This is a genomic window from Psychroflexus lacisalsi, from assembly GCF_020164495.1.
Taxonomy (GTDB): Bacteria; Bacteroidota; Bacteroidia; order Flavobacteriales; family Flavobacteriaceae; genus Psychroflexus; species Psychroflexus lacisalsi.
In genome coordinates, this window is the sequence record NZ_JAIQYZ010000002.1 from 115,344 (window position 1) to 173,014 (window position 57,671).

51 protein-coding genes and 2 tRNA genes (2 of these 53 cut by a window edge) are annotated in these 57,671 nt (G+C 33.7%); 16 read left to right on the plus strand and 37 right to left on the minus strand.

The annotated features are described in order from the left end of the window. Together LB449_RS07800 and LB449_RS07805 are read left to right on the plus strand one after the other, a co-directional pair. Positions 1 to 167: the end of a SusD/RagB family nutrient-binding outer membrane lipoprotein gene (locus LB449_RS07800; RefSeq protein ID WP_224454536.1), read on the plus strand. The gene continues 1,276 nt to the left of window position 1, outside the view; only the last 167 of its 1,443 coding nucleotides appear in the window; the start codon falls outside the window, past its left edge; its stop codon occupies positions 165 to 167. An 81-nt stretch (positions 168 to 248) separates the two neighbouring features. Further along, positions 249 to 2,327: a M1 family metallopeptidase gene (locus LB449_RS07805; protein ID WP_224454537.1), complete on the plus strand. Its 2,079-nt coding sequence runs from the start codon at positions 249 to 251 to the stop codon at positions 2,325 to 2,327. Here the strand turns inward: LB449_RS07805 and LB449_RS07810 are convergent. Then, complete coding sequence (locus LB449_RS07810) at positions 2,324 to 2,848, minus strand: DUF7935 family protein (RefSeq protein ID WP_224454538.1); 525 nt, start codon at positions 2,846 to 2,848, stop codon at positions 2,324 to 2,326. The genes LB449_RS07805 and LB449_RS07810 overlap by 4 nt on opposite strands. Before the next feature lie 138 nt (positions 2,849 to 2,986). Here LB449_RS07810 and LB449_RS07815 point away from each other — a divergent pair, with 138 nt between their 5' ends. Genes LB449_RS07815 through LB449_RS07825 form a run of 3 tightly spaced genes read left to right on the plus strand, consistent with a single transcriptional unit; the run spans position 2,987 to position 6,593 of the window. Then, entirely contained in the window at positions 2,987 to 5,305 is a 2,319-nt protein-coding gene (locus tag LB449_RS07815; protein ID WP_224454539.1) for an ATP-dependent helicase, read from the plus strand. Then, the gene (locus LB449_RS07820; RefSeq protein WP_224454540.1) at positions 5,305 to 5,940 is read left to right on the plus strand and encodes a potassium channel family protein; all 636 of its coding nucleotides are present in this window, start codon (positions 5,305 to 5,307) and stop codon (positions 5,938 to 5,940) included. Before LB449_RS07815 ends, LB449_RS07820 begins: the two co-directional genes overlap by 1 nt. Positions 5,941 to 5,975: 35 nt before the next feature. Continuing rightward, on the plus strand, positions 5,976 to 6,593 hold the full coding sequence (locus LB449_RS07825) for an L-threonylcarbamoyladenylate synthase (RefSeq protein ID WP_224454541.1): 618 nt from the start codon (positions 5,976 to 5,978) through the stop codon (positions 6,591 to 6,593). Positions 6,594 to 6,643: 50 nt separating this feature from the next. Here LB449_RS07825 and LB449_RS07830 read toward each other — a convergent pair whose 3' ends face one another. Then, complete coding sequence (locus tag LB449_RS07830) at positions 6,644 to 7,654, minus strand: M28 family metallopeptidase (RefSeq protein WP_224454542.1); 1,011 nt, start codon at positions 7,652 to 7,654, stop codon at positions 6,644 to 6,646. A gap of 338 nt (positions 7,655 to 7,992) precedes the next feature. Here LB449_RS07830 and LB449_RS07835 point away from each other — a divergent pair. Next, positions 7,993 to 8,077 (plus strand) — tRNA-Ser (locus LB449_RS07835). A gap of 318 nt (positions 8,078 to 8,395) precedes the next feature. Here LB449_RS07835 and LB449_RS07840 read toward each other — a convergent pair. The 12 genes from LB449_RS07840 to LB449_RS07895 all read right to left on the minus strand — a co-directional run bounded on the left by LB449_RS07840 (position 8,396) and on the right by LB449_RS07895 (position 22,526). After that, complete coding sequence (locus LB449_RS07840) at positions 8,396 to 8,968, minus strand: hypothetical protein (protein ID WP_224454543.1); 573 nt, start codon at positions 8,966 to 8,968, stop codon at positions 8,396 to 8,398. A gap of 516 nt (positions 8,969 to 9,484) precedes the next feature. Continuing rightward, on the minus strand, positions 9,485 to 10,069 hold the full coding sequence (locus tag LB449_RS07845) for a hypothetical protein (protein WP_224454544.1): 585 nt from the start codon (positions 10,067 to 10,069) through the stop codon (positions 9,485 to 9,487). A 125-nt stretch (positions 10,070 to 10,194) separates the two neighbouring features. Further along, positions 10,195 to 10,920 (minus strand): hypothetical protein, encoded by a 726-nt coding sequence (locus LB449_RS07850; RefSeq protein ID WP_224454545.1) that lies wholly within the window; start codon positions 10,918 to 10,920, stop codon positions 10,195 to 10,197. 66 nt (positions 10,921 to 10,986) lie between these two features. Continuing rightward, on the minus strand, positions 10,987 to 11,301 hold the full coding sequence (locus tag LB449_RS07855) for a helix-turn-helix domain-containing protein (RefSeq protein ID WP_224454546.1): 315 nt from the start codon (positions 11,299 to 11,301) through the stop codon (positions 10,987 to 10,989). Positions 11,302 to 11,452: 151 nt separating this feature from the next. Then, positions 11,453 to 12,682, minus strand: a complete 1,230-nt coding sequence (locus LB449_RS07860; RefSeq protein WP_224454547.1) for a retropepsin-like aspartic protease family protein — start codon at positions 12,680 to 12,682, stop codon at positions 11,453 to 11,455. Between the two features lie 80 nt (positions 12,683 to 12,762). Beyond that, positions 12,763 to 15,267 (minus strand): DUF4268 domain-containing protein, encoded by a 2,505-nt coding sequence (locus LB449_RS07865; protein ID WP_224454548.1) that lies wholly within the window; start codon positions 15,265 to 15,267, stop codon positions 12,763 to 12,765. Between the two features lie 81 nt (positions 15,268 to 15,348). Continuing rightward, a complete protein-coding gene (locus LB449_RS07870) occupies positions 15,349 to 16,419 on the minus strand; it encodes a hypothetical protein (protein WP_224454549.1) in 1,071 nt (356 codons plus the stop codon). A gap of 4 nt (positions 16,420 to 16,423) precedes the next feature. Beyond that, a complete protein-coding gene (locus LB449_RS07875; RefSeq protein WP_224454550.1) occupies positions 16,424 to 16,570 on the minus strand; it encodes a hypothetical protein in 147 nt (48 codons plus the stop codon). Between the two features lie 141 nt (positions 16,571 to 16,711). Further along, positions 16,712 to 17,296 carry a hypothetical protein gene (locus LB449_RS07880; protein WP_224454551.1) on the minus strand — a complete coding sequence of 195 codons (585 nt, stop codon included), beginning with the start codon at positions 17,294 to 17,296 and terminating at the stop codon, positions 16,712 to 16,714. A gap of 2 nt (positions 17,297 to 17,298) precedes the next feature. Next, positions 17,299 to 20,475: an Eco57I restriction-modification methylase domain-containing protein gene (locus LB449_RS07885; RefSeq protein ID WP_224454552.1), complete on the minus strand. Its 3,177-nt coding sequence runs from the start codon at positions 20,473 to 20,475 to the stop codon at positions 17,299 to 17,301. Positions 20,476 to 20,563: 88 nt separating this feature from the next. Beyond that, positions 20,564 to 21,556: a DUF6371 domain-containing protein gene (locus tag LB449_RS07890; RefSeq protein WP_224454553.1), complete on the minus strand. Its 993-nt coding sequence runs from the start codon at positions 21,554 to 21,556 to the stop codon at positions 20,564 to 20,566. 112 nt (positions 21,557 to 21,668) lie between these two features. Next, the gene (locus LB449_RS07895; RefSeq protein WP_224454883.1) at positions 21,669 to 22,526 is read right to left on the minus strand and encodes a DUF3987 domain-containing protein; all 858 of its coding nucleotides are present in this window, start codon (positions 22,524 to 22,526) and stop codon (positions 21,669 to 21,671) included. A gap of 41 nt (positions 22,527 to 22,567) precedes the next feature. Between LB449_RS07895 and LB449_RS07900 the strand changes: the two genes are divergently transcribed. Beyond that, positions 22,568 to 22,858, plus strand: coding sequence for a hypothetical protein (locus LB449_RS07900; protein ID WP_224454554.1), 291 nt, complete (start codon positions 22,568 to 22,570; stop codon positions 22,856 to 22,858). Between the two features lie 263 nt (positions 22,859 to 23,121). Here LB449_RS07900 and LB449_RS07905 read toward each other — a convergent pair whose 3' ends face one another. The 8 genes from LB449_RS07905 to LB449_RS07940 form a co-directional block, all read right to left on the minus strand. Next, positions 23,122 to 23,946, minus strand: a complete 825-nt coding sequence (locus tag LB449_RS07905) for a pPIWI-associating nuclease domain-containing protein (protein ID WP_224454555.1) — start codon at positions 23,944 to 23,946, stop codon at positions 23,122 to 23,124. Positions 23,947 to 23,996: 50 nt separating this feature from the next. Beyond that, on the minus strand, positions 23,997 to 24,968 hold the full coding sequence (locus LB449_RS07910) for a hypothetical protein (RefSeq protein ID WP_224454556.1): 972 nt from the start codon (positions 24,966 to 24,968) through the stop codon (positions 23,997 to 23,999). Between the two features lie 186 nt (positions 24,969 to 25,154). After that, positions 25,155 to 25,811: a hypothetical protein gene (locus LB449_RS07915; protein ID WP_224454557.1), complete on the minus strand. Its 657-nt coding sequence runs from the start codon at positions 25,809 to 25,811 to the stop codon at positions 25,155 to 25,157. 48 nt (positions 25,812 to 25,859) lie between these two features. After that, positions 25,860 to 26,759 (minus strand): helix-turn-helix transcriptional regulator, encoded by a 900-nt coding sequence (locus tag LB449_RS07920; protein WP_224454558.1) that lies wholly within the window; start codon positions 26,757 to 26,759, stop codon positions 25,860 to 25,862. Positions 26,760 to 26,764: 5 nt separating this feature from the next. Continuing rightward, positions 26,765 to 28,432, minus strand: a complete 1,668-nt coding sequence (locus tag LB449_RS07925) for an ATP-binding protein (RefSeq protein WP_224454559.1) — start codon at positions 28,430 to 28,432, stop codon at positions 26,765 to 26,767. Positions 28,433 to 28,684: 252 nt separating this feature from the next. Then, complete coding sequence (locus LB449_RS07930) at positions 28,685 to 29,539, minus strand: hypothetical protein (protein WP_224454560.1); 855 nt, start codon at positions 29,537 to 29,539, stop codon at positions 28,685 to 28,687. 78 nt (positions 29,540 to 29,617) lie between these two features. Continuing rightward, the gene (locus LB449_RS07935) at positions 29,618 to 29,917 is read right to left on the minus strand and encodes a hypothetical protein (RefSeq protein ID WP_224454561.1); all 300 of its coding nucleotides are present in this window, start codon (positions 29,915 to 29,917) and stop codon (positions 29,618 to 29,620) included. Positions 29,918 to 29,977: 60 nt separating this feature from the next. Next, on the minus strand, positions 29,978 to 33,670 hold the full coding sequence (locus LB449_RS07940; RefSeq protein WP_224454562.1) for a PAS domain-containing protein: 3,693 nt from the start codon (positions 33,668 to 33,670) through the stop codon (positions 29,978 to 29,980). 448 nt (positions 33,671 to 34,118) lie between these two features. Here LB449_RS07940 and LB449_RS07945 point away from each other — a divergent pair, with 448 nt between their 5' ends. Both LB449_RS07945 and LB449_RS07950 read left to right on the plus strand, forming a co-directional pair. Beyond that, complete coding sequence (locus tag LB449_RS07945) at positions 34,119 to 35,282, plus strand: ATP-grasp domain-containing protein (protein WP_224454563.1); 1,164 nt, start codon at positions 34,119 to 34,121, stop codon at positions 35,280 to 35,282. A 460-nt stretch (positions 35,283 to 35,742) separates the two neighbouring features. Then, positions 35,743 to 37,077, plus strand: a complete 1,335-nt coding sequence (locus tag LB449_RS07950) for an MFS transporter (protein WP_224454564.1) — start codon at positions 35,743 to 35,745, stop codon at positions 37,075 to 37,077. A 643-nt stretch (positions 37,078 to 37,720) separates the two neighbouring features. Here LB449_RS07950 and LB449_RS07955 read toward each other — a convergent pair. Next, a complete protein-coding gene (locus LB449_RS07955; RefSeq protein ID WP_224454565.1) occupies positions 37,721 to 39,691 on the minus strand; it encodes a hypothetical protein in 1,971 nt (656 codons plus the stop codon). Positions 39,692 to 39,909: 218 nt separating this feature from the next. On the opposite strand from LB449_RS07955, the gene LB449_RS07960 reads away from it, so the two are divergent. After that, positions 39,910 to 40,188, plus strand: a complete 279-nt coding sequence (locus LB449_RS07960) for a YciI-like protein (protein ID WP_224454566.1) — start codon at positions 39,910 to 39,912, stop codon at positions 40,186 to 40,188. A gap of 319 nt (positions 40,189 to 40,507) precedes the next feature. Here LB449_RS07960 and LB449_RS07965 read toward each other — a convergent pair whose 3' ends face one another. Further along, positions 40,508 to 41,644, minus strand: a complete 1,137-nt coding sequence (locus LB449_RS07965; RefSeq protein WP_224454567.1) for a serine hydrolase domain-containing protein — start codon at positions 41,642 to 41,644, stop codon at positions 40,508 to 40,510. A 156-nt stretch (positions 41,645 to 41,800) separates the two neighbouring features. Between LB449_RS07965 and LB449_RS07970 the strand changes: the two genes are divergently transcribed. Together LB449_RS07970 and LB449_RS07975 are read left to right on the plus strand one after the other, a co-directional pair. Then, positions 41,801 to 42,949: an aminotransferase class V-fold PLP-dependent enzyme gene (locus LB449_RS07970; RefSeq protein WP_224454568.1), complete on the plus strand. Its 1,149-nt coding sequence runs from the start codon at positions 41,801 to 41,803 to the stop codon at positions 42,947 to 42,949. 294 nt (positions 42,950 to 43,243) lie between these two features. After that, complete coding sequence (locus LB449_RS07975) at positions 43,244 to 43,696, plus strand: ribonuclease H-like YkuK family protein (protein ID WP_224454569.1); 453 nt, start codon at positions 43,244 to 43,246, stop codon at positions 43,694 to 43,696. Positions 43,697 to 43,811: 115 nt separating this feature from the next. Here the strand turns inward: LB449_RS07975 and LB449_RS07980 are convergent. The 7 genes from LB449_RS07980 to nusB all read right to left on the minus strand — a co-directional run bounded on the left by LB449_RS07980 (position 43,812) and on the right by nusB (position 47,792). Continuing rightward, a tRNA-Asp gene (locus LB449_RS07980) sits at positions 43,812 to 43,885 on the minus strand. Between the two features lie 84 nt (positions 43,886 to 43,969). Beyond that, positions 43,970 to 44,899 (minus strand): DUF58 domain-containing protein, encoded by a 930-nt coding sequence (locus LB449_RS07985; RefSeq protein ID WP_224454570.1) that lies wholly within the window; start codon positions 44,897 to 44,899, stop codon positions 43,970 to 43,972. Positions 44,900 to 44,966: 67 nt separating this feature from the next. Beyond that, positions 44,967 to 45,284, minus strand: coding sequence for a thioredoxin (trxA, locus tag LB449_RS07990; protein ID WP_224454571.1), 318 nt, complete (start codon positions 45,282 to 45,284; stop codon positions 44,967 to 44,969). Between the two features lie 95 nt (positions 45,285 to 45,379). Continuing rightward, complete coding sequence (locus LB449_RS07995) at positions 45,380 to 45,940, minus strand: thioredoxin family protein (RefSeq protein ID WP_224454572.1); 561 nt, start codon at positions 45,938 to 45,940, stop codon at positions 45,380 to 45,382. 80 nt (positions 45,941 to 46,020) lie between these two features. After that, a complete protein-coding gene (yajC, locus tag LB449_RS08000; protein WP_224454573.1) occupies positions 46,021 to 46,326 on the minus strand; it encodes a preprotein translocase subunit YajC in 306 nt (101 codons plus the stop codon). Positions 46,327 to 46,331: 5 nt separating this feature from the next. Further along, entirely contained in the window at positions 46,332 to 46,805 is a 474-nt protein-coding gene (locus tag LB449_RS08005) for a DUF1573 domain-containing protein (RefSeq protein ID WP_224454574.1), read from the minus strand. A gap of 45 nt (positions 46,806 to 46,850) precedes the next feature. Next, positions 46,851 to 47,792, minus strand: a complete 942-nt coding sequence (gene nusB / locus LB449_RS08010; RefSeq protein WP_224454575.1) for a transcription antitermination factor NusB — start codon at positions 47,790 to 47,792, stop codon at positions 46,851 to 46,853. 185 nt (positions 47,793 to 47,977) lie between these two features. Here nusB and LB449_RS08015 point away from each other — a divergent pair, with 185 nt between their 5' ends. Together LB449_RS08015 and LB449_RS08020 are read left to right on the plus strand one after the other, a co-directional pair. Next, the gene (locus LB449_RS08015) at positions 47,978 to 49,738 is read left to right on the plus strand and encodes an ABC transporter ATP-binding protein (RefSeq protein ID WP_224454576.1); all 1,761 of its coding nucleotides are present in this window, start codon (positions 47,978 to 47,980) and stop codon (positions 49,736 to 49,738) included. Between the two features lie 75 nt (positions 49,739 to 49,813). After that, positions 49,814 to 50,212 carry a PUR family DNA/RNA-binding protein gene (locus LB449_RS08020; protein WP_224454577.1) on the plus strand — a complete coding sequence of 133 codons (399 nt, stop codon included), beginning with the start codon at positions 49,814 to 49,816 and terminating at the stop codon, positions 50,210 to 50,212. 65 nt (positions 50,213 to 50,277) lie between these two features. Here LB449_RS08020 and LB449_RS08025 read toward each other — a convergent pair whose 3' ends face one another. Both LB449_RS08025 and LB449_RS08030 read right to left on the minus strand, forming a co-directional pair. Continuing rightward, a complete protein-coding gene (locus LB449_RS08025; protein ID WP_224454578.1) occupies positions 50,278 to 51,003 on the minus strand; it encodes an energy transducer TonB in 726 nt (241 codons plus the stop codon). 179 nt (positions 51,004 to 51,182) lie between these two features. After that, positions 51,183 to 51,767, minus strand: coding sequence for a T9SS type A sorting domain-containing protein (locus LB449_RS08030; protein WP_224454579.1), 585 nt, complete (start codon positions 51,765 to 51,767; stop codon positions 51,183 to 51,185). A gap of 215 nt (positions 51,768 to 51,982) precedes the next feature. Here LB449_RS08030 and LB449_RS08035 point away from each other — a divergent pair, with 215 nt between their 5' ends. Both LB449_RS08035 and LB449_RS13980 read left to right on the plus strand, forming a co-directional pair. After that, on the plus strand, positions 51,983 to 52,867 hold the full coding sequence (locus tag LB449_RS08035) for an AraC family transcriptional regulator (RefSeq protein WP_224454580.1): 885 nt from the start codon (positions 51,983 to 51,985) through the stop codon (positions 52,865 to 52,867). A 179-nt stretch (positions 52,868 to 53,046) separates the two neighbouring features. Beyond that, the gene (locus LB449_RS13980) at positions 53,047 to 53,178 is read left to right on the plus strand and encodes a hypothetical protein (RefSeq protein ID WP_262901851.1); all 132 of its coding nucleotides are present in this window, start codon (positions 53,047 to 53,049) and stop codon (positions 53,176 to 53,178) included. Between the two features lie 47 nt (positions 53,179 to 53,225). Here the strand turns inward: LB449_RS13980 and cydB are convergent, their stop codons facing one another. The 4 genes from cydB to LB449_RS08055 all read right to left on the minus strand — a co-directional run. Beyond that, entirely contained in the window at positions 53,226 to 54,263 is a 1,038-nt protein-coding gene (gene cydB, locus LB449_RS08040) for a cytochrome d ubiquinol oxidase subunit II (protein ID WP_224454581.1), read from the minus strand. A 13-nt stretch (positions 54,264 to 54,276) separates the two neighbouring features. Continuing rightward, positions 54,277 to 55,653 (minus strand): cytochrome ubiquinol oxidase subunit I, encoded by a 1,377-nt coding sequence (locus tag LB449_RS08045; protein ID WP_224454582.1) that lies wholly within the window; start codon positions 55,651 to 55,653, stop codon positions 54,277 to 54,279. Between the two features lie 103 nt (positions 55,654 to 55,756). Then, positions 55,757 to 56,878 (minus strand): ABC transporter permease, encoded by a 1,122-nt coding sequence (locus LB449_RS08050; protein WP_224454583.1) that lies wholly within the window; start codon positions 56,876 to 56,878, stop codon positions 55,757 to 55,759. 22 nt (positions 56,879 to 56,900) lie between these two features. Beyond that, positions 56,901 to 57,671: the 3' portion of an ABC transporter permease gene (locus LB449_RS08055; protein WP_224454584.1), read on the minus strand. 336 nt of this gene lie beyond the right edge of the window; 771 of the gene's 1,107 nt are visible here — the last part of the coding sequence; its start codon lies off the right edge, out of view; the stop codon is at positions 56,901 to 56,903.

The following is a 57,671-nucleotide window of genomic DNA, read 5'->3' on the forward strand; positions in this document are numbered from 1 at the left end:
ATGATGAGCCAACTCTCAACCTTCCAGGGTCAACTGGAAATCCAGTACCATTAAGATATACTTATCCTATTAATGAACAAAACTTGAATGAAGCAAATTATAATGCAGCTTCTCAAGCAATAGGTGGTGATTCTCAACAAACTAGATTATTCTGGGATGTGAATTAAACATTCATTTATTATACTATTTACGAAAGCTGCTAGAGAAATCTAGCAGCTTTTTTTATTGCAAAACCCTAACTTTGTAGAATGATAAAAATTATAGTATTCTTGCTTCTGTCCTCTTCTCTACTCTACGGGCAACAAACTGAAAAGGTTGACTTTTTAGAACTAAATGCTACAGTTACTATCGATACCATTAATTTTGAAATAAAAGGACAAGTAGAAGTCAGTTTCAGGACCCTAAAAGATGTAGATTCTGTTTATCTAGACGCAGTCGATATGCGCATTAAACCTTCGGAATCAAATACTCTCAAAATTGTTAATACAGACGATAAAATTTGGATGACAAGTAATTTTAAAAAAGATAAAAGCTATTCGGCTACTTTTTCTTATCAGTGCGAGCCTAAACAAGCGCTTTACTTTGTGAGTTTCAACTCAACTTTGAAAGCCTATCCGTCTCAAGTCTGGACCCAAGGACAAGGCAAATACACTTCCCACTGGTTGCCAAGTCTTGATGATATGAATGATAAGGTGATCTTTACTATTACTTACGAGGCTCCTAAGAATTATGAAGTGATTGCTAATGGCAGCCTAAACAAGACAAGGTCTAGATTGAACCATAAATCTTGGCACTATGAAATGCAAAAACCGATGAGTAGCTACTTAGTAGGTTTTGTAATGGGAGACTTCAGGCGAACGTCTGCAAAAAGCAAAAAAGGTGTTCCACTGCAAGTCTATCTTGAAACCAGACATCTGGATAAGATGAGTTACACTTATCAAGACCATGTCAAAATCTTTAATAGTCTAGAAAACAAAATCAATATAAATTATCCTTGGCAAAATTTCAAGCAAGTCCCAGTCCGAGATTTTTTGTATGCTGGTATGGAGAATACAACACTCAATACCTTTTCTGAAGAATTTGTCGTGGATAGTATTGGAGCAAATGACAGGAGTTTTGTAAACGTCCAAGCGCACGAATTGGCTCACCAGTGGTTTGGTAATTCGGTGACCGAGGCTTCATCTAGACACCATTGGCTTCACGAAGGCTTTGCCACCTATTATGCCTTGGAGGTAGAAAAGGAAGTGTTTGGGGAGGAGTATTATTATTTTAAACTTTTTAAAACCGCAGAAGAACTTAAAGCTAAAAGTGATTCTGGACAAGGACAAGTACTCGTAAGCCCTGGAGGAAGCTCTTTAACTTACTACGAAAAAGGAGCTTGGGCGCTTATTATTCTAAAAAACACTGTTGGTGAGGCTGTGTTTCAAAAAGCTATTGAAAGTTATTTAAATAAATATGCTTATAAGAACGTCACCACAGAAGATTTTATGACTGAGGTTGAGTTTCATTACGGTCAACCTCTCACTAATTTTAAAGAGCTATGGCTTAACCAAAAAGCATTTCAGTCTAAAGAAACCTTATTGTTTTTAAAGAAGCAGGAGTTTATTCAAAACTACTTAAAATTGGCTGCTTTTAGAGAAACCCGACTGAGTCTTAAAACAGATAGAATTAGTAACGCTCTTGATTTCCCTGTGAATGATTACTTAGGACAGGAAGCTGTACATCAGCTTAATGGTGGAGACTTTGACCTCTCGATTCCACTCTATAAAAAGGCGTTTGAAACCAATAATCTATATGTTAGGCAGGCCATTGCGAATTCTTTGACTTCTATTCCCAAGGAACTCAAGGCAGACTACGAAAGCCTGCTTAAGGACGATTCATATACCACTGTCGAAAAAGCATTATTTAACCTTTGGAGAGCCTTCCCTGAAGATAGGCATACCTATTTGGAGGCCACGGAAGCTTCTGTTGGTTTTCAAAATAAAAATATAAAACTCCTTTGGCTCACTCTCAACTTAGCTACACCAGATTATCAGCCTGATAAAAAGCCTTCGGTTTATGGTGAGTTAAGCAAGCATACCCAACCAGGCTACCCGTACCAAGTGAGAGAGAATGCTTTTGGATATTTATACCAAATTGATACCTTCTCAAAAGAAAATTATAAGGATTTAATGGAAGGTGTTTTTCATCCTGTGTGGCAATTCAAAAAATTTTGCAGAGAACTTCTGGATACCTTGATGAATTCTGAAAAGCATTCTAAAGCCCTAAATAAACTAGCTCAAGATTTTAGTATTCGAGAAAAGACTTTTTTCAACACTAGGTATTAAAATAATTGCCTGATTTCATTTTTTAAAAAGGCAATACCCGTATCACTTGGTGAAGATCTTTCGAATAATTCTGTTAACACTACTTCTCTTAATTTTTGAGCGGAGGTAATTTTATCACTCATAGCCGTTTTTCGGATTAAAGAAATAGTCGAATTTTTGGAAGCCTTAATAGCCTCCCAACATTTTTGACTTACATAAACTTGCTGGACCAAATTATGCTCAAACTCTTGTTCTATTGATGCTATAAGTAAGTTTTCATAATCGTATTTATTTTCTCCAACAGGTTTTATCCGAGAAAGCAATTGACCAGGTGAAATGCGTTCAAGAAACAAAACCAATCGTTCAAAAGCTTGTAATCTAAGGGGTAAGACTTCACTCCTATTCTCTTTTCTAAGCTCCATATATTGCATTTCCTTTTGATGATCTACAAATGTTTTAAAGAAATAAAAGGCTATCACCCCTACTATTATCGATGGTATTAAATAAGATAAATACCCTAAAAGTTCTGAAGCTGACTGCATTGCTTAGTTTTAATTCAAATATAGATATTATGATCAACTTCACCTTTTTAGACTATAAATTAAAAACTGGAAGACTTAAAGATTGGGTGTAAATTGATTAATTTTGAACGAATAACCATATGACTTAAAATTAGAATCTTGCAAGATTATATTAAACAACTTAATGAAGCTCAACGCGAAGCTGTTTTACAGAAGGATGGACCAATGATTGTGATCGCGGGAGCAGGTTCTGGCAAAACAAGAGTGTTAACCTATAGAATTGCTTATTTGATGAGTGAGGGTGTAGACTCTTTTAATATCCTTGCCTTAACATTTACCAACAAGGCAGCTCGGGAGATGAAGAATAGGATATCTAAAATTGTTGGACCAGAAGCCAAAAATTTATGGATGGGAACTTTTCACTCAGTATTTGCGAAAATATTGAGGTTTGAAGGGGATAAACTCGGTTTTCCTTCCAACTTTACGATATACGATTCCAACGATTCCCAACAATTGATGAGGTCTATCATTAAAGAAAAGAATCTCGACAAGGATATTTATAAATACAAGCAAATTCAATCGAGAATTTCTTCATTTAAAAACAGCCTGATTACCGTAAAAGCTTATCATCAAAACCCAGAATTGAAAGAAGCAGATGCTATGGCTAAGCGACCTAGACTAGGAGAAATCTATCAGGAATATGTTGATCGTTGTTTTAAGTCTGGGGCTATGGATTTTGATGATTTGTTGTTAAGAACCAATGAGCTTCTAACACGTTTCCCTGAGGTACTCGCTAAGTACCAACAAAAATTTAAATACATCTTAGTAGACGAGTATCAAGATACCAATCACTCTCAATATTTGATTGTAAGAGCTTTAAGCGATAGGTTTCAAAATATATGCGTAGTTGGAGACGATGCACAAAGTATTTATGCCTTCCGTGGAGCCAACATCAATAATATTTTAAATTTCCAAAAGGATTACAGCGATGTAAAATCTTACAGACTAGAGCAAAACTATAGGTCTACTAAAAACATCGTTGATGCTGCAAATTCCATTATTGAAAAAAACAAAACCAAGCTCGACAAAGTGGTGTGGACGGAAAACCTTGAGGGTTCTAAAATTCATGTAAATCGACTGGTGAATGATGCTGAAGAAGGCCGATTTGTTGCCAACTCTGTTACAGAGAAGCGCATGCAAGAAGGTGCCAAAAACGGAGAATTTGCTGTATTGTACCGTACAAATGCCCAGAGTAGATCTATTGAGGATGCCCTGAGACGTAAGGATATTCCATACCGTATTTATGGCGGTCTATCCTTTTATCAGAGAAAAGAAGTCAAAGATATTCTTGCTTATTTAAGGTTGATTGTAAATCCTAAAGATGAAGAATCTCTAAAAAGAGTCATTAATTATCCCTCAAGAGGTATAGGACAGACCACGATTGACAAATTAACACTGGCGGCCAATCATTATAAAAGGACGATTTTTGAAATCATCGAAAATATAAATAAACTCGACTTAACTATTAATAAAGGCACTCAGACAAAATTGGTCAACTTTGTTAATATGATTAAAAGTTTTAAAGTTCAGAATGACTCCTTGAATGCCTTTCAAATCACAGAAATTGTATCCAAAAAAACAGGACTTCTCCAAGAGTTTAAAAAAGATGGCACCCCAGAAGGAATTGCTAGAATAGAGAATATTGAAGAGTTACTTAATGGTATTAGCGATTTTGTAGAAGGCCAAAAAGAACTGGTGAATGCCGAGGGATCGCTTACAGAATTTTTGGAAGATATCGCTTTAGCAACGTCATTAGACAAAGAAACAGCCGATGAAGATCGCGTTGCTCTTATGACGATTCACTTGGCCAAAGGACTTGAGTTTCCTTACGTATACATCGTAGGCCTTGAGGAAGATCTATTCCCTTCTGCTATGAGCATGAGTACTAGATCTGAACTTGAAGAAGAGCGACGATTGTTTTATGTAGCCTTGACTAGAGCAGAAAAAGAAGCTTACCTCACCTATGTGCTTTCAAGATACCGCTGGGGGAAATTGATCGATGCTGAACCAAGTCGGTTTATTGAAGAAATCGATGAGAAGTATCTAGACTATATGATTCCAAAAGACGATTATAGATACAAACCTCTTATCGATAAAGATATATTTGACGAAGTAGATAAGTCCAAGTTAAGGCAAACTAAACCAGAAAACGGGACCCCTCCTCCAAGTCATAAACCAACTGAACAGCAACTAAAACGACTTAGAAAGATTAAACCAGAAGGAGACTCTACTCCTACCCAAAAAGCAAAACCTATGCAGTTGGATGTAGGGCAAATGGTAGAGCATACTCGATTTGGTAAAGGAGAGGTCCTAAATATGGAAGGAGTGGGGATGGATAAGAAAGCAGCGATTAAGTTTGAAAATGGAGGGGTTAAGAACCTCATCCTGAAGTTTGCTAAACTTAAAGTTATCTCTTAATGTTAACAGTCACCAAACTCATTGTTGCGCTATTATCAATATTCAGTATCATACTGTTGAGTTTTACTTTCTTTATTGATCAGGATTCCGAGCTATATCGCCTAATTCATTATTACGATTTCGGCCTTTGCATGATCTTTTTGTATGATTTTTTTGTACAGTTATATAAAAGAAAAAAACGCTGGCAGTATTTCTACACCTACGGCTGGTTGGACTTATTGTCATCCCTTCCTGTTATAGATCAATTTAGATACGTAAGAGTCCTTAGGATTTTTAGAATTTTGCGAATAGTTAAATCTATAAATAGGCTTTATAAGTTTATTATTACCAACAAAAAAGCAAGTCTCTATGGATTGATAGTTTTTGTATCTACCATAACTTTAATTTTAAGTTCAACATTTGTTTTATACATAGAAAAAGACGTAGGTAATATCCAAACGGCTGAAGATGCTTTGTGGTGGAGCTATATCACAATCACAACCGTAGGTTATGGGGACTATTATCCAGTTACTAATCCAGGCAAACTTGTTGCAAGTATTTTAATACTTAATGGAATAGCTATTTTTGGTACTATCGTATCCTATATTACAGATAAAGTGAATACCATCAAAAAAAGATCATCTATAGGTGAATAATTTCGTAAATTAGAGTTCATTTTAATCATAAGAACATGGCAGAACTCATCAAACTTTACGAAGAAAATCCTTCAGAAAAAGAAATAAAGCGCATTGCAAAAGTTCTTAAAGATGGTGGTTTGGTAATTTATCCCACAGACACCGTTTATGGACTTGGGTGTGATATCAATAATACCAAAGCCCTAGAAAAAATTGCACGTCTCAAAGGAGTAAAACTTGAAAAAGCCAATTTCTCTTTTGTTTGTAAAGATTTAAGCAACCTGTCTGAGTATGTCGCTCAACTTGATTCTGCGACATTCAAAATTTTAAAACGCAATTTGCCTGGACCTTATACTTTTATATTACCAGGTAATAATAATCTCCCTTCAGTCTTTAAGAAGAAAAAAACAGTTGGTATAAGAGTACCAGATAATAAAATCGCGCAAATGCTTGTTCAACATCTTGGTAATCCAATTATTTCGACATCAATCAAAGATGATGACGATGTTGTAGAATACACAACAGATCCAGAATTGATTGCAGAAAAATGGGATAAACTTGTAGACGTAGTCATAGACGCTGGTTATGGTGATAACATTGCATCTACGGTTATTGATTTAACGCAACCGGAACCAGAGCTTATAAGGCAAGGTAAAGGTTCAGCTAATATATAAAGTAAAAAAAACGGCAACGTTACAGTTGCCGTTTTTTTGTATTCTATTAATTATAATGTTGGTTTATCTACAAAAGGTCTTTCATCACGATTGGCAATTTCCCAAGCTGTAAAGAACACGAGTTTTGCTCTTTTTTCAAGCACTTCGTAATCAATCTTATCCGCTGTATCCGTTGGTTTATGATAATCCTCATGTACACCGTTGAAATAAAATATAATTGGAATATCAAATTTTGCAAAATTGTAATGGTCACTTCTATAGTAGAATCTATTTGGATCATTTTCATCATTGTACGTGTAATCTAAATCTATATTTGCGTACTTAGAATTGGCTTCTTCAGAAATTTCATGAAGTTCTGTGCTCAATTTATCACTACCTATAAGGTAGATATAATCTGGATTGTTTTTATGAGCTTCGTCTACCCTACCTATCATGTCCATATTGAGATTAGCCACTGTATTTTCGAGAGGGAAAATAGGATTTTGAGTATAATATTTAGACCCTAACAAACCCTTTTCTTCACCTGTAAGGTGAAGAAAAACGATAGATCTTTTGGGTCTATAACCTTCTTCTATAGCTTTTTTGAAAGCTTCTGCAATTTCCATCATGGCCATAGATCCGGACCCTCCATCATCTGCTCCATTATATATTTCACCGTTACGCATCCCAACATGATCATAGTGAGAAGTAATAATGAGATACTCCTCAGGAAGCTCACTCCCTTTAATCATGGCGACAACATTCTCACTTGAAGGTAATTTACCATTAAAAAAAGAAGAATCAATGGTTTGCAGGTATGGATCATCTTCATCCGAACCACCTTGAATATTCAAGCTTTTATAATAATTCTTTAAGTATTGAGCTGCTTCTTTTTGACCCTTACTTCCGGTGTCGCGCCCCTCAAATTCATCTGAACTGAACGTATACAGATAATCACTTAATTCTGAAGACGTTATGGAATTAGAGAACCGAACAGGATCAACATCTTTAACATCTTTCATTTGTGTTTTGCAGCCAACAAGACCCAAAACCACAACTAATGGTAATATTATTTTTTTCATAAATCATTTATTTGTCGCTAAAATACTAGTAATAGCTATGACTTTGAAATATTAAAGCTGAAATTTCATTTAGATTTTGTTCGCTGCTAATTTTCGTGCTCACAGATACATTTCTTAATGCTCTAGTTAATTTAGCCATCCAGTCTTGAACGATGATAAACTAATGATTTCGATGCATTAGAAAAACATGATTTAAAAACTTAAACTAACTGATAAAGTGAAAATCTTCTAAAGACCAATGTGAAAACAATTTTATGAAAAACAGAAGGGAATAATTTTGTCAAACTAAAAATCTTATTATATTTGCAACCGCTAAAGAAAACCACATTTGGTTATCTGGAGAAATGGCAGAGTGGTCGAATGCGGCAGTCTTGAAAACTGTTGAGGGTCACACCTCCGGGGGTTCGAATCCCTCTTTCTCCGCTTTAAAAAACCGTAATAAGCTAAAATACAGCTAATTACGGTTTTTTTATTTTTCATTTGTCCGTGGCTTGTACCGAGAATGTTTTAAAAAGGTTTAGATATAGTTAGTACAAGCTCTCTTTACTTTATTTGAGATTATATATAGTCACTCCCCGATTCTAAAATAAAACCATATATCTAATTTATAAATGGTTTTGTATTTCAGGCAACAATTTATTTTGTGAACATACCAATCTGACAGCTTAATAATTTTAATAAATTGAACTTCTAAAAGTTTAAACTTTACACCCAGCAAGCCATTGCTGTTCATAAAGAAATTCACCCTATTCTATCAGAAACATCTAGCTTGTAAGATTCCAAGATATTAAGATCAATTTCCCAATCCACCTTAGATCTTTCTTTCCATTCTTCTTTATAAAATTTAAATTGTTTTACACCTTCATGTTTAGAGAGGTTATTAAGCTCCAAAAACCTAGAAAATGCTCTGTCATGATTTCCACGGATTCTTGCTAGCCCTAAGTGCTTTACTTCATGGCATAAGGGGCACAGCGAAATAAAACCTTTTAATGTTTGGATTTTAGTAGAATTATTAAAGTCCCATACTTCATGACACTCTACTGGATGTCTATTTCCACGGTCGTCACAAATCTCGCATTTATACTCTGCAAGACCGTATGTTACATATCTAATCCGGTTCCATTCTGACTTCTTGACATTTGAACGAACATTATTAAACCAACTGCTTTTTGGAACTAATTCAATACTAAGTTGGATTTTTTCGTTTTTTCTTTTTTCTTTAATTCGCTCCCTGTTGTCTCTGATCGAATCAAAATCCACCATTTTAGAATAGACATTGAATTTTCTTATATATTGTTCTTCTGATATAAACATGATTTGGAATTAATATGCGAAATACATTATCCTGATTTTGTGTAGTTGTTTACACCTAACTTTATACAATTAAGCCCGGATATTAGCAAACATTATTGTGAGTAGTTGGGATAAAGAAATTATTTAAAAGTTGGTTTTATGTTTTTACCTTAATTCTATTTGAAATTAATTATAATTTATGATATTTTTTTTGGATCTTCTATTACATAATGGTTTATTCTAATTTCATTTCGTAAATCTTTTTAATTGTCTAAAACAAATAGTTTTTCAAGTAGTAAGATATTCTTAAAAGTGTGTTCTAAGTTACTCTCATCAACATTCTTATTTAGCTTCTGTTTTTCCATACGGTTGAGTTCAACTTACGAACAACGGTTCTCTAGTATGGCCAGTAGCGTGCAAATACTAGCTTAATTTTTGGTTTATCTTACAAGTTTCTAAATATACCAAAACTTACGGATTAGCACATAAAAGTTATTAGTATACTAGATGTTATGTGCTAGCTTTTCATTCAGTTTCTTATTCGATAATTATTTTAAATTCGTCAATCATTGCATTTCCATCGTAGCTAAACTTTCCGCCATTTTTGTCAGTTATGATAGCGTATCTATTTATGATGATATGAATATTGTTATTTCCTTTTTGATAAACTTTACCATTTGATTCCATATTCACTTTTTCTCCAATTTTATAATCACCCATGTAATGTGATTCATAAGGACAATTTTTATCTGTCAGTTCGAAGTTCGAGGCCAAAATATCTTGCAGTACATTTTTATAAACTAAACTATTCTCACTCTTTATTTCTATTTTGTTAGAGTCTTTATCAGCATAATTGATTACAGAAAACAAAGTTTGGTCACCAGCGTATCCGATATATTCATAAGTTCTCGAAGTATAGGTTTCAGCTTCGAATTCCCAAATGCTTTTCGGATTAGTGTTAGCCTTTCTATTTTCAGAACTCACAAATTTCCAGTCAGCCAAAATTAAAGTCTCCTCGATTTGATTTAAGTTCATCGTTTTAAATCTTACAACATCATCAAGACTTTGACTGCAAACAAATGAATTATATAAAACTGCAAATAGTAAAATAATTTTTTTCATTTCATTTAGATTTTTATAACAACGCACAGGCCTTTTTCAGCTTGCACATAATTCATTTTGTATTCATAAAAATACACGTTTATATCAAATATCTAGAGAGTTAATGAACCAATATATAGTTTTCCCTAAATAAGCCTATTAATAATATATCTCAACCTTTTATCCTCAATCATCACATGCTTATTTCTTAAACCCTCTAAAAGCTTATTCTTTATATCCTCAAATTCAGTTTTTTTGAATTTTGTGATATAATTGATGATCTCCCTTTGGTAAGGACTACTAGATCTTGTTTTCAGAATTTGCCGTTCTGTTGTTTTATAAAAGCCTATATGTTTTCCTGTTTTTATGATGGTTAGGCTAGTCATTAACTCTATGTTTTTAATCATCACAAGAATCAAGCTTGGGTCAGCTAACTTTAATGCGTAAGAGGCAAGCATGATGTATTGGAGTTGTCTTGAATCTTTGTAGGCATTAAACTGCTTCATAAATTCAAAATCTTGTTCTTTCACTTTATAACCCTTGAAGAAAAGGCGCATAATTCCATCCTGGAAAACTATATACCTTCGACTTAGTTCTTCTAATCGTATACTTAAATAATGCTGGACGAAGCAAATAAACAATCTTAGATCCTGCTTTTCTTCATTGGGATCAACCATGATACTACTGTCATACAGGAAATGATTTACCAAGTCCCTTTGACCTTTTTGCATTAGATCTATCAACGGTGTCTCTGAATCCATAAATCGACTGAGATTGAACTTAGAGTCCAGATAAGATTGCTCCTCTTTATTAAAGCTATAGTCTTTTATAAACCTGTGATTATAAGATTTGTCTAATAGCTTTAATTCCAAGTTTTGAAGATATTGATCAACTAAATATTTCCTCCATTTAATCAAAATACTATTTTTAAGATCCCTTTAGTTAGATACATCAACTCTATTTTTCTTACTATTTATATCTTCTAAGTCATAACGCACAACCTTACCTATTTTATGAGCTTTAAGTTTGCCAGACTTATTCCAGTTATGCAAAGTAGCTACTGTAACCCCTAAAAGCTCTGAAGCTTCTTGTCTTGTAATCCATCTTGTAGGTTCACTCGGTTTTAGTTCTTTTAAAACCTTCTTTAGTTCCTTAGTAAAATCCTCCTTAAATTCTTTCTTAATTTCTTTTACAAGTTCATGTTTAAGCTCTTCTAAAGTAACGTCAATTAGTCTTTTGTAGGTAGATTCCATTTTGAAGTATTTTTGATTTCAGACCTTTAAATTATCAATAAATTCTTCTTCTTTAATTTTTTTGAAGATATTGCTTTCTTTCAAAAATCAAAAGTCGTTTTCTATGCTTTCTCGATAAATGAAAAATTAAAAGTCAAAGGATTTATTTCATCTATTTTCTTAAAATACTGATTACTTTATCTTGATATAATGGATGTGTGATTTTTTCTAGATCAGATTTTTTCAAGTATCTATTAAATGATAATTTCTGAATCCCATTATTGATGAATTTAATTTCGAAATTTATATTCAAAAATATTTTAAGCACTTTTAGATTTTCACTGCTTGGTAAAATGTAATTTAATACATCGAATGCAAAATAATCCGCAAACTTTATAAAATTAAAATCTTCATCTTCTTCTGTAATAAATAGTAATTCAATTTTTAAATCAGATTTCTCAGATATAACTCTAGTTTTTATATTATATCCATATCCTGAATCTATCCAGGTGTCAATTTGTTCAGCAACTTCTTTCCTGAGTGTTGCCAATTCCCTCTCTTTTTCACTTATCTTTTCAGTTGATAAGGTTCCTATTCTCTTTTCATCAATCAAAATCTTAGGGATATAAAACAAACCCACGTCATAATTTTCTTGGACATTAATATTAATTTCAAAATTTTTGGTATTCCAATCAGAAATTTTGCTTTTATCATTATCAGGTTGACCAAAATTTAAAATAAGTCTCTTACGAAGTTTATCATAAAATTCTCTTGATAATTTTTTCTTAGAATTTTCATCATATTCATCAAATTTTTCTACTAATCCAATCATAAATATTTTACCATTTTCATCAAAAATTAAGCTCTGTTTATCGAAATTAAGATCTTTTAATTCATGGTCCCTGGGGATTTTTAAACTTTCAAATGGAACTCCTGTTAATGGTTTTGATTCAAACAAGTTAGCATTACTTAATCCGAAGTCTTCTATAGTTTTTGTCAAATCAATGCCTAAGAACTCATAGATTTTTTTTTCAGATTTAGGGTATATTCTTAATATATTCCCTTCGATTTCAAAACTTCCAAGTCTTGACATGAGGGATTGACCTAGCAATAAAGGTGCATTGGGGTTTTCAATAACTGCCACAGTTACGTCCTTAATATTAATATCACCGATTTTAATATTATTTATTCTTATTTTAGTACCCTCGTTAATAGAGCCATCCGCTAATCGATAATTTTTTTTACCTATTACGTCTTCTTTAGATATTAGCCCCTGTTTTATAAGAAAGCTAGCTTCTGTTCCCGAAATTGTAACATCAGAAGCACCTGTATCAAGTACAAACTTCATTTTAATCCCGTTAACCTCACATGGTATTTTGTAAACTCCATTAACTTTTTCCATTTTTATAACAGTTTGGGAAATAGCTGGTATAAACGATAAAAGTGTAAGAAAAATGTATATTTTTTTTATCATATTTTTTATTATGTAAGTTGGCCTAAATAGTTTTTAAAAGCCTCCTCAAACTTTGGTAAATTCTCAATGAAAAAATTATCCATTTCATCCCAGTCATCTTCATTAAAAAGATTGACATGGTTTATCTCAATTTTGATTCTGCTCATTTTGTTGTTGGGTAATTCTTCCCACACTAATTGACCTCCAAATCGATTTTCTATTTCGGTTTTATGATTTACTAATCTTTTGAAATAACGCTTATTTCGTTCCTTACTAGATGAACCTAGAGTCAATTCTATTCTTGTGATACTTTTGGTGATAACCATTGTATAGGCAACACCAGCTTTACCTGCACCAGTACTTAACCAATGATCTTTGGTAGGATTTACATTTTCAAATAGGTGGGTGTTTTCAATTTTGTCCAAAATTCTTTCCCAATACTTATGTCGTACTACATGTCTATTGGCTTTAAAAGAAATTGGATTGTTATCGCTGTATTTTATAACAAGCTCATCCTCTAAATCGTAAAGCGTGAGTAGTTTTTTTAAATAATTAAATTTTGATTTACTGTCAATATTAAACTCTATTTGATAGCCGTTAGCGATTTCACTAGGTGCTCTAAAATCCTCTTCATTTTTAGTTATTTTCATAATATCCTGATTCTCGATTAAGAGTTTAGGATTTTTTTGAAATAAGGTCTTCACAACTTCAAAATACATCATTGAAACCGCTGATTCATCGTATTTTGTATCTTCAAAAATAAAATATTCCAGCTTCTTTCCAGTAGGGTTACCAGCTTCAAAAATATTTATTTCTGTGCCCTTTTCTTCTTCAGGCAATTCTATGTCTGGATATTCCCAAATTTTTAAAAAGCGAATATAAATAAGCTCAAATCGTTCTTCATAATTCTTTATCGACCACTCATCTAACGTGGTTAAATAAGAGTTTAACCAAAGTCTGCTAAATTGATAGCCCTGTTCGTCATTGTTATTGTTCATCACTTTTTTGGCACTAAAAGATTTATTACTTAAAGCACCGTTATTGCCTGATAAAGTTAAGTTTGCTATTGTGTTGAGATACCGTTCTTTGAACATGAAAAAATCTTCACTGTTTAACTGATTTGACCAATCTGGATTTGGATTTTGAGGAAAAATGTGTTCAATGGAAATATTAGGATTACTGGTGTCAACGTGTTCTTTATTATTGAAGTTTTCAAGCAGCTCAAACATATAATTTCTATTCTTCGTTTGAATATTATATAGATCCTTATCCTTTAGAGCTGTTCTCACTTCTTGGTCATTAGGAAACTTTCCACTACCACGTTTTTTGTATAATGCTAGCACAACGGATTCGTAATAATCCTCAGTATCAATTTCAGAATATAATGTCATAAACACCTTGTTGAGAGCATTTGTTGGTAAGCCCACTATAAACCTTCGCCAGGTATAAGACTGGATGAGTTTGAGTATTTTAATTAGAATTTCATCACTAATAATTCCATTATCGGCATCTTCAAAAACCTGCAAAAGAAAAGGGAAAGCCACATTAATTTCTAACCTTGATATGTAGTTCAATTCCTTTCTGATGGTATCGTTTTTTACAGTCTGTGGATTTACCAACTTTTTATAATGAACAGAGTATGATTTGATATTTTCAAGCTCTTGTTGGTAAGCCTCATCTTTATCTTGATACATCTTCTTAAACTCCTCATAGACTTTACTTTTGTTAGGTATTTTCTTCTTTTTCAAAGTCAGGTAATCCCTGATGTACTCAGAGACTAAGGATTTTTGCTTTATTAAATCTTTAGCATTTTCTTCAATAGGATTCCAGATCTGATTGTACACTTTATCCTGTTGTCTAGGAGGTAAATCCATGAGGATATAATTCCTGATTAAGTCTGACTGTGATAAGTCTAAGCCAGTTGAGTTTAAACTTTCAAAAATACGCTGAGGATCATCTTTGTCGCGTTCCAAAGAAATCTCGACGAAGATCAATTTTCTTAAACCATCTAGGATTGTCTGAAAATTTGCTTCATTTATTTTGGATTTAAAGTAATTGAAATTCTCTATGACATTGGAATAAGCATCAAATTCACCTTCTGTAGCGTTCATTATTGCCTTAAAAGCTTGGGAATTTGTATCGGTCTGCTTCAGTTTTAGTTTGCTGGATTCATTTTGGACATACTGATTGGTTAAAAACATGTTGTAGAGCTTTTCAGCTTCATGCCCTTGATTTGTTTCCTTAGCAAAACGGAATAAGGCAACATACAAAATGTTGATGGTAGTTAGCCGTTGCTGACCATCTATGATAACCAATTCCTTTACTTCTCTAGTGCTGTAGGCTCCTTCGTGGATAAATACTATACTCCCTATAAAGTGAGATCCGCTTTGCTCTCTAGCGACAGTAATTATATCATTTGATAATTTATGGCATTCATTCGTTGACCAATCATAATTACGTTGATAAACAGGAATGACAAACTGTACATTTCGTTTTTCTATAAATTCAACTATTGGTAATTGGGTAGCTATCATAGTTTTAGATTGATAGGTGTTATTCTTATTTATCAGGAAGGTTTATTTTTTTTTGGTTTACTCTTGTAATTAAGATCTTGACTATTCTATTTTTCTTTCAATTTTTAGTTTGATAGATTTAAGTTCATTTAAATTATTGTTATCAAAACAGAAATAATCGTCAAAAAATTCTTCCAAATTTTCAGCGTATTGTTTACTATATTCCTCTACTTGCCATATTTCTTTTCTGATAGTAGAAGCTAACTCAATTATATTGCGACTACCTTTATTGTCATAACCTATATCTTTTCTCAAAATCATAGCTTGATCTATTAATTTTAAAAGAAGGTTATCAGAAATATGTCTAAAATTAGGAGTTTCATCCTCTTCTTTTATCTCGTTTATATAAGTATAATGGGCATAAGTGTATTTATTCATCAAGTTAGACCAAGGAAAATCTAAATACTCTTCCTTACCATGTTCTTCCATATAACGATCTACTAGTCTTGAATTAGAGTCTAAAAGATTTCTCATATCTAAAGAAATACTTTTCATTGTTTTTACTTTATCATCAATGTGTAATTCATATTTCTTTTTTAATTCTTTAAACGCTTCGTTATAAAAATCAGTTATTTCATACAAATCGACGAAATGTTTCTGCCAATTTTCTTCATCTTTACTGTAAAAAGCTTGGAAAGCTTTAAAATTTGATAGAATATCCATTTCAATCACTCTCTCAAAGTTTTTATTTGTATTAAAATACATCGTATTCATCTCTGAAGGATTTTCCTTTTCCGCATTAAAAAAAGCCTCCATTCTTTCACCATGACTCAATATATCTTTTTCTAAAGTTTTTAGATAATTAGTTAATAAAAGCAGACGGTCTTTTAAATCTATAAGTTTTTCATTTTCTAATTCCTGTTTTTCTGTAATAATTTGTTCTCTCTGTTCATAAACTTGATAAAGAACAAATAAGATTGACAAAAAAGCTAGAATTCCTCCTAAAAGTGATCCGTAAGCTAAAATTATATGATTTCTAGAATCAAAATCAATATTGAATGGCTCCCAATTATCAGTTTCATTTATTGCTTGACTGGTTATAAATATGAGAAATCCTATTATAGCAAAAAACAAAAATTTAATTACTCTTTTATAAAGCAGTATTGATTTCATACCACTATTCTTTGTCTCTTTTATTATCCGTTTGTTCTTTCGGAGTCAAACTGGTTGGTGGTTTCGGTATAGTGGCACCGTTCTTAACTTCGTCCATGATTTTATCCCACCTTGTATTTTCACCAATATTTGGATTTTCTTTTTTTGACATAAACTTATTTTTTAGATTTTTCCTTTTTAGATAGAGGTTTAAGATTTAATGAAGGCTTCCGTATAGTGTTTCCTAAATCTATTTGGACTACTTTTTTCTTCTTGTTACTATCATTTTTCATATTATTTCTTCTTAGGGTTGTTATTTAATTGGGATGTAGGTCGAGGTATCGATTGACCTTTCTGAATCTGATTGCTCGGTTTGGGTTGTTTTCGGGTTTGTGGTTTCGACTGAGGCTTCTGATTTTGTTGTTTTGCCATAATGAATGTTTATTGATACGTATATTATTATAAGTAATAGTCCAATACCTAACAGAGTTATTGAGACTTTATTTAGATTATTAATATGCTTGTTGCGCTTGCTTAAATTTTTCTGAAAGACAGAATATGAAATCTTGTAATCCATAATTTTATCAATTTCATCAATCGAATCGTCCGTAGATTTACTTGATTGATAATGACTAATAAGATTTAAAAAAAGTGTTGTTACTAGAAGTGCCCAACCAATTGCTATTATGATAACATAGATAGCATTATCTACAGGTGCTATTTTGTCGTGAAAGGTTAGAGTAAGTCCTAATGCTCCTGAACTAATAAATGTTATCGCTTTTTCAAAAAGATCATCGCTTTTAGATTTTTGTATATACAATGCCTGGCGATATTCCTCCCATCCAGCTAATTGCTCAGGAGTAAACTCAGTAATACTAATTTCCTTTTCTTTTCCCATCCCTAACTATTCTCAACTATCTCTATCTCCTCCTCCGTCAACCCATACAACTCATAAACCATCTGGTCGATTTCATGATCTGTGGTATCGATTTGGGTTGCAATTTCTAATGCTTTTGTTTGTTCGGTTAAAAAATAATCTTCCCACTCAGCTTCCTGGGAAAGACTGAGTTTGATTTTTTTCTTTTTCAGTTGTTTGATAAATTCAGCGTAACTTAACTCATACCAGTCTTGAAGCTTTTTAGGTAGTTTTTCTAATTCTTCTGGAAATTGGCGTTGTAAATTTCGTTGAAACTTAGCTGATGCTTCTTGTAATCCTTTGTTTAATTTTAGTATTAAACTTACTATTTCTACGTAAGGTTCTGGATTTTCAGGAACTTCAGGAAGGGGGAAAGGTTTTAAATAATTTGTCTTAAACCTGAAATAGCCTCCTCTCAGTTCTGTGCTTGTATTTTTGAGGAAAAACCACATAACTTTTGAATTGAATATCCCTAAATAAAATTTATCATCAACTTTAAACTTTTCTTTTTTTACAAAAGAATAAATAGTGGTTGGATGATAAAATTCACCTTTTTCATCATAAGTCATATTGCATCCAAAAGAAATCTCCTGAGTCATAATCTTTGGATGTGGAAACTTATCATGGTTTTTTTTGTAAATGTATGAGTACCATCCTGTTTTAATATCCATTTTACCTTTCTCCCTTCCTTTAATTTCTGATTCAAAATGTTTTAAATATGAAAATGTGTATGGTAAATTGGTCTTGATATAATTTTCATCAACTAGAGTCCCGTCATTATTATATGGGAATAAAACAAAATTCTTATTACTTAAGGCTTTGTACTTATATATTTCATTGCCTTTTATAAAAGGTTTGGTCAACTCTTTTTCAATTTTAAATCTATAATCAAATTTTGAGTTGTATGCATCTATATGGTCCCCTTTGTCAATACCTTCAAATACATAGACTGCATCCAAGCTAGTTTGCATTCCTACAAATATTTTGTCAAATACATCATTGATTTTATAAGGGCGTTCTTTCAGTTTATCAATTAAATCAAGTACTGTTTGGCTTTGAAGATCCCAGTTACCATCATCTAAATTTTTATATAGAATATAATCCCATTCAAATGAAATGTTGATTTCTAATGGATTAATCTTTTTGAAAAGTACTTGATCCTTTTTAGATTTATCTAAGTTGATTATACAGGTGTAAGTGGAAGCATCAGAAAACACCATGTCTGAACCAAAATGTAAAACACTTTTCACAGCTTGTTTTTCAATAAAAAACTGTCTTATTCCTACTCCAAAATCTGTGACTAAAAACTTATGTGGTAAAATGTAGGAGACAATACCAATATCGTTTATAAGATCAAAGCTCCTTTCAATGAAAAGTGCATAAATGTCATAATTAGAGGTTGCTGATTGATATTTATTTTCATAAAAATCACACATCTTAGGATAACTTTCAATCAAACCTTGCTTTCGTAAATATGGTGGATTCCCTATCACCACATCAAATCCTCCTTTTTCAAATACTTGCGGAAATTCGTTTTCCCAGCTAAAAGCTTTATCACCAGCTACGTCGGGATTATCAATTAAAGAATTACCACATTTAATGTTTCCGCTTAGATCATTCAGTTTTCGATTAGGTTGTGCTGTTCTAAGCCATAATGAAAGTTTGGCAATCTCTACAGACTCATTATTAATATCAACACCAAAGAGATTGTTTTCCAAAATGCTGTTCTCCACATTTGGAAAGACCAGACCACCACCCATGAGTTTGGTTTCCAATTCATCAAGATATTGATGTTCGTCTATCAAGTAGTTCAAAGCTTCGTTTAGAAAAGCTCCAGACCCACAAGCAGGATCTACAACGGTGAGTTGTAATAACCAATCTCGGTAAGTATTCAGTTTTTCTAATAAGTCCTTTTTAGTTTTAGTCTGTCTCTTTATAGTGTAATCTTCATCAACAAGATTAACCTCGGTTTTCTTTTCTTCACATAGCTTTCCCATGGTGTTTTCAACAATATATTTGGTGATGTATTTTGGGGTGTAAAACACACCGTCTTTCTTACGTTTAGAGATTTTAGTCTCATTAGAGTTTTCCTCCAACTGAGTTTGAACTTCTTCAATCTCATTCAAGGAATTTTCAAAAATGTGTCCCAGAATATTGACGTCAACCTCGCTGGCAAAGTCATATTCAGACAATTTAAGCGTGTACTTATATAAAAGTTCATCATCAATCTTTACATGATCCAGCACTTCATCTGGTTTGAACAAACCACCGTTGTAGGGATAAACATCATATTTCTTACCTTTGTGTCCCGTGTTGAGATAGCCAAAGTATTTCATGAACCGTTTATAAAGGGGCGAATAAGCGTCCAATTCCTGAAGCTGTTTCCATTGCTTCAGGATCATTCTCACAGAATTAGGTGGTAACAAATGACGATCTTCAGCAAAGAATAAAAACAAGAACCGATCTAGTAATTTCTGCGACTTTTTGAATAGGAGTAGGGATTCAAACTTGGGGTTAAGCTCTACCAGATTATTGTATAATTCTCTCTTGAAAATACTGTAATCTTTATAAAGCTGTTTGGTGGTAATATCCTCCTGATTATGCGAATCATTTTTGATCTTTTTAGGAAGATCACGCTTGACATTGTCATAAGCGAGGCAGAGATACAATAAGCTAAAATCTTCTTTTGTAAGTTCAAACAGATTGAAAGTCTTATGCTCTATAGCATTATCAATGTAAAATCTAAGCTTTTCAAAATTGGAGGTAATGACATACGTACAGCCAGATTGGTTGTTTTTATAGCCAAAAGCCTGAGCTTCAATTTTACTTAAATCGGTTGTGTTAGTGCCTTTCAATTCAATTACAGCTCTCACTTTATCATCAATGATGATTGCACCATCCGCTTTTTTACTGTCTTTGACGTTTTTAAGCTCAGTGGTTAAGTTGAAAGCATTATTTGGATTAAGGGTATAGCCTAAAATTTTGACAAATAAATCCCTTAAAAAACCTTCCTGGTACTGTTCTTCTTTGGAATTTCTAATGTTTTCCTGAACATTAGAATCATGGAAGTAAGTTTTATAAGCTTCCCACTTTTCTTTTAATAAAGCTTGATCTTGGGCATTGATGTATTTCTGGATAACCGTATTCTGGAATAACCCCATTGGATGAATAATTACATAAAGATTGGATTACTAAAATAGGAAACTTATTTAGATTTAGGGATTCTAAGAATTTTATTGCACAATGATTTTATAACATAGTTTGACAAAGAATGTCGGCTATATCTGCATTGTAATACCCTAAAGCTTTTAGCTCCTTATCGGACTTCCCGTAAGTAAGATCAAGGATCTTAAAATCAATATCGAGGCTTTGTAGTTTTTTCATTTGTTTTTTAGCAATGTCAACAGCTTGTTGACTTATATCAGGGATAATTACAATTTGTCTCCCCTTGAGGGCATACATCTTATTGTAGGTCATACCGTTGATGCCTGAATAGGCTAGCCAATTGTACTCTGGGAACTCAATTTTACAAATAAGGGCTGTTTTTTCACTTTCGACAAGAATTAGTGGCTTTGTCAAATCAGTGATTAGGTGTTCACCAAAAAGGCAAAAGAAGTAGTTGTCTTCATTTTTATAGGGAACCTTGAAGTAATTTGTTCGTTTTCCATTAAGCTTGTAAAGCACCTCTTTAGATTTTTGAACCTTTCCTTGCTTATTGATAAACCAAAATATAGCAAATCCCCGAGTTGAAGTTCCCAGGTAATAATCTTGAAGCACATTTTTCACTTTTTGAGAATCAAAATTATCGTAAAGGTATTTAGAAAGAGAATTCACATTAGTCCTTTTCATTGATGCTTCTACAATGCTAAAATCAATAGTCCTACTTTTTTTGATGGTAGGTTTTTCAATAGACCTGTTTGTAATTGAGTTATCATAATTATTGTCACCTGTTTCCATTGAAGAAGTGTAATCAACAGTGTTTTTATATTCAAATCCTAGAATATCATTCCTCTCGAACTTATTTGTATTTGAATTCCACTTGTAAAGATTTCCAAACTCATCTTTATAAAATGTTGATGGAACTAAGGCTTTTCCACAGGAATGACAAAACCCATACTGCTTAGATAGCCCTTTGTAATTAACAAACTTCCCATCCCTATTCGATTTATGGCAACAAGGGGTTATTAAACTATAATCTCGTTTTTTGTCAAATTTTAGATTTTGTTTTATTCGTTGGAGCATGATGAAAATTAGTTTGAAACAGGAAACTCGAAACCTTTTAATAATCGACTATAACTTATTGATAATTAGATGTATAAGTCTTAATTTATGAAGAAGTGAAGTTTCCAGTTTCCTATTGTTTATTCCAATATTTAGAAACCTGACCTTTTGAGAGTCCTGTAACCTCAACTACAGATTTTTGAGATGCATTATTCTTTTTTGCTAACTTTATTAAACTTTTGAGTGGAGGCTCATCGCTCACTTTGTTTAAGCTTATTATGGCTTTAAAATTTAATTGATAAAACTCAATTAATTCGATTGCGAAAGTCACATCTCGTCTCTCAACGCTTCTCTTAAAAGTGCTCTCTTTAGCATTTCTCATTAGAAAGCATATAATAGATAGCTTATGGAGGTATATCATTAATTTCGAATAATACTCCTTTATAGGTGACTCACTTTGCTCTTTACGATCAAGTAATGTCTGAGAGTAGGAGCGAAGAAGATCCACCGCACTATCGGTCATTAATAACCTTCGCTCTTTTATCGTTTCATCAGTCTGTTCGCTCTGGAGCTTATACTCTAATAAATTCGTCACTGCTCTACTATAATTTTCGATAATATCCTTAGACATTGTGTTACTTGAGATGGTCGTATTACGTGTTATCTGCGTTGTAAACAAAAGCCTGTCGATAAAACCTGAAGCAACCAAAGAATCATTATGTAAATCATTTATGAATTGATTCTGTATTCCTCCAATGAGCGTTACATAACCAGACTCAATCCTGAAGCTTTCAGTCGTCTTTCTTGAAATATCAATAACATTGTTCGTAAAACCTTCCAAAAAAAACACAAGCCATTCTATACCGTCTCTACTGTTTGGGTTTATCATCTTTTGAATGATCGGCCGTACTTCATCATAATAAACACCAACACCACTTAAGTTTTGATAGTGAATGTGCTGTGCTTTTTCAATAGTAGCGTTTTGAATCAGTCAAACACGAAGATTTAAGAGTAAAGATTTCTTATAAAAGTTTGAAAATTAAGGATAATTATTTCACAATTGAAGTGGATTTAAGACCACTAAAAGACAAAGGACTTTTAAAAACAGTAGAAAAAGAATGCAAGTTTAATCATCTAAAACCAGAGTTGAGTAAAATAGAAGAAAAGGTTTTTGCCATAAAAACCTATCATCCTAGTAAAAAAGAGAAAATAAATTTAACTCAGTTTATTTCCCACAAACTTGTTGAGGATGGTTTCATAGAAATCTTCAATAAATTAAACGATATTCTGACTAAAGAAAAGCCTAAATCTTCACACTCATAATCACATTCTGGGCATTCATAACATGTCCCATTATGGTAAGCGTCTTCACTGTGGCATTTTGGACATTCTGTATTAAAACTCACAATTTATTTATTGTGTTATTTATTTAAAAGCTCTGCATTAATTATAGCTTTTTAGTTTATTAATATTAAGTTGTTCTTTTATTCTGATTAACTCCCAATCCAAGCATTATTTTCAATTAACCTTTAGCTTCAAGTCCAGATTGATCAAGTTTAATACAAATCCAAGTTTAAAAAAAACATTCATCCAACATACTCTGTATAAAGGTCTGTTACTTTATAATAAGAAAAGTTGAATGGTTCATCCTCTAAAGTTTCAGCCCTGCCAGAAAATATGATTGTATGATCTATCTGAAGTAGCTCAATGTCATTTTCAGGTTCTTCAAATAAAGGGTTTAATTCAAAATCACCTTCACCTTCAAACTCAATGATAATTCCTTTATCATTTAAACCCTGAACACTGTAATTCCTTAATTGGAGATGAGTTAGATTATGACGCTTATAAGATTGATCAATAGATGAAGCATAGGATGAAATAGATTTTAAAAGGGAGGTTTCTTCAATTTGCTCAGATAATCCTTTTATGACTTCATTACTATTGAACTGAATAACTTCAATAATCTTTAGAAGGCAACTTAATGCAATTTCAACATTACTTTCTGTTGCATAAGTTTCTTTTAATAAAAAGCTGTCAGGGAGTGAGGTCAAAGATTTCAAGGTTTCCATCTCTTTTGAAATAATTGAAATAACCTCATCAAGCTTTAAACTATAAGCTGTTGTATTGACAAAGGCTGAGTCTGGAAGCCCGCCTTGTATTGCATATTTTACTACAGAGGATATTGAAATTTCTTCATGAGTTTCAGTAAACCAAACGCATGACTTTATTTTTTCCTGGTGCGCTATTGAATTCAAAAAAGATGAACTAATGCTTTCAAGCGAAAGAAGAAAATAGAGATAGTTTAAATTATTCTTCCGATTTTTAAAATCCTCGTAAGCTAATTTCAAAATGTCTTCCTGGTAAGAATACGGAAGTTGTTTTTGGATTTGCTTGTAAAGTAGGTCAATCAAAATCTTATTTTTTTTTTGAGTTCAATCCTAAAATGCTCCAATCGATTTAATCAAGAATGGCTTTTAGCTGTAAAGGATGAAATTAAGTGAGTTTTTGTATCAAAAAACACATCAACAGCTCGCATAGGAAAAGATTTCAAATTGTATAATTCGAAAAAAGGAACCTCACTTGTAGAATCCGCTTCATAGGATTGAAAGTGTAACGCATGAGCTGTAAAGTTTAAAATATTACCAAATTCAAAGCTTATTTTATTTAGCTCTTTAGGCGCATACTGATTCCTAATGATAAAACAAAGCTCATACCTGTTCCCCAGATGAAGTAACAACTCCCCTACTCTTTGAAGATGTAACTGTCTGGATGAATCTTCAGACCCCTCTAAGTTGACAGAAAGTATATCGTCGATATAAATGACCTGTGGGTTATGTTTATCCTTTAGATATTTGACATGATTTTCAAAATGCAGACTGTCGTGAAAATAACTATGATCGATAAAGTTGTCATTGTTTTTGAGTTGAACTAAAGCTGAATTATAATTTAAGTCCTCATCATGAGCTGAAAGTGTATTTAATAAATTAGAAAAAATATAATTCTTCTTGGCTTCTTCCATAAAGCTAACACATTTCAGATGCTTTGGAATCAATAAATTAAAGATCAAGTGCTGATAAATTTCAGAAGATAGATCTTGGTTAGAATTGATCATCATGACTTGTCCATGGCATAACTCCCAGGAATATTCCCCAAAATTCAATTTGGCAAAGCTTCTGGGATCTTTATCGCCAGCAAATTCTTTAATAGCTTCATTGACTATTGAACGAGAATCTTTCAAATTAAGATCCTGTTGCTGTTTTAATAGCTCTATCAACGATTTAAATACATCTTCAACACAAACTACATGATTAAGGAGTAAGGACATCTCTTTGCTTAAGAGCACTAAATCCACTTTTTCAAGATTTGTATCCTGAAAACAAAGGGATAGCTTTTCATTAAGGTCTTTAATTTGATGAATTGAGTTGGTTTTCATTTTAAATTTTATTGATGATTTGAGGCTTTTCATGTTATCTATACCTTAATTCTGAAAGCTTATTGGAGTAACGTATCTTATAATGAGTTCAGCTTTTGAGCAGCTTCAGTCAATTTGTAGTTTTATACTAGAAATAAGCTATCATATTTAGAAAACTTAGTTCTAATCTTAAATTTAAAAAATTATTTACTTTGAAAATTTTCTTACAGCTGTAAGAATATCCTTAACGTAGGTCTCCTCTTTAAAAGGATACATTGGATGATAAGCACTTATAAATAAAGTTCCTTGATGATTTGTAGCTTTACAACTTCCAAAATCATCAAACTCAAGATCAAAGTCATTCTGAAAAAATTTAAATGTGCCTCCGAATATTATAATATTTGGACTAAACTCTTTGATTTGATTATGAAGCAGTGTTTTCGAAAACTCGTAATACGTCTGAATTTCTTTATGATTAGCTGATGAACCACCTCCAGTTTTTTTAATATTTATATATGCTATTTTTTTTAGATTGTCTATGACTTCAGGTTTATAAGATGGGTGATATAGTTCGTCATTCCATGATAAATTATTCAGTATAGCATTTGTAACGTAAATAATTTTTTTAAAAGTTGAACTCCAACCTTTAAAAATTCCTGTATCTGTCTTTAATTTATTTTTTATGTGTTCTCGCATATCCCATGAATTGTTTTCTCCAGAGCTATTTGCTTCTTTAAGAACCCATAATATTTTAATATCAGATTCTTGATAGTCCTTTTCACTTACAACACCGTCAAAAATTGGTGCACGTCTATGATGCTTTGCGATTTTTTCTATTTCTGTATTAAAATTATTCATACTCATAGTCTACAATTTGATAATTTAATTTTGTCATTTTTGATAATTAGGCACTTAGTCATACATATTAAAAACCTCCTCAGCGTTCAAAGTCATTCGCTTGCGCAACTGTTCGGGTTGCATAACTTCAACATCATCTCCAAAAGATCGCAATTCCATAAAAAAATCATGAGTGATGTACAATTGAAGTGAGATCCTGAATTCTTCTTCATTATCGATTAAGACTTCTTGTGTATGATGAAGCGGCAAGGTCTTGATGTACTTCCCCTGAAAAGGTGTAAACGACAAAACTATCTTTTCTGGCGATTTCGCATTAGGCCCAACGACACCAAAACAATATTTGAAATGGGTATTGACACTAAAATCTAAAGGCTTCTCAAATTTGGCTTTGGTAATCTCTAAATCTGATAATCGATCAAGGCCGAAACTTTTAGTCAAACCGTCCTTACGGTCTTTGGCAATCACATACCAGCGGTTTTTAAATTCTTTTAAGGCATAAGGTCCAACCTGACGCTCCGTAACATGATCTTCCCAAAATTTTTGGTGATTAAATCTGATCAGCATTTGATTTTTAATCGCATGGAGTAACCCATAAAGATGTTCGGTTCCCTGGGGTTTCCTATTTTCGAAATGAATATGGTCCGAGAGTCGGTCTGAGACATTGAGAGCATTAAAAATATCAAAAGCTTCCAGCACTCTACCTTTCACATCTGGCTCCTCTTCAAAATCTATGTAGTATTTTTTTAAAGAGAAATCATATTTGATGTCGATATTAAAAATAGAACTGATATCCTTAAGATCCCGCTGAAAGGTCCGCTTAGATATATTGAAGTCGTAGTCCTGCAACTCAGACTCCAGGGCCAACTTGTCCTGAATTTCCTTAAAGGTGGATGGTCGTTTTCTAATGTAGTTGACGATGATATTGTATCTGTTGATAGATTCTTTCTTTGACATGCTGTTTATGCTTTACTAAAACCGATTTCTACACGTTTATGCGCTAATGTTTCTTCAGAACAAAACATGAGCAAGTTCTCTAAGGAAACCTGTTCACCGTGAATGATTTCATTGATTTCACTTTTACGAATAATGTTATCGATCTGTCCGCCCGAAAAGTTAAACTTTTCTGCCAGAACGTTACACTCCTTTTTGGATAAATTCGGTAATTTCAGTTTCCAGATCTCTGCTCGCACTTCACTTGATGGTGGATTGAACAGAATTTTAAATAAGAACCGTCTTTCGAATGCAGAATCCAGATTATTAGCCAGGTTGGTCGTGGCGATAAGTATGCCTTGAAAATTTTCAAATTCTTCCAATAAAATATTTTGGATTGCATTTTCTGTTTGCCTGGTATTTGAGTTTCCTGACGATGTACGTTTCGAGATGATAGCATCAGCTTCATTCAAGAATAATATTGGAGTTTCATCACTCTCATTCATGAAGTCTGTATAATCGGTGAATATTTTTTTAATCACTTTTTCACTTTCTCCAAACCATTTGGATTTAGACTGGCTGATGTCCACTTTCATGATTTCACGATTGGTTTCTTTTGCTATTTGCTTCACCACTTCTGTTTTCCCAGTCCCTGGAGCACCGTGAAGTAATGATATTATTCCTTGAGGCAGGTTCTTCTCTTTGAGTCGGGTTTGGGTCGTTCTAAATTGAAAAGGTTGTAACACATCCTTTAATAGATAAAGTTGCTTCATTTCCGATGGACTATAAATTAATTTGCGCTCGGGTATGTCTGAAGGCGAAAGGATGTTGTCCTTATTTTTTTTATTGTTTTGGAATACTGTAATACCACAGTCCTTTAGCATGGTATTGGATACAGAACTTAATTTCATTTCAGTATCATTGATGAAATTGGAGGAAATTAATTCTATAAGCTTATGGTTCAAAAGTGAATTTTTACCAACTAACAAGTCCTGCATGTAATTCACTCTATCGGTTGACTTATCATAAAATCCCTCCAGAGCCCTGTCTACATCGCAGGATTCTCGACCTGTTATAGTTTTCCATATCAGATAGAAATATAAAACTTTATCAATGAGGCTAAGCTCAAAATTTTCTAACTTTTGAAGAAGTTTAAAATCTTTATGCTCTTCCAGTAAATCACCAACAAGTTTAAAGAGCTGAAAGCTATTGATTTCTTTTTCGTCCCGTTTCCTACCCAGTTCATAGATTTCTTGCAGGAACTCAAAAATATCTGTGATTTTACTCTTCACCTCTGGTATTGGTTCATCATTAAGAATGGCTTCACAAATACTTTCATCTATAGTGAATTGATCATTCGCCCCAGCCACTTTAACCCTATGTCTGGATAATCTTTTATTAAAAATGCCTATTGAATGCAGATGAGTAAAATCTTTGTTAAACTCCAAAAGTTTCATAGGATTACAGCCAAAGTACCCAATCATATCATTCAGGTCTACCGTGTCCCCTTTGTAATTTAAAGTGAACACTATTGCGATAAAAAAAGACTGACTTTTGGACGTACCGAAGTGTTCTGATAAAATATTTAATTCAGTATTAAGTTCATCAAAAAAAGAATCCCTGAGTTTGCAATCTTCAGCCTTTTCGTAAACTTTTCCAATGCAATCCAGTAGCTTAAATTTTTCTCTTACCTCCATATGTTTTTTTATTTTGAACAAAAGTAACTGGAGAGTCGGCCAAATCGTGTCGTAGTCTAACTATTTTTAAGAATTAATAGTCAAGTATTTTTTGAAACTACAAAAGCGGAATTTTGAAGACTAAGTATAGGTGCCTAAACCAGGTTGGTTCAGATACCTTCTAGCCATTCCTTTTGAGAGAAATTAATAGTGGAAATATCTGTTTATTGAAAAAACTGAAACCTCTTTTATTGGCAGATCAAAGGAGTTGAATTATGATTTTTTTGAAAGTTCTTCAAAGTAAGGTCCCCATTCTGATAGGTCTGTTTCAGGGTAAAGAAATTTAATACTTTCAAGTGTAATTTTAGCGAAATCATTTTTGATGTTTTGAACCACATGCTTCCCTAAAGTTTTAAGCTCTTCTTTAGAGAGTGTGTAGTCTTTCATTAGAAAATGACTGTGATGCGAATTTTTCTCACCAGTTTTGTAAATACTCAAATCAAATCCTTTATTTTTTAGGTTTGTTTTTAGCTGGGTCTCTTTTTGAATGTCTTCTCCGTAGAGTTCAAGTATGAGTGTATATTTAAAATGGCCTGCCAGTAAATCAGCCGTAATTAAAGTAAGGTAAGTACTGAGTTCATTGGGTGCATCCCAAAATATCTTATGGTTTACACTATTGCCGTAATTATACCAGTTTAGTTCGTTTGCTATAACATTAAATTGAGCATTTAGAAATTCATGAGCCGCAGCCTCAGTATCTTTTATTTGTATAACTTTTTCGGCATTTTCGAAATAAAATTCAGCAGTTTCATTCATTTTGTAGGATTTTGTTAGCTGTTTAATGGTATTGATAAAGTCAGTGATATACATTAGATATTTCCAGTCGATATCAATCAGATCTGGATGAGCTCTGATTTTCTGCATCCACTCCTGATGAGTAATGTTGATATAAAGGTCACTTACATGGGTTGGTATGTCATGAGCTTCCAAAGTCAAAAGTATACCTATTTTAGAATCTACATCACCTTCTACACTATCCCAGTAATCAAGTAAATCATTATGTACATGGTGATAAATTTTATTTTCAATAATAACTTTATGACCAGAATTCCTATCTTCTTTAAGCATATCTATCCTGCCATTTTTGTTTGTCGACACTTCAGTTGAAGTGAAAGAATAGAAGAGTTCTAATTTGCGTTCGGTTTTTTATTTAATAATTTCTACAAGGCTTGAAAGAAATAAAATTTTTACGTCTTTATTATTAGAATTCATAAAGTGAGCGTAAACTACACTATTGGTATTTTCGTGATGCGCTTTGCCTGCTATTTCAAGGAAACCGATTTGGGTTTTTTCTTCAGGAATATTTGTATTGTAAAGAAAATCTTGTAATTCATTGAGGTTCATATGTAGGCTTCCCCATAAATGTAGGCTTCCACATAAATCTTTGGGAAATAAATCCCCTAAAGAATATATGCCCAGATTTGATGAAGAATTTAAATTCTTCATCAAATCTGACTTAAATAATAATTATTTATCGAACTTTAAGGTGTCCTAAAAAGGGGAAGCCTACAGCTTTTTTTTCAAAATATCCGTTAGAACATTCCATTCTTCTTTTAATTCTTGAAACAATTTAAAGTATGCCTCTTTGTTTTTTGAAATAATTTCTTTTTCAATATTAATTAGAAGTTCTGAAAATATTCCCCACCTTAGATTCAGTGAAGTTCCTTTTAATGAGTGAGCAATTGTTTCAGCTTTTTTAAAATCAGGCTTACTAAGTTCTATCTCCAAATCAGAAAGTTTCTTTTCTACATCTTCAATAGCATTAGGTATTAAGAACTCTAAAGTTTCTAAGTCATCACCTAATTGATAAAGAAGCTCTTTTCGATCAAAATGTTTCAAATCTTTTGCTGAAAATTCATTCTCATTTTGAGTCTTTATTTGTCTGTTTCCATTTATCAAATATTTGTTTAGAATGGATTCTAACTTACTTGTTTCAATGGGTTTAGTTAAAAAATCATCCATTCCGCTATTAAGCGCCTTATCTTTTTTATCTATCGAAGCTCCAGCAGTAAGGCCCACAACAATTGTTCTTTTAATATTTTTCTTTGACTCATATTCTCGTAATTTAGAAGTAGCTTCATTACCGTCCATTTCTGGCATTTGAACATCCATAAATACAAGATCTGGTTTTAGAGAAATAATTTTGTCTAGTGCTACTTTTCCGTTCTCAGCCTTAATTAATTCAACATTTGGAATAACACGTTTAATAAGGGAAGAAGCTAAAAGCATATTGTTCAAATTATCTTCCACTATAAGGACTCTAAAAGATGAATAGTTAACGACATTTGATTTTTCTTTTTTTATTACTTTTTTGATCTTATTATCAACATTTTCTTGAAAATTGCCTTGATGAATACTTGAAAGACAATTTAACAACTCATCCTGTTTTAGTGGTTTTATGAGTTTGAAGAATATTCCAAGTTCTTTGCTTTTTTTTTCTATTTCTGAATCGTCAGTAAGAGAATGCAAAAGAATAATGGGCGACTTTTGTGGAGGTAATTTTAGCTTTTCCCTGATCATTTTTACAGTTTCCAAACCATTTAAATATGACATTTGGTATTCACAAAAGATTACATCAAATGCCTCGTTATTTTCGATTACTTTAAGTGATTCAAAACCATTATCACAAGTTATAGACTTTATGTTCCATGCCTTAAGAATATCTTCTATAATAGTTTTGCTGTTTTGATTGTCACCAATAATAAGGCATCTTTTGATATTACTTATGTCAATCGCTTTTATTGTTTCGTTGTCTCTAAGTTCAGTTTCTAGAGTAAAATAAAACTCGCTGCCTTCATCCTCAATAGATTTAACTTCTAGTTTTCCTCCCATTTTTTGAACAAGTTGGTCTGAAATTACCAATCCAAGTCCTGTTCCTCCATACTTACGCGTAGTAGAACTATCTGCTTGAGAAAATGCTTTGAACAGCTTCTCTTTTTGAGCATCTGAAATACCAATGCCTGTGTCAAAAACTGAAAATTGTATTTGGCCAAAATCCCCCTCTCTTTCAAGCAGGGATAGTTTTAGCTCAACCACTCCTTTCTCTGTGAATTTTAAAGCGTTGCTTAATAAATTAGTAAGTATTTGACGTATCCTAATAGGATCAAGCAAAGCAAACTTTGGTATTTTAGGATCAATACTAATTTTAAGCTTTATATCTTTATTACGGGCCAGAGGTTTTACCAAACCCGCTGTCTGCTCAACCAAATCGATTATATCAGTTTCAATTACTTCAATATCTAGTTTACCTGCTTCTATTTTTGAAAAATCAAGTATGTCATTAATAATACTCAAAAGACCTAAGCCACTATCATGAATAGTATCAACGTATTGTTTTTGTATTTTGTTGAGTTTAGTACTCTTCAATAATTCTGAGAATCCTATCACACAGTTCATTGGAGTGCGAATTTCATGAGACATGTTGGCTAAAAATTCAGATTTAGCTTTATTCGCCCTTTGAGCATCTTCCTTAATTTCTATTAAGTGTTTTTCAAGTACTTTTCTACTGTTTAGATTAGCAATCATCCCAGCAAAAACATTTAACAACTTCTTGTCTTGTTCTGAGAAAGAATGTTTAGACCTTACATAATCGAATCCAACATATCCTGTGCACTGCCTCTCAATCATCATCGGAACTGTAATAATGCTTTTTATACCTTGTGGTTCTAATACTTTTTTGATGTTGTCATTAGCAGGCAATTGCATTACATCTTCAATATATACTTGAATACCATTTTTATGAGCCTGTATCATACCAGACTTACTTTCATTGGGTATATCTTGTAAATTCTCAATCTGGGGATCAATGTTTTTATTACACCACTCATAAGTGTTACTACGGAGATTCTTTTCCCAATCAAAATTAAAAACATAAGCTCTGTCTGCTGAAACGAATTCTCCAAGCTCTTTTAAAGAACGATTAATTGTGGCATCCACCAAATTAAGAGGTACATTGATATAATTTGATGCACTCTTCATTAAAAGCGATTGCATCTCATTAAGCTTTTTTAGTTTGTCTGAAGCTAACTCCTGATCTGTTACATCAGTAATCACTCCAAATAGTTTCGTCATTTTTCCATTTTGAAAATTAGGATGTCCAATCGAACGCACCCACTTTTCATTACCTTTAGCCGATATAAACTTACATTTTACGTCATAAGAAATTCCTTCAGAAATTGATTTAGAAATAGCATCTGTGATTACTTTTCTGTAGTCAGGATGATAAAAATTAATATCCTTTTCTTTATTGTGATCGAATATTTTTTCAACTTCATAAATTGAATACACTTCGTTACTCCAGATGGTTTGACCTGTTTCAATGTCCAATTCCCAAGACCCCGTTTTATTGATTTTCTCTGCCTCTTCGAGTATCGTATTAGTCCTTAACAGATTGTCTTTTGTTTTTTCCCTATCTGTTATGTCCATTACAGAGCCGTGCATTTTATATGGCTTACCATTTTCATTAAAAGTAACTTTCCCCCTGGCTTTTACTATTCTGACTTCATTATCAGTTGGTCTGATTAAGCGGTGTTTTATATTATAAGGTGCAATATTTTTTAAAGCATTATCGAAGGCATTTTCAATTTTTTCTCTGTCATCAGGGTGAGAGATGAACATCATTTCATCTTTGCTCATCGTCTCATTTCCTCCAGTAATCTTTTGCCAGCCATCTGAGGTTGTAAATTTATTCTCAGGTATAAGAAATTCAAAGCTTCCGGTCTCTGTTAACTCTTCGGATTCCTTAAGTATTGTATTAAATTTAATTAACTCTTGCTCATTTTTTTTGAATTCTGTGATGTCAATATGAGCGCCTAATACTCGCACAGCTTTTCCATTTTTATCACGTATTGCTTTTCCCCGAGCGTAAATCCAAACAGTAGAACCGTTCTTGTGTGTATATCTTATTGTTTGCTCGTAGGGAATTAATGGGTTTTCACAATGTTGCCTAACTCTTTCCATTGCAATCTTTAGATCATCCAGATTTATTATATTCTGCCAAGCACTTTGTTTATGTGGCATTTCATCTGGACTATAACCCAATATTTCCCAAAATTTTGGGCTCATCCATTCTTCGTCAGGATTATCCAGATCCCAGTACCAAATACCATCTAATTGTGCCTCCTGGATAAAATCAAAAATGCTTTCATCAGTTTTTATTAGTTCGTAAAGCTCTTTTTTGAGATAATTATTGTCTTTCATATTACACCTCTAGCATTTTTTGAAAAATATTATCAAATAAAGTTAAATCTTTTTTAAAAACTATTCTTCGGAAAGATTACTTCAAATCAAAATTCGTTTGATTTAATGTTTACACATAGAATTAAGAATCGGTAGCTAAAGATAAATTCAGTTTGTTTTTTGAGCTTATTAGTTTGTCAAAAAACGAATAAAACCTAGTGAGTATAAGTTTATATTCTAATTCGTGGGATTCTCTTTCAAAAAATATATTAGTGTTGAGACACTTGTTTATCGAAACTAATCATAGACTGACGATTTTTATAGTCCTGGATTTTAGAGAAAATAAAAGCAATGTCTTTTTAAATGGGCGTTGTATGCAATAAATGAAAGCCTTAGTTTTGAAGGATAATTTAAAATAATGGAGACTACATAGATTTATGTTTTATCCTTTTACATAGCCTAGAAGAATATGATACTTATAGACCACCCGTATATTTCAGATTTTCTACTTAGAACAATTAAGGAAAATAATTTTGAAATTGTTTCTACTCAGGAAGCAAGATCATTGATCCGAGATGATGCTATGAATTGGATTTCTGAGCATGAAGCAAAGCATAAACTGCTCAACACTGCAAATCCTCTTCTTTATACCAATTCTGAAAATTCGTTGAAATGGATTTTCGATAATCTAAAAGGAACTGACTTACCTGACCAGATCAAATTATTTAAGGACAAATTCAAATTTAGAGAACTGATCCAGGATATCTTCCCTGATTTTATATTTAGGAAAATCAAAATCGATGAAATCCAAAGCCTTGATATCGATGCCTTAAAACTACCCTTTGTTATTAAGCCTTCCTTAGGTTTTTTCAGCATTGGAGTTCAGATTATTCATACCAAATCTGACTGGCATTTTGCTCAAAAAAAATTGACCTATGATAATCTAAAGAGCATTTATCCAAAAGAGGTGATGGATGCATCTACTTTTATCATAGAAGAATACATAGAAGGAGAAGAATTTGCCATCGATGCCTATTTTAATAACGAAGGAGGAGTCGTTGTTCTCAATATTATGCACCATGTGTTTTCGTCTAGAACAGATGTTAGTGATAGGCTCTACTCGACTTCTCAAAATATCATTCGCAGTTACAAAGAAAGTATTGAAAAGTTTTTAAGTCCCATAGGTGATAAAGCTGGTTTGAAAAACTTTCCCTTACATCTGGAGGTGAGAATTGATGAACGAGGAACCATAAGACCTATTGAAATCAATCCACTACGCTTTGGAGGCTGGTGTACGACAGCAGACCTTTCCTGGTATGCTTTTAAATTCAATTCATACCAGTATTTCATTCAGAATAAGAAACCTGATTGGGATGAAATATTTAAAGACAAAAAAGATGAGATCCATAGTATTGTTTTACTAAACAATAATTCAGGTATCAAGCCTTCTGAAATCTGTTATTTTGATTTTGAAAAGCTTCAACAAGATTTAGAACATATTCTAGTCATCAGAGAATTAGATTATAATAAATATCCTGCATTTGGGATCGTATTTACTGAGACCAGTCAAGACAATAAAAAAGAACTAAAAGAGATTCTAAACTCTGATTTGGGAAAGTATATAAGACAATAATAGATAGACACTAAATGTTAGAAATTAGAAATAAAATGGCTTGATATCAAACCTCCAGCTCATCAAACTCTACTCTTTCCATGATTTCTTCCACATCAGGATTTTCTTTGGAACTAAAGAAATCGGTGCTTGCGGGATAATAATCCAGTTATTACTAAAGCATATTCAACAGCCTTCTAACCAAAATAGCCTCAGGAAATAGAATTTATCAATCTGAATTAATAAGTAATTACTGACTTCTATTTTATTATAGCCAAAAACTGAATAGATATTGATATTTATCTGGCCTTCTAGATAAAACAACTACTAAACTATATGAAATTACTGTTCACTTCACTATGCAATTTGTGATTGGAAAATTATGAAATACTAACTTTCGCCTTTAGAGTTAAACATGTAGCGAAATCAACTATAGGAAAAAACCCTATTACATAATAATTCCCTTATAATTTAAATTTTTATGAGTGATCAGCAGATTAATAAAGTCACCACAAAAAAACAAAATTTAGTACTATCAGAAAATCCTGTATTGCGATACTTAAGCTTTGCGGGTTTGTATTTGGGGCAAGGAATTCCAGATGGAATGATCTTTTATGCCATACCAGCGTGGTTAGCGATGAATGATAAAACCCCAGTGGAGATAGCCAGTTTTGTGGCGGTTATTGGTGTCCCTTGGAGCTTTAAAATTCTAATTGCACCTTTAATGGATCGCTACACCATATTATCCATGGGACGAAAACGTCCTTGGGTTATTTTTGGACAGTTGGGTCTTATTCTCAGTTTTTTATCTATGAGTTTTGTTGCAGACCCTCTAAACAATTTGTCCGGACTCATGATTGTCGGTTTTTTCATTAGCTTTTTTGGTGCTTTTCAAGATGTAGCTACTGACGGTATGGCCATAGACGTGGTGCCTGTTAAAGAACAAGCTCGAGCTAATGGTTTGATGTGGGGTACCAAAATTATAGGGACTTCATTATCTCTTCTTATTGGAACAGCCTTAATAAATTTGTTGGGTTTATCAACAGCAGTCGCTTTGTTGTCAATAGCGGTGGCCTTCATTATTCTCATTCCTATTTTTTTTAGAGAACGTGAAGGTGAAAAAATAATGCCATGGACTAAAGGTAAAGCCTCAGATACTTCCAAAGAAACACAGCTCACAAATTGGAGGCAAATTTTTAAAAGTCTTTTGAAAGTCGTGCTATTACCATCAACTTTAGTAATGATAATGGCTACTTTTTGTTTTGGTATTATGTATGGATATATCGATACGCTTTTACCCATTTTTACAGTACAAGAGCTGGGCTGGAGCAATACCGAATATTCGCAGGTATTTTCTATAACCACCATAGTGGGCGGTTTATTAGGAATGTCTGTTGGTGGTGTATTAATAGATTTCTTTGGGAATAAACGGGTGATTACTATTTACTTCTCTATTACATTACTACTGATTATGAGCATGGGGCTTATTTCTGAATTCTGGGAAAACGATAAAATTATTTTTGGATTTATTATGATCTATTATTTATTCTACACCTTTATTACTATTGGCATATTTTCAACTTCTATGAAATTGTGCTGGCCTGTGATAGCAGCCACTCAATTCACACTTTTTATGACATTTTCAAATTTAGGAAGAGCCGTTGGAGCTTGGCTTTTAGGCACTTTAAAAGGCCTTATGTCATGGGAATATGTTTTTCTGTGCATTGCTATTTCACCTCTCATATCCATTATTTTTTTAAGCTTTATAAACTTTAAAAAACAAAAACAAGCCATCGAAAAATTTGAAATCGATTAACCATTCAAATTTATATAATAGGAACACACTCTATAACTTCAAGAATACTACTTACTCAAATCAAAACTTGAAGAAGCTTACTGAAGAAAGACGAAACATCAATAAAAAATTACAGATCAGGATAAAAGAGCTTTTCTGAGGAAGTTGTTTTATTAATAGCCTATTTAGTGATTGATATTTTGCCGAGTCAAACTATTACGATAAAAAAAGGGGAATAATTAGAATCCCTATGTCAACGCTACACATCTGAAACTAGAGATCAATTCTTTCCCTATGCTGAGATGAAGAGGGCCTTAAAAACCAAATTGTCATCTCTCATAGTGTTAACCATAAATTTAGTTACACTTTTACAGCTAACGGTCATTTTGGGTTTAGAATCATTTTTATAACTCACAATCACGTCCTGGTTTTTTTTGACCTGAACAGATGTCTCTTATGGATAACTTTTATAAAGGTCTGGATATTATAAAATTTAGCAAGTCATTTTGATGAGACTTTCTGTATTTGCAATGTATAGCTCTAAAATCAGCTCAATACTCTACCGTTTCTACAAAAAATTGCTTCAAAATTTTTCCTTACAAATTTGGAATATTATTTAAGAGGTTTAGCACAGTTTCTAGTTTATATTCATACTATTTATTTCCTATTCATTCCACAAATCAGGAATAAGTTCATACCCAGTAGCGCCTAAAGGTTTTTGATCATAGGCTTGCAATTTTTCTGTATGAACATCATACAATCGCTTTGCTGTTTTTTTAATCGCTTTAACCATATGTGGATAAGGACGATCGGTTACATCTATAATGCCGCAATTATAATTTTCGCCATCATAACTTCTTCCTGTTAAGTCCTGATCAGCCCACTGAAAATACCCTACACCGATTAAGCCAGGATGACTAAAAGCCTGCTCCGTATAGTGTCTGTAAGCAACACACCGCTCCTCCTGATTTTTGACTTGTACCAAAGCCTGAGCCATTCCTCTATTGACAGTCCCAGTGTGATATTCCCCTATAAGCATTGGTAAACCTGTAACTTCACTAATCCTATCCATCGTTTCTCTTGGAGGAACAACTTCATAGGCATTAAAACTAAACACATCGAAAACGTCTTTGCACATTTTTAGAATCTCGTTCTCCGGAACTTCTCCAAATCGAATTCCTAAGGTGAGGTGATTGGGATCGTATATTCTTACCGAAGCTTCTACGGTTTGGAGAAATATTTTAAACGTATTAAAAATAAAGGCTTTACGTCTTTCTAAGGTATCCCCTTCAGTTAGATGGTTTATCAAAGCTTGTTTTATAGGCTTATCATCATTTTCGGCCAGAATCAAATCACATAATCTAGATTCCTGACCTAACCATGAGGGCTCATTTCCGGTAAAATAGCCTATCAACCATTTATTATCCTTGTAGGGAGAAACTGTCTTCTTAACTGCCTCTTCAATTTTCATTTGAAAGTCGGAAGCATACACATCCACGAGTCCCATTACCCCTTCATCTATACCAAGACCAGAAAGTTGCAGCATAAATGGTTTTAGATTCATGTCTATCACCTTTTTGCTACTCCAGTTGGCTATGGTATTAAGCCCCCAGCTAGACATTCTCTCAATGATCATTTCTCGGGATTTGGTAGGATATTCATCTCCAAAGCGACGATGCAAGTTCCAGGTTCCAAAAGAAACTGTATTAGGCTTTTCGGAATCGTAACCCATACCTTCCGGAGGTAGTTTCTTGATGAAACCAGACCGTTCGCGCTTATCCAGTCTATTCACCTGACCTCCATTTCCTGGAGATACACAATCTACACCAAGGGACAAAAACTGATAACCTTCAGGATCGACAAACCACCATTTGCCATTCACCTTTTGTGTTCTAAAAAAACCTGTGCTTTCTACTTTCGCATTCAGATAGCCTCCAAATTTAGAATAATTAAAATCCTCTCTTTCACTTAAGCCTTCTTCTTCGGTTTTCCAGGCAGTTTCTAGCTGTTCCAAGGATTTGATTTTCTCTTCAAAGTCCAGGAGATTAGATTGACCAAATTCGTCTACGATAGATGTTACTCCAAGATATTCGTCACCAGGATCTTCTTTGTGTAAACTTATGGACCGCAACTCAAATGACGGGTTTCCAATTGGTACATGCATCCTAATTCCAATAGTATCTACCCCTTTGAGAGGTCCACGACCTCCACCTAAATTAAACCAACCGGTATAGCGTGGCTTATTCATAGTTCCGGCAATATCGTTTGCTGCATCTGGAAGCTGAGTATAATACTTTAATGGAATCGCTAGTTTAATCCAGCCTCCAGGTGCATAACTCATGACTCGAAGATCGTTATATCCCGCATCTGAAGTAAAACCAACCTGGAATCGTTGCGAAGTGCTTATCATCATTTCAAGTAGCACAAAATTATAATCACTCCAGTCAGTTTCAAGTTTGGGATTTATATCTTTTAATGCAAATTTTTCTCCCGAAACTGTTTTAGTACTATCAAATTGAACTTTAAATGCTTTGTCAACAGATTCATCACATCCTGAGAATGAAATGCCAACCACAATGAAGACGAAGGCAGGTAATAAGAAGTTAATCTTGAGTGCGTATTTAATCTTATTCATAAGCTTATTTTATTCTATATGATTCAGTGTTTGACTTCAAAATTATTTACAGACAATTCGAAATGCACTTAAAATTTTTTCGCTTTCAGTTTCGCATGATATTTTTTACGAGAACGAAAATGCCTCTCTCACTTAATTAAAGCAGACAAGATGGGTTTTTATTGTACTTTAGCTAGTAACACTTGGATTGCAAGTATACCAAACTTTAAAAAAATCTTATGCACTATATCCTATTTTACAAAGCTGTCGAAAATTATATTGAAAAACGAGCACCTTACAGAGATGAACATTTGAAATTGATTGAATCGTTTTACAACCAAGGGGATTTACTCATGGCAGGAGCACTTGACGATCCTGCAACCGGTGGTGCATTTATCTTTAAGGGAAATAATGCAGAAAAAGCGGAAGAATTTGCCAACAAAGATCCGTATGTCAAAAACGGACTGATTACCGAATGGGAAGTTCGTCCCTGGACTGTCGTCATAGGGGATTCATAATTATTATTCCCATTTAAAATCAAAAAATCACTTCTTTTTTCTCTTAACAGATAAAAACATTCTGAAGAAAAAAAGGCTAAAAATTCCAAATCCAATAATCGAAAAAGGCTTTTGAGTATTTTCTAGACTGAATATAGAGTAATAGAAATGTATGCACAATGAGATAAATCCAACCACATAAATAATTTTAAGAATCCAGTGCTCCTTTTTAAAAAATTCTTTTCCTGTCATACAGTCTTTTTTAAAATTTAAGTCATTCTACAAATAAACATATTAAAATAATTGAATCATTTTTTGGTGTAACTAACTACTTAACGAATTAGTTGAATGATTTTTGCAACAATCTCATCACATCATCTATTTTTGAATTGTCGATCCAGCGGGTGACGACTAGCAGGTCATTTTCCTCATCGATGACGATATAATTGCCACCAAAACCTGCGGCATAATACACCTCTTTAGAAACGCCTTCCCAGTTTCCCTGACTGTTGTTCCACCACAAATACCCGTAGTCTGGTTTTGGCTGAGAAGACTTTTGTACGCTTTTTACCCAATCTTTAGAGATCAATTGCTGGTTTTCCCATTTTCCATTTCTTAAAAACAGCAGACCAAACCTGGCATGATCCAGCGAGTTAATAAAGATTCCGCCACCAAAATGCCCGCCGCCACTCACCGACTGCATTTGCAAGCCATCCACATTGACGTAAGAATTTGGGTAGCCAAGCCATCTCCAAGTGGTAGAAGCACCAATCGGATCCATAATTTCCTCTTTTAGAACCTGAGGCAGTGGCTTTCTCCAAACCTGTAAAAGCGAATAAGCCAGAACATTAACTCTTACATCGTTATACTTATAATGTGTTCCTGGCTCATAGAGTTGTCGATCTCTCCAATCGTCAATACTTCCTTCTCCAGGTGGTCGGTCAGCCCAATCATAAAGTCCGAATTGTTGTCCGGACCAGTCTGAAGACTGAGTCAATAAATGATCCCAAGTGATCTTTTGATTATGCTCTCCTTCAAAAGTACCATCCCATACATAATCCTGAGCTTTATCATTTACATCATGAATTAACTTATGGTCCAAAGCTAATCCTGCTACAGTTGACAAATAACTTTTGGCGACGCTAAAGGTCATATCCACCCGCTCAACATCTCCCCACTCTACAACGATATATCCATCCTTGATGATCAATCCTGCTGTGCCACCCCTTTCTTTGGTTTTACCTAAGATTTCAAAATCAGGCTCTCCAGAAAAAACCTCTATTATGGCTATTCTCAAATCTTTATCTACAGAGTTTTCATATTCAGAAGCTATTGTTACAGCGCTGTCTAACAAAGCAGAATTCAGTCCTAGCTCCTTCGCCGACTTTCGTTCCCATTCGTGATTGGGGTAATATTGCGCAAACGCGACATTTGAACATAAAAATACAAGACTTATAAAAGTGAGTAAAAATTTCATCGTAAATTTAAAATATGTTAGGAGTTGAAATTATTCATAAAATTTGAATTAGCTAAATGTCAGATTGAAAATATTTATGATGACGTTTATATTACAGAAATATCATTAAACATACCTGTTCTTATGTATTTCGAGTTTTCCTAAAAAGACACAAACATGAAAAACCAGAAACATCTTTTTAATCTACCAGAAGATCTGCATTATTTAAATGGAGCATATATGTCTCCCAACCTCAAATCTGTGGAACAGGCAGGGATAAAGGGGATTTTGAGAAAATCTGATCCAACTTCCATCAAAGAACATGATTTCTTTGAACCTGCTGAAGAGGTTAAAATGCTTTTTGGAAAATTAATCAATAGCTCAGCTTCGCAAATTGCTCTAATTCCATCAGCTTCTTACGGATTGATGAACGCTATTCAAAACGTCCCAATCAAGAAAGGTCAGCATGCGATCACGGTGAGTAAAGAGTTTCCAAGTGATCATTTGGCTTTGAGAAAATTTTGCGAGGAAAATAAAGCTGAACTTAAAATCATAGATCCCCCTGAATTCATAGTAGGAAGAACTAAAAAGTGGACAGAAGATATTCTTGAACATATCAATGAGGATACAGCAGTTGTCGTTATGTCGGCTATTCATTGGATGGAAGGTCTTAAATTCGATTTGAAAGCCATTGGGGAAAAGTGTCGCCAGACCGATACTTATTTTATAGTTGATGGGTCGCAATCTGTAGGCGCGCTGCACTTGGATGTCCAGGAGTTTAAAATTGATGCCTTGATTTGTGCGGCTTATAAATGGCTTCTAGGGCCCTACTCCACAGGTTTAGCCTATTACAGTGAAAAATATAATGATGGTGAACCCATAGAATATTCATGGATGACCAGGAAAGACAGCAATGATTTTAAAAAACTCACGTCTTATCCCAGAGAATATGGCAAGGGCGCCATGCGTTATAACGTTGGCGAGTTCAGCAATTTTATTGCATTGCCCATGCTAAAGTCCGCATTGGAGCAGATTCTCGATTGGGGTGTAGAAAATATTCAAGCTTATTGTTTTAACTTGCTTGAGCCTTTAAGAGACTTTCTGGAAGAGAAAGGTCTGGAAAAGGACGAAGATGTTTGGGTAAGTTCGCATTTATACGGTATGCATCTGCCACCCAAACTTCAGACTCCTCAACTTACAGAAGACTTCAAAGCCCATAAGATTCATTTATCCACGAGAGAGGATTACATCAGAATTTCGCCTCATGTTTATAATGATAACCATGATATTGATGAATTGATTAAAGTTTTGGACAAACATATTTGAGTGTGGTTTTGACTTCAGGAAGCATATTCTAAAACTCAAATTCTTCTACAGTAGCTTTAGTTGATCTTCTATCAAAGCTGAAGACTTTAATTCAACGAAAAGTATTAAGCAATGTATTGTGACTGATGAAGTGAACTCAATCAAAATCAAAAGAAATTAAAAATAGAGCATACATAACATTTTATGGTTGGTAAGATCGCATTGATTAACTCATAAACTAAATAAAAAAACACTGTGATTAAAAAGCTATTTAATGAATTGAATGGATATTCATACAAGATTTAAACTCATAAAATGCATTTTAAAAAATTGACCGACGAGCGTGTTTTTGATGTTGCTGACTATGTACAGGCTTACTTCTCTAAGTATAAAAATGAAAAGATTGAGCTTTTTCTTGGCTGCGATAGCCAAAATCGGTTACAAACTACTTATGCAACGACTTTAGTTTTTAATGTGGCTTCAACGGGTTGCCATATTATCTATAAAAAAGAAGTTGTTCCTATGATCACTGATATGTGGACAAGGTTATGGGGTGAGGCGGAGCGCTCTGTAGAGACTGCTTTGTATTTGCGGGAACACGATATAAAAATCGATACGATAGACCTGGATTATAACGAAAATCCTAAATACAAATCGAATAAACTGGTCACAGCTGCTGTGGGTTATGTGGAGTCGCTGGGCTTTAAAGCGAGAATTAAACCTCACCTCCTCCCTGCGGTGTATGCTGCAGACCATATTGTGGGGTGAAATCAAAGTTTGTTGCAAATAAAAAAGCCCTTCCTATTGGAAAGACTTCTAGCGGTTTATTTTTCTAAACCTAAGAATGTTTTTACACATTCACAACACAACTTCTTAAAAAAAGCGGTCTGGACGAGACTCGAACTCGCGACCCCCTGCGTGACAGGCAGGTATTCTAACCAACTGAACTACCAGACCGTTGCTTAATTGCGAGTGCAAATATAAACCCAATTTTTGATTACACAAACATGTTTTGACAAAATAATTAGGCAAAATTTGATGCTAAGACTTTAGCTTCTGTTTTTCAACTAAATAAGTCGATAAAATTTTTTCAAAATCTTTTCGAATATCTGCTTCAACGTATCTGATTCTATATTTTGCACAAGTCAGCTTCACTTCTTGGATAAATTCTGACATCTTTTCTACATATTCTTTTTGGATTTGCTGACTATGCAAATCTATTTTAGATCCAGTCTCAAGGTCAAAAAACCGCTTTGGAGCTTCATCAAACTCAAAATTAACTTCCGTTTTATGATCCAAAGTGTGAAATAGAATCACTTGGTGCTTATTGTATTTAAGATGCCTTAATGCTTCAAATAAATCTGATCTTGACAAATTTGCCTGAAATAAATCTGTGAATAAAAAAACAAGTGAACGTCTTTTAAGTTTTTCTGCAATTTCGTGAAGAAATTGATAAGTATTGGTTTTAGTGTTTTGCTGTGGTGTATTTATACTTTTTTCAAGCTCATTATAGATCATGTTATAGTGCAGACCACTCCCCTTTTCTGTTGCCTGAAACCTTAGCTCTTCATCATAAATAGACAAGCCCACTGCGTCTCTCTGGCTATTGAGCAGTTGCATGATGGCTGCAATCGATAGCGCGGAAAAACTTAGCTTATCCAAATTGGATATAGATGGAGATGAAACTTCTGGATAATACATGGAAGCCGATTGATCTAGAATGAAATGACATCTAAGATTGGTCTCTTCCTCGAATTTCTTAGTATAGAGCTTATCTGTCTTGCCATACAGCTTCCAATCTATATGTTTAGTACTTTCACCTGTATTATAAAGCTTGTGCTCGGCAAACTCCGCAGAATATCCATGAAACGGACTTTTATGAATGCCAGAAATGAAGCCCTCAACAACTTGAGAAGCTAATAGAGGAAGGTTGGTTATATTCGACTCTCGAAGAGAATTTTTAAGGTCCATAGTTGTCAGAAGTAAAAAAGGCTTGGTAAATTTACCAAGCCTTTAAATTATATAACCTTATTGAAAATTACAATAGGTTATCGATAGCTTCTTTGTAAGTATCTTTTTGTGCAACTCCTACTTGGCGATTTACCATTTCTCCATCCTTAAATAAAAGAACAGTTGGTATATTTCTTACACCATATTTTGCAGCAAATTCTTGGTTTTGATCAACATCCATCTTCGCAACTACTGCTTTCCCTTCATATTCAGAACTTAGTTCATCTATAATTGGACCTACCATTCTACATGGCCCACACCAAGCTGCCCAAAAATCAACCAAAACTGGCTTATCACTTTGTAATACTTTCTCTTGAAAATCTTTATCTGTTACTTCTAATGTCATAATTATTATGTTTTATACAAAATTAGGTTTTGTCGTGGGATATACAACTTAATAATATATTAATTAATCTTATTTAAGAATCAGTGCATCTTATGTTAATAGCTTCTCCATTTGATATTACATCCCATACTAGGTTTTTGGAGCTGAGGCACGGGTCTGTTGTTCAAAAGTGCATCTAAAGCTTCTCTTATACTTCTCCCAGAAGTTGGAATTCCATTTTTGGGTCTGGAGTCATCAAGCTGACCTCTATACACTAATTTTAGACTTTCATCGAACACATAAAAATCTGGGGTGCATGCAGCATTGTATGCTCTTGCAACCTCCTGACTTTCATCGTACAAATAAGGAAATGGGTAATTGAGCTGCCTTGCCGTTTTAAACATTTGTTCCGGATGGTCCTGTGGATATGCTTTTACGTCATTACTTGAAATCGCCACAAAACTAAATCCTAAAATTCTATAATCGTTTGCTAACCTAACGACCTCATTATTGACGTGTTTTACGTAAGGACAATGGTTACAGATGAACATGATAATTGTTCCTTTTTCTCCTCGGAGTTTTTCTAAAGAAAGAAGGGAACGAGAAATGCTGTCTGGAAGTTCAAAATTTGGAGCTTGCGTTCCAAGCTTCAACATTTTAGAGGGAGTTAAAGACATTATTTTTTATTTGATATCAAATTTAAACAAAAAAAGCTATCGTTTCCGATAGCTTTTAAAACACTTAATGCTCAAGAAAATTATTTCTTTTCTTCTTTCTTTTCTTTTACAGGAGCATTTATTTTTTGAGTAAGCTCATAGGATAAAGCAGACTTATCAAAAGTCATTTTACCAGATCCTGTTTCAAGTATTACAGCATCTAGCTTTTCACTGATATCAGCTACTTTTCCGTGCAAGCCACTTTTAGTGATAATTTTATCTCCACGCTTGATGGATTCTATAAAACTTTTTTCTTTCTTCTGTTTCTTCATTTGTGGCCTTATCATAAAGAAATAAAGCACTACAAAAATTAAAACTAAAGGTAATAGACTTCCTATTTGATCCATAAATGTTATTTTACTGGAGAACCAGCGTTGCTGTTTTGTGGGTTAACAAAAGCCTTTATTCTAAGCGTTTCCCTTCCAGATTGTGTATTAGCTGTAATTCTTACAGCCTTCATTTGTTGATTAGGCTTTCCTCTTGTGTTGAACTTGACTAGCATCTCCCCTTTGTCACCTGGAGAAATAGCTTTTTTTGTCCATGTTGGAACTGTACATCCACATGTTGCTACTGCATTAGACACAATAAGAGGTGCATCACCTGTATTTGTAAAAACAAATGTGTGTTCTACAACTTCTCCTTCTTCTACTGTACCAAAATCAAATTCCTGCTCTTCAAACTCCATCACTGGATAGGCCTGTGTTTTAGAATCACGCTCTTCAGCAATTTCTTTCTTAGATTCATCAACTTTTGCTGAAGCACCTTCTTTACAAGCTGTAAACGACAATGTTGCTAAGGCAACTAGTGCAAACATTAATTTTTTCATGAGTATTAAATTTAAGTTTATACAAAAATATGACAAATTAGGCAATTACATTAGGCCTCTACCTACTTTATTAATTTTACCATTAGTTTGATATTCTTTAGACACCGTATCCAAAACCCCGTTTATAAATGTGCTACTTTTCGGAGTGCTATATTCTTTGGCTAGTTCCAGGTATTCATTAATAGTGACCCTAACAGGAATAGAAGGGAATTTCATAAATTCACATAAAGCCATTTTCATAAGAATGCTGTCAATTTCTGCTATTCTATCCTGATCCCAATTGGGAGTTTTATTTTTTGTGATTTCAGAAAACTGTTCATCTGCAAGAAGTGTTTTTGTGAATAGCTCCCGAGCAAAATTTTCGTCCTCTGCATTTTTATACAAGCGAGGTATTGATAATGCCTCGTCGTCTTCTTTTTGCTTCTGAAGGAATTTTAAGACAGTTGTATTTACGATAGGAAAATCACCAATCCAAGTCAGATTATGATCTTCGTAATAATCATATAAATCATCGTTTGGTGCAATAATATCTTTGAATATATTGACAATAAAATCTTTATCTTCTTTAAAACTTGTGGTTTCTGTAAAAATATAATCTGCATAAAGATCAGACTCTAGGATTTTATTCCAAATCAATTTCGGATACTCATTATCTTTAGACCAATGGTTAAGCTTTCTATCTTCGATAAGCTCACTTAGTGCATTACTGTTAGCGATTCTCAACAAAAGCTTATTATTAATGAATTTAGTGTTTGGATTCTTTTCTTCTTGAGTAGCCAAAAACTTCTTTTTCACAATATTGAAGTAGTCTTCCGCCTGACTTCTAATGCTAACCAAGAGTTCTAAATTCAGCAGGAAAAGATTGTACATGTCTTCTGTGCTCTTTTTTAAAAATTTCTCTTCAGCTTGCATAGAGTCTTTACTTCCCTGGTGGAACGCATAAAGAGATTGCATTACTTTGGCACGAATATGTCTTCTTGTTAACATCTGTAAGTTCTAGAATTTTAGCGCAAAAATAATATTTAAAAGAAGAGTTTGAACCCTATTTTGGTTTTTTTAGAAACAAAATGAAATAGAGCAGGCACCTAAGATGTATAGACCTTTAAACTTTTGTTATTAGAAAGGGCAATACAGTCTTTTGATTACATTTGCAACCTCAAAGTTAATTGTGGATGAAGGCCTTAAAGAGTCTAAATAAATACTTGTACAAATATAGAGGGAGACTGCTTCTTGGTTTTATTATAACTATTGGTGCTCGAGTGTTTTCTGTATTCACTCCTCAACTTATAAGAAATTCTACAAATGCTATAGAAGATTACCTTAATGGTGAAGTAACTAGCGTTGCAGAGGTAAGAGAAGAATTATTAATCAACATAGGGCTTATCGTTGGAGCAGCCCTCGCCTCTGCTATTCTTACTTTTCTCATGCGCCAAACTTTTATTGTGGTCTCCAGATACATCGAGTTTGATTTGAAGAATGAAGTCTATATTCAATATCAAAATCTATCGCTAGATTTTTACAAAAGAAATAGAACAGGCGATTTAATGAATCGAATCTCCGAGGATGTGTCAAAGGTCAGAATGTATGTTGGTCCTGCCCTCATGTATGGAGTGCAAACGCTCACACTATTTGTAGTAGTCATTTATTTTATGATAAAAGCTGCACCAACTCTAACATTATACACATTAATCCCCTTTCCTATTTTATCTTTTGCCATCTATAAATTGAGTGTGGCCATAAATAAAAGAAGTGCTGAGATTCAGAGGTTTTTATCTCATCTTAATACATACACTCAAGAAAGCTTTAGTGGCATCGCTGTTATAAAATCTTACGGAATCTTAAAAAGATTCAATACAGATTTTGAAAAATTGTCTCACGAAAGCAAGGACAAAAACGTCAATCTTGCAAAAGTTGAAGCTTTTTTCTTCCCGCTTATGATTTTACTAATTGGTTTTAGTAATCTTTTTGTAATCTATTTTGGCGGAATGCAATACATAGACGGAAAAATCGAAAACGTGGGAGTTATCGTTGAATTTTTACTTTATGTAAATATGCTTACCTGGCCAGTCGCCTCTGTTGGATGGATAACATCAATGGTGCAAAGGGCAGAAGCCTCTCAGGAACGTATCAATGAGTTTTTAAGCGAATCCCCAAACGTCAAAAATAATTCACCAGACACTTCTGAAGTTATTAAAGGTGAAATTGAATTCAAGAACGTCAGCTTTACTTATGAAGACACCAATATTGTGGCTCTGAGAAATATTTCCTTTAAGGTGAAAAAGGGTGAAACCTTGGCCATCATGGGCAAAACCGGATCTGGTAAATCTACAATTCTGGAATTGATAGGGCGATTGTACGATGTCGACAAAGGCGAGATATTGATAGATGGAAAACCCATTGAAAGTTTTAATTTGGATAACTTAAGACAGCAATTGGGATATGTTCCACAGGATGCTTTCCTCTTCAGTAGTTCGATACGTGATAACATTAAATTCGGAAAAGCAGACGCTACAGAAGAAGACATTATCAACGCTGCTAAAAACGCTGCAGTACACAGTAATATAATTGAGTTCAGTAAAGGATATGATACTATTCTTGGAGAACGTGGGATTACTCTCTCGGGAGGGCAAAAACAAAGAGTGTCTATCGCAAGAGCAATTATAAAAAACCCACAGATTGTATTGTTTGATGATTGTTTGTCCGCAGTAGATACAGAAACGGAAGAAGAAATCTTCAACAAGCTCAACAAAATTTCTAACAATAAGACTTCTGTTGTTGTAAGTCACCGTGCGTCTTCAGCAAAAAATGCAAACCACATTATCGTACTTGATGATGGTGAGATCCTTGAAGAAGGTACACATTCAGAGTTAATCGCTCAAAACGGTTACTATAAAGATTTATATAACAAACAACTTTCAGAAAAAGAAAGTTGAAAATAAATTTGCATTTTTGATTTTTTTTAAGACTTTTGAACAAACGTTATATTAATCTTATTTAACAAAGGTATTATGAGTGAACAAGGGTCGATGAAGAATGAAGACATTTTTTCAAAAGTGATAAGAGCTGGCAGGAGGACTTACTTTTTTGATGTCAGGTCTACAAAAGCAGATGATTATTATCTAACGATTACAGAAAGTAAAAAATTCACAAATGAAGACGGCTCTTTCTTTTACAGAAAACATAAAATTTACTTATACAAAGAAGATTTTGAAAACTTTAAAGAAGCTCTGGATGAAACTACCAATTTCATAATTGACAAAAAGGGAGAAGAAGTTATAAGCGATAGACATCAAAAAGATTTCACGAAGCCATCAGAAATAGAGACAAATAACTCTGTAAAAACTGAAGAGCATGAAGCAAAAACAAGCGCGACTGCTTTTACAAATATAAGCTTCGACGATATTTAAACATTAGCAAACTATACGGTACAAAAAACCCTCTAAACTTAAGTTTTAGAGGGTTTTTTTAATGGTTAATCAGAAACTTTGAATGTAATAGGTAAAGCAAAAATAACATCGACTGGATTTCCACGTTGTTTCCCTGGCTGCATTCGAGGGAGTTTTTCAATAACTCGCTGACTTTCTTCTTTCAATTTGGGATGTGGAGCTCTTGCATTAATAAATTCGACTTCACCATTTGCCTTAACTTTGAAAGAAGTATAAATGCGGTTGGTTCCTTGCAAACCTAATTCGGAAGCCAGACCTGAATTAAACTCCTTATTGATAAACTTCCTGAGTTGCTCACTCATACAGGATTTTCTCTGTTCGTTGTCTGAGTATAGTTCACAGCCAGGAAAGATGGGAACGTCTTCAATGAACTCAAAGCTAATTTCTTTAATCGGCTCTTCTTCGATTTTTTCTAATTCATCAAAATCTAAGAGTGCCTCTGTAGGTTTTAATTCCTTTTGCTCTGGTAAATCCTCTTTTGTCTCCGGTGATTTTTCATCAATGATGTAATCATCAGTATCTATTTTGGGCTCTGGTATAGGCTCGTGTTGCTGTTTTTGAATATTTACAATGGGGATTTCTTCCTCCTCAAGCATGACATAAGAAACAACTTCGTGATCTGATGTTGATTTTGCCACTGTCTCCCACTCTACTAAAATCAATATAAAAGTAAGTGCGGCTACTAAACCAATTTGAAAGAACAACGTCTTTTTTTGATCTAGATTTTTATTGGAATATTTTTTTGGTTTCATCATTCGTTTTTTGTGTGTGAATAGTCAATAGCTTTATAAGTTTAAAAACTCATATGCTTTAAGGTCAAAAACGAATTCGTCTATGTGCTAGCTTTTTCAACAAAACCAATAATAATGCCAGAGCATAAAAAATCCCTTGCAAACTAAATTTACAAGGGATAAATACAAAACTTAAATACTTATTTAATGTAAAGCTTTTCCAAATAACTGAGACCTCTGCTATTAATTGCTACAGAATACTCTCCTGCTGGTGCCTCAGAAAAATCTAAAGTCTTTTTAAAAACCAAATCTTTATCCTTCACATCCATGATAAGATGCCCTTCTGCATCATATATTTTCATTTGAGTAAAATCCTTGGTAGGATTTGTAAAAGAAACTCTTACCTGTCTTTTGTTGGTATTCATCACCTTAAATTTTGGCTTAAAGACAACACCATAATCTTCAACTTTAATTCCTCTACTAGTTTTCAGTACTGATTTGTATGAAATAATGTTTGAATTTTCCAGACTGATTGTGTAAGTACCTTTTGGAAGTGTTTTTAAACTTATTTTCTTAAAGTATGGTTGAGATAATTCTGTATCTACAAATAAAAGTTCTCCTTTTGCATCAATAAAACTAAGTTTGTTATTATCATCATTTCCAGTAATCTGAATTTCCAATACATTTTCTGAATTTACATTTACTTCAAATTGTCTCGCTGCATTTACATTAAAATTCACAATTAACAACAAAAGAGATAAGCTTGTTTTAAAAATAGTGTTCATGATTTTATTTTTTATGTTAATAAATAATCTTATTTAATACGTTACAAATATAAGTGCCATTAAAGGCTTTAATAAATTCAAAATAAACACATATATGTGCTATATTAACCATAATTAGCTATAACATGTATCAATTCAAATTATATTGCACATTTAGAGGTATTAATACTTTTAAAAATTTGTAAATTGATTTTGATTTATTTTCAATCAGAAACATGAGTAAAAAAACTAAACCCATATTAGAAAAACTTGAAACTGGATTTGGTACTTCCTTTACCTACAAACATTTCAATGTTCATCATCAAAATAAAAATGATACGTTCTGGCATTATCATCCTGAGATTGAGTTGGTGTATATCAATGAAGGATCTGGAAAACGACTTGTGGGTAGCCATTCTTCATTTTATAGAAATGGGAATTTGATTTTAATTGGGTCTAATCTTCCACATTGTGGATTTACAGATACGCTGGAAAAGCATCAAAGAGAGACCGTCATACAAATGCTGCCTACATTCCTTGGGGGTTCCTTTTTTGACTTACCAGAATTTCATCAAGTTAAAAGTTTATTACAACGTGCTCAAAATGGGATCGTTTTCCATGGTGAAGATAAGCGCCAGATTGGAGCGTTAATTGAAAATCTTAACGAACAATCTCCGCTTTCCCGATTACTTGGGCTAATCAATATTTTAAAAGAATTGTCTGAAGCAAAAAACTATACCCTTTTGAATGCAGAAGGCTATATGCTTGAAACCAAAATAGAGGACAATCAACGAATTAATTTGGTTTTCAATTTTGTAAGAGAAGAGTTCAAGAGAACCATTAGCTTAGATGAAATTTCTGAACTAGTGAATATGACAAAACCTGCATTTTGTAGATATTTCAAAAAAATCACAGGAAAAACCTTTATAGAATTTGTTAATGATTATCGATTAACTCATGCGGCCAAAATGCTTCACGAAAAACAAGTCAGTATTCTAGATATTTGCTATGAAAGTGGTTTCAATAATTTTAGCCATTTCAATAAAAAGTTTAAAGCTTTCACAAGTCGCACTCCCTCTCAATACAGAAATGAACTGGTTTATTCTGTAACTGAAAAGTGAGTAGTGAGTAGTGAGTAGTGAGTAGTGAGTAGTGAAAAAATCAATTAATCTATGTTCTTTTGATAATAGAGATGTTGAATCAAGTTAAACAAGACAGGGTTTAAAACAAAAGAGTAGACTAAAAGTCCCCCCTCCTTGGGAGGGGGTTAGGGGGAGGAACCCTTATAGCCCCGATAGGAATGGAAAGCCCGCAAAATGGCAGCTATGCAACACCGAGACTCAAAAAGCGACCAGCGGAAGCTCTTTTGGGACTTTTAGTTTTGCCAGCTGACGGTGGTGGACTTGTAATGTATAGCGGGAATAGCTCTTGATACTCTTCTTGATTATTAAAAAAAGCGCCTCTACCCTACTCGTTTGATTAATAGCCTTCGGCATCTGTTTTGACTTTTCCCCAGAACGTTTTATACACAAAATAACTATACATCAAAACCAAAGGTCCTCCTACAGCTACAAATCCCATCATGATTTTGAGAGTTTTGGTGGAAGCAGCGGCGTTATATATGGTAATACTATTTTCAATTTCTGAATTGGATAACAATAAACGTGGATACAATTCAAAAGCGACAATTCCCAGCAACAATGCAATGGTAAGGCTTGTAAAAATGAAGGCCCAGCCGTACTTCTTTTTACTGGCAAGTCTTGGTACGTTTGCAATGCTTAAAAACACCAAAAACGGAACCACATAAAGCACTTTATTTTCATTGAAAACTAAAAGTAAATGTTCTAAATTAAAGAAGCCATATCCTGTGGTTACCACGTAAGAGATGATAAAAAAGGCGATTCCAATTTTTAGAAATTGCTGTATTCGAGTATATAATTTACCTTCGGTCTTGAGCAATAGATAAATAGCACCGTGCATCATAAACAGGGCTAAACTTGTCACTCCAACCAAGACTGAAAATGGATTAAGAAACTCAAAAAAACCACGTCCTGTGTATTCAAAATTTTCATCTAAAGGCATTCCGTTTAAGATATTACCAAGGACAACCCCCAATAAAAAAGCAAGCATAATACTAGAAATAGAATACCCCCAATCCCACATACGCCTCCACCAGAGCATCTCTTCCATATTCCTGAATTTAATAGAGATTCCTCTAAAAATGATAAATAAAAGAAATAAAATAAAAGGGGTGTACATGGCAGAAAACAGAGTCCCATAAAATACGGGGAAGCCAGCAAATAAGGTTCCACCTCCTATCACTAACCACACTTCATTCCCGTGCCAGGTAGGATCAATGGCTTTTAAAGCGGTTTCCCGACTTGAATTTTTCTTAAAAAACATGTGCCAGGCTCCAGCTCCAAAATCGAAGCCGTCTAAAATAGCGTACCCGGAAAAGAGTCCTCCTACAACTAAAAACCACCAGGTGGGATAATCTAAACCTAAAAACGTTTCCATAACTTGAGTTTTATTATTTTGTGACGACGTCTGCTATTTCTTTATTTAAACTTCCTTGATCAAAGTCGATATCGCTTTCTGGGCCGCTTTTAATTTTCTTATTCATTAGATAGACAAACAAGAGGAATAGAATAAAATACACTATGAAGAACAAGATAAGAGAAAACAAAACCTGATTGGCTTGTACACTCTTAGACAAGGCGTCTGATGTTCTCAGCAAACCATAGACCACCCAAGGCTGCCTACCCATTTCTGCAGCAAACCAACCAAATTGGTTAGCCAATTGAGGGAGTAAAGCTGTAAAGACGAAGGTCCACAGCAACCATTTTTTTTCAAATAATTTACCACGTTTCCATTGCCAAACAGCAAATAAGCTCAAGGCAATTAAAAACATTCCAATAGCCACCATAAGATGATAAAATTGAAAAACGGCAATCACTTGAGACGGCTGGTCTTCAATAGGAAAAGCATCAAGACCTGTGACAGGAGTTTCAAAATCCTGATCCAACATAAAGGACAATCCTCCAGGAATTTTGAGGCCGGTTGTGGTTTTGCTATCTTTATCTACCCATCCCAATAAATATAAATCGGCAGGGGCTTCTGCTTCAAAATGACCCTCCATGGCGGCCAATTTTGCTGGCTGATTTTCAGAAACACCTTCCGCAGAACTGTGTCCTGTAAATAATTGAGCTAATGAACAAATGGTGGCGACAATCAAGGTGATTTTAAAAGCTTTTTTTGAAAGAACCACAAAGCGACCCTTCAGTATATAGTAAGCATGTACACTTAAAATCAGGAATGTGCCCGCCAGAAAAGCTCCCAACCAGACGTGTGTGAGTCGATCTACGGACGAAGGATTAAAAACCATAGCCCAAAAGTCAACAATTTCTGCCCTGGCCTGCATACCTTCCCCTACAATGTGGTAACCTGCAGGAGTTTGTTGCCAGGAGTTAGCTATAACAATCCAGACAGCAGAAAACATAGAACCTAGAAAGACAGCCCAGGTAGCCACCAAGTGTACCCAAGGTTTTACTCGATTCCACCCAAATAACAAGACTCCTAAGGCACTGCTCTCCAAAGCAAAAGCAAAAATACCTTCTGCGGCCAAGGCACTACCAAAAATATCACCTACGTACCTGGAATAGGTGGCCCAATTGGTACCAAATTCAAATTCCATAACAATTCCTGTTACCACACCAATACCAAAAGTAATAGCAAAAATTTTAGTCCAGAATTTGGCCAATACTTCATATTGTTTGTTTTTCGTTCGTATATAAATGCTTTCAAAAACAACCATAATCAATCCTATACCAATACTAAGAGGCGGATAGATATAATGAAAAGCGACGGTGAAGGCAAATTGGATACGAGAGAGAATTTCTACATCCATAATTTTTTTTTACAAAACTAAAAAATGACGTAAAGTAACTATGCCACAAATGTTACTCAAATTTTAATTAATAAAGTGAATTTCAATTCATTTCTTAATAGCGTCAAATCTTTTTACGATAGCTCCACACTGCCAAAGAATTCATGATAACGGCGTAAATAAAAGTTTTAATAATCAGTCTCGATGCATCTTGGAAATTTGACCCTTTAAGCATAACCATACGCATCATCTCAACAAAATAGGCTACAGGATTGAACTCCGTAAAAATTTTTGCCCACGTTGGCATGCTTTCTACAGGAGTGAATAATCCACTCATGAGAATAAAAATAACTACAAAAAACCAAGCGATAAACATGGCCTGTTGTTGGGTATCTGTGAAGTTGGAGATAAACAAACCCATCCCCAAAATCACTAATAAATAAAGACTGGTGTAGCCGTAAATCAAGAAAATGCTTCCAAGCATAGGAATATTAAAAATCAGTTTTGAGATAAGTAATCCTACACTAAGTAGTAACAAACCGATTACCCAGAATGGAAACAATTTCCCGACTATGAATTGCCATTTTTTGATAGGGGTCACATTGATTTGTTCTAAAGTGCCAATTTCTTTTTCCCTAACAATATTCATACTTGACAGAAATATAGTTAGCATGGTAATGATGAGTACCAAAATTCCTGGCACCATCAAAGTTTTGTAATTCAGATTTCGATTGTACCAAAATGAAGCTATACTTTCAGTCTTTGAAAAGCTCTGATTAAAAGTGTTCAGAGTCTTATTTTTTAGTTGAATATTTTTATTAAAATGCATCACTATTTGCTGGATATAAACATTTTGGACACCAGCAGTTGCTCCATCAATCGCATTAATTCTAAGAGCAATTTGCGGATGTTGGGAATTGATGATGTTTTTTTCAAAATCACCCGGAATTTCCAGTACCATATCAACTTTATCCTTCAAAATGACCTCCTCAGCCTGCCTAGAGGTTTCAAAATGTATAGGAGCTAAAAAATAAGAAGATCCTTTGATATGCTCTATTAATAAGCGTGAAGAAATGCTATTGTCATGATCGATATAGGCAACCTGAATATCCTTTACTTCATAAGTTGCTGCATTGGATAAAATAACGAGCTGAAGTAAGGGCAACACAAAAATAATAGGAATCATGGCTTTGTTCCTGAAAATTTGCTTGAACTCCTTCCGGATGATAATAAATACAATTTTCATATTTTCTTTTTAATAGTAAAGCCTAGGCTAGTCTTATTTTATATTTTTTGATACTTATACTCAGGAAAACAAAAGTCATAAACAGCAAAATCAGTGTTTCCTTCCAGAAGAATCCAAAACCAACACCTTTAAGCATAATGGATTTTAAAATGATAATGAACCACTTGGCCGGAATAATATTACTTATCACCTGTAAAGGCAGAGGCATGCTTTCGATAGGAAAAATAAAGCCTGAAAGTAAGATGGTAGGTAACATCAGGCCCATCAATGAAATCATCATCGCCGTTTGCTGAGTTGATGATAAGGTAGAAATTAAAATACCCAGGCTCAATGAAGTGATAATAAATAAAATGCTCTCCAGCGCTAACCAGGATAGGCTTCCCACAATGGGCATTTGAAATACAAACACACTCAAGAGTACAATGACAGTGGCATTTATGATGGATAGAAAAATATAAGGAACAACTTTGCCTACAATAACTGTTATCGGTTTCAAAGGAGAAACCAGTAAAATTTCCATGGATCCGACTTCTTTTTCCCGAGTGATAGAAATAGAAGTCATCATAGCTGAAACCAACATTAAAATGACCGTCATCACTCCAGGCACAAACATATACACACTTTCCAAAGCTGGATTGAACAGCATTCTGCTTTCAGTCCCTACCAGTTCAGGTGATGTGTTTTGCTTTAAAGAAATATGGCTATATTTTGTGAGTATGGAATTGATATAGTTGGTTATGGTATTTGCAATGTTAGGATTGGTTGCATCAGTAATAATTTGCAGTTTACTCGC

What these genes read in the sequence shown, in the direction of transcription:
- LB449_RS07805 (WP_224454537.1), top strand. Translation starts at nt 249, where the DNA reads ATGATAAAAATTATAGTATTCTTGCTTCTGTCCTCTTCTCTACTCTAC.
- LB449_RS07810 (WP_224454538.1), bottom strand. Translation starts at nt 2,848, where the DNA reads ATGCAGTCAGCTTCAGAACTTTTAGGGTATTTATCTTATTTAATACCA.
- LB449_RS07820 (WP_224454540.1), top strand. Translation starts at nt 5,305, where the DNA reads ATGTTAACAGTCACCAAACTCATTGTTGCGCTATTATCAATATTCAGT.
- LB449_RS07825 (WP_224454541.1), top strand. Translation starts at nt 5,976, where the DNA reads ATGGCAGAACTCATCAAACTTTACGAAGAAAATCCTTCAGAAAAAGAA.
- LB449_RS07830 (WP_224454542.1), bottom strand. Translation starts at nt 7,654, where the DNA reads ATGAAAAAAATAATATTACCATTAGTTGTGGTTTTGGGTCTTGTTGGC.
- LB449_RS07840 (WP_224454543.1), bottom strand. Translation starts at nt 8,968, where the DNA reads ATGTTTATATCAGAAGAACAATATATAAGAAAATTCAATGTCTATTCT.
- LB449_RS07845 (WP_224454544.1), bottom strand. Translation starts at nt 10,069, where the DNA reads ATGAAAAAAATTATTTTACTATTTGCAGTTTTATATAATTCATTTGTT.
- LB449_RS07855 (WP_224454546.1), bottom strand. Translation starts at nt 11,301, where the DNA reads ATGGAATCTACCTACAAAAGACTAATTGACGTTACTTTAGAAGAGCTT.
- LB449_RS07860 (WP_224454547.1), bottom strand. Translation starts at nt 12,682, where the DNA reads ATGGAAAAAGTTAATGGAGTTTACAAAATACCATGTGAGGTTAACGGG.
- LB449_RS07865 (WP_224454548.1), bottom strand. Translation starts at nt 15,267, where the DNA reads ATGATAGCTACCCAATTACCAATAGTTGAATTTATAGAAAAACGAAAT.
- LB449_RS07870 (WP_224454549.1), bottom strand. Translation starts at nt 16,419, where the DNA reads ATGAAATCAATACTGCTTTATAAAAGAGTAATTAAATTTTTGTTTTTT.
- LB449_RS07875 (WP_224454550.1), bottom strand. Translation starts at nt 16,570, where the DNA reads ATGTCAAAAAAAGAAAATCCAAATATTGGTGAAAATACAAGGTGGGAT.
- LB449_RS07880 (WP_224454551.1), bottom strand. Translation starts at nt 17,296, where the DNA reads ATGGGAAAAGAAAAGGAAATTAGTATTACTGAGTTTACTCCTGAGCAA.
- LB449_RS07885 (WP_224454552.1), bottom strand. Translation starts at nt 20,475, where the DNA reads ATGGGGTTATTCCAGAATACGGTTATCCAGAAATACATCAATGCCCAA.
- LB449_RS07890 (WP_224454553.1), bottom strand. Translation starts at nt 21,556, where the DNA reads ATGCTCCAACGAATAAAACAAAATCTAAAATTTGACAAAAAACGAGAT.
- LB449_RS07910 (WP_224454556.1), bottom strand. Translation starts at nt 24,968, where the DNA reads ATGAAAACCAACTCAATTCATCAAATTAAAGACCTTAATGAAAAGCTA.
- LB449_RS07915 (WP_224454557.1), bottom strand. Translation starts at nt 25,811, where the DNA reads ATGAGTATGAATAATTTTAATACAGAAATAGAAAAAATCGCAAAGCAT.
- LB449_RS07920 (WP_224454558.1), bottom strand. Translation starts at nt 26,759, where the DNA reads ATGTCAAAGAAAGAATCTATCAACAGATACAATATCATCGTCAACTAC.
- LB449_RS07925 (WP_224454559.1), bottom strand. Translation starts at nt 28,432, where the DNA reads ATGGAGGTAAGAGAAAAATTTAAGCTACTGGATTGCATTGGAAAAGTT.
- LB449_RS07930 (WP_224454560.1), bottom strand. Translation starts at nt 29,539, where the DNA reads ATGCTTAAAGAAGATAGGAATTCTGGTCATAAAGTTATTATTGAAAAT.
- LB449_RS07935 (WP_224454561.1), bottom strand. Translation starts at nt 29,917, where the DNA reads ATGAAGAATTTAAATTCTTCATCAAATCTGGGCATATATTCTTTAGGG.
- LB449_RS07940 (WP_224454562.1), bottom strand. Translation starts at nt 33,670, where the DNA reads ATGAAAGACAATAATTATCTCAAAAAAGAGCTTTACGAACTAATAAAA.
- LB449_RS07945 (WP_224454563.1), top strand. Translation starts at nt 34,119, where the DNA reads ATGATACTTATAGACCACCCGTATATTTCAGATTTTCTACTTAGAACA.
- LB449_RS07950 (WP_224454564.1), top strand. Translation starts at nt 35,743, where the DNA reads ATGAGTGATCAGCAGATTAATAAAGTCACCACAAAAAAACAAAATTTA.
- LB449_RS07955 (WP_224454565.1), bottom strand. Translation starts at nt 39,691, where the DNA reads ATGAATAAGATTAAATACGCACTCAAGATTAACTTCTTATTACCTGCC.
- LB449_RS07960 (WP_224454566.1), top strand. Translation starts at nt 39,910, where the DNA reads ATGCACTATATCCTATTTTACAAAGCTGTCGAAAATTATATTGAAAAA.
- LB449_RS07965 (WP_224454567.1), bottom strand. Translation starts at nt 41,644, where the DNA reads ATGAAATTTTTACTCACTTTTATAAGTCTTGTATTTTTATGTTCAAAT.
- LB449_RS07970 (WP_224454568.1), top strand. Translation starts at nt 41,801, where the DNA reads ATGAAAAACCAGAAACATCTTTTTAATCTACCAGAAGATCTGCATTAT.
- LB449_RS07975 (WP_224454569.1), top strand. Translation starts at nt 43,244, where the DNA reads ATGCATTTTAAAAAATTGACCGACGAGCGTGTTTTTGATGTTGCTGAC.
- LB449_RS07985 (WP_224454570.1), bottom strand. Translation starts at nt 44,899, where the DNA reads ATGGACCTTAAAAATTCTCTTCGAGAGTCGAATATAACCAACCTTCCT.
- trxA (WP_224454571.1), bottom strand. Translation starts at nt 45,284, where the DNA reads ATGACATTAGAAGTAACAGATAAAGATTTTCAAGAGAAAGTATTACAA.
- LB449_RS07995 (WP_224454572.1), bottom strand. Translation starts at nt 45,940, where the DNA reads ATGTCTTTAACTCCCTCTAAAATGTTGAAGCTTGGAACGCAAGCTCCA.
- yajC (WP_224454573.1), bottom strand. Translation starts at nt 46,326, where the DNA reads ATGGATCAAATAGGAAGTCTATTACCTTTAGTTTTAATTTTTGTAGTG.
- LB449_RS08005 (WP_224454574.1), bottom strand. Translation starts at nt 46,805, where the DNA reads ATGAAAAAATTAATGTTTGCACTAGTTGCCTTAGCAACATTGTCGTTT.
- nusB (WP_224454575.1), bottom strand. Translation starts at nt 47,792, where the DNA reads ATGTTAACAAGAAGACATATTCGTGCCAAAGTAATGCAATCTCTTTAT.
- LB449_RS08015 (WP_224454576.1), top strand. Translation starts at nt 47,978, where the DNA reads ATGAAGGCCTTAAAGAGTCTAAATAAATACTTGTACAAATATAGAGGG.
- LB449_RS08020 (WP_224454577.1), top strand. Translation starts at nt 49,814, where the DNA reads ATGAGTGAACAAGGGTCGATGAAGAATGAAGACATTTTTTCAAAAGTG.
- LB449_RS08025 (WP_224454578.1), bottom strand. Translation starts at nt 51,003, where the DNA reads ATGAAACCAAAAAAATATTCCAATAAAAATCTAGATCAAAAAAAGACG.
- LB449_RS08030 (WP_224454579.1), bottom strand. Translation starts at nt 51,767, where the DNA reads ATGAACACTATTTTTAAAACAAGCTTATCTCTTTTGTTGTTAATTGTG.
- LB449_RS08035 (WP_224454580.1), top strand. Translation starts at nt 51,983, where the DNA reads ATGAGTAAAAAAACTAAACCCATATTAGAAAAACTTGAAACTGGATTT.
- LB449_RS13980 (WP_262901851.1), top strand. Translation starts at nt 53,047, where the DNA reads ATGGAAAGCCCGCAAAATGGCAGCTATGCAACACCGAGACTCAAAAAG.
- cydB (WP_224454581.1), bottom strand. Translation starts at nt 54,263, where the DNA reads ATGGAAACGTTTTTAGGTTTAGATTATCCCACCTGGTGGTTTTTAGTT.
- LB449_RS08045 (WP_224454582.1), bottom strand. Translation starts at nt 55,653, where the DNA reads ATGGATGTAGAAATTCTCTCTCGTATCCAATTTGCCTTCACCGTCGCT.
- LB449_RS08050 (WP_224454583.1), bottom strand. Translation starts at nt 56,878, where the DNA reads ATGAAAATTGTATTTATTATCATCCGGAAGGAGTTCAAGCAAATTTTC.